The organism is Mesorhizobium sp. M0244, from assembly GCF_040321795.1.
In the GTDB taxonomy this organism is placed as follows: Bacteria; Pseudomonadota; Alphaproteobacteria; order Rhizobiales; family Rhizobiaceae; genus Mesorhizobium.
In genome coordinates this window covers 1-55,857 of sequence record NZ_JAMYSE010000045.1, presented here as the reverse complement: position 1 = coordinate 55,857, position 55,857 = coordinate 1, and the positions used below count along the sequence as shown (strand labels likewise).

Genomic DNA, 55,857 nt, shown 5'->3' with positions numbered 1-55,857 from the left:
ATCAGGCGACCCAAGTCCGGCCCCACCGCGCCATTGGCGTGTGGCGGCCTGGTGTTGGGGGGGGCAAAACCGATTAAGGCCCCCAAGGCGGGGGGGGGGTGCGCGGCCGCGTCGCCCCCGGGGGGGACGATCGGCGGGCTGGCCGACTGGTATGCGGTGGTGGCACTGTTCAGGCGGCCGCTCGGCCTGCCGATCCCGCATACGGCCATTATCCCGGAGAACCAGAACCGTATCGCCGACAATCTCGGCCGCTTCATCGAGGTCAATTTCCTGGCACCGGAGCCGGTGCGCGAAAAGCTCGCCGAAGTCGATTTTTCCGCGCTGGTCGCGGACTGGCTGGCCGACCCGAACCGCGCCGCCGATCTGTCGCGTTTCGTCGGCCGGCTGGTGCCGCAGACGCTGGCGGCGGTCGAGCAATCCGGGCTGCGCGGCTTCGTCACCAGCCGCATGCTGGAGCAGATCGAAAAGGTGCCGCTGGCGCCGCTCGCAGCCGAGCTGCTGTCGGCGCTGACCGACGACCGCCGTCACCAAAAACTGTTCGACGAGTTCACCAAGGTCGTCGGCCGGTTCTTGAGCGACGAGCAGGCGCTGGCGACGATGCGCGAGAAAATCCGCGAGGAACTGCCGTCGCTGTTCAACCTGTTTCGCGCCGACGCCTATCTGTTGAAGAAAATCGTCGCGTCCGCCGGCTCACTGCTCGACGAGGTGCGCGCCGATCCGCACCATCCAATGCGCGCCGAATTCGACCTTTTCGTCGGAACCTTCGTCGAGCGGCTGAGGACGTCCAAACAATATGCCCGACGGGCCGAGAAGCTGAAGCGCGATTTCCTCGCCCGGCCGGAGCTCAGGGCGCTGGCCGGCGATATGTGGGACAGCCTGCGGCTGTTCATCGAGCAGGACGCCAAGGCGCCGAATTCGATGATCCGCGATCATCTCGCCACCATGTTCGTCGAGGTCGGCCGCCATCTTGCCGACGACGCGCAGATCAGGGCCGACATGAACCAGGGGTTCATCGTGGCGCTGTCCTCCTTCGTCGAAAGCCAGAAGAGCGGCGTGTCGAAATTCATCGCCGACCAGGTCAAGCGCTGGGACCTCGCGCAACTGACAAGGCTGATCGAAATGAATATCGGCAAGGACCTGCAATATATCCGCTTCAACGGCATGATCATCGGTGGCCTTGCCGGGCTCGTGCTCTACACCGCCGAACGGCTGTTTCTTGTCGGCTGACTCGCCCGAATGGACCGTGGAGCTTCGCTGCACTATTCTCCCGTGCAGTGGCGGCGTTCATGGCAACAGGGGAGAGAACCAGCATGGCAAAACGACCGGATTCCGAGTCCTTCATCGACATGTTCGGCAAGTTTGGCCGCGACCTGAAGCTGCCGAATGTCGATGTCGAGGCGATCCTCGCTCACAACCGCAAGAACCTGGAGGCGTTGGAGAAATCGGCCCGGGCGAGTGCTGCCGGAGCGTCGGCGCTGTTGTCCAGGCAACGCGAGATGCTGCAGGACACGCTGCGCGAGATCACCGACATGGCACAAAACTACAGGGCGCCGGGCAGTCCCCAGGAAATGATGGAGAAGCAGGCGGCGTTCGCCAGGAGATCCTTCGAGACCGCATTGAAGAATGCCGGCGAGATGGCCGAACTGGTCAGAACGTCCGGCACCGAATCGATCGAAATCCTGCGCAGCCGCATCAAGGAGGCGATGGAGGAGATCCGCGCCAGCCAGGAGAAGAAGTAGCTGTCCCGGGGAGGGTGTTTGCCGGCGGCGAAGACACGCCTCGCGCAATGGCCGAAGATTGTGGCGCGGAATCGCATTGGCGAATTGACAGGGGCGGCTGGTCGTGGTCCGGAACAGGCAAGCGATCGGGAAAGCAGGAATGACGCAGATACGGCCGAGGACGCCGCCGACCTTCGAGCAACTCAGGGCCATGGCCGGGCAGGAGCTAGGCGTCTCGGACTGGACGTTGGTCGATCAGCACCGCATCGACCAGTTTGCCGAATGCACGGGCGATCATCAATGGATCCATGTCGATCCCGAGCGGGCGAAGCGGCAAAGCCCGTTCCGCACCACGATCGCGCATGGCTATCTGACCCTGTCGATCATCGGCGCACTGGCGCTCGAGATGGGCATTGTACCCGAAAACACGCAGGCCGCCTTCAACTACGGTTTCGACAAAGTGCGTTTCGTGGCGCCGGTCAGAGTCGGCTCGCGAATCAGGTTGCGCGCCACGCTTCTGTCGATGGAAGACAAAGGCCCGGGCCAATACCTGATGAAGGCCGCCAATACGGTCGAGATCGAAGGCGAGCAGAAGCCGGCGCTGACCGCCGAGACGCTCGTGATGCTTTATGCGCGCCGCAAGCGGGCAGGGGCCTGAGAGACCGTTTGGAAATTCTACTCTGGCGGCCATCTGATGGCGTTTTCTGCGCTTCCGGTGCTCACGGACGCAAATGTCCGCTGCGCTCCGGTTCTCGAAACCACCACCATATGACTCGCCAGAGCGAATTTCGAAACAGTCTCTGAGAACATCGCGTCAGGTCAGCCGACAGCGCAATCAACGCGACATCGCCTGTTCAAGCGCCCTGAAGATCCGGTCGTCTCCCGACTGGGCGACGTTGAAGCGCATGAAACGGCTGGCCGATCGGGACAGGCTGAACGCATTGCCGGGCGCAAGCACGACGTTAGCCGACAGAGCGTGGCGGGCCACATCCGCGGCATCTATCCCCTCTGGCAGCCTGCACCACAAAAACATGCCGGCCGGCTGATCTATCCATGGCATGATGCCGATGGCCTTCAGGCGGGTGCTGGTTTCGTCCATGGCGCGCGAGAGCCGCGCGCGCAGCAGGTCCACGTGCTTGCGATAGAGGCCATCCTTCAGCAGCCCCAGTACCAGTTCGGATGCAAGCCGCCCGCTGCCAAAGGATGTGGCGATCTTGAGATCGGTCAATCCTTCCATCCAGTCGCGAGGAGCCGCGATGAAGCCGCAGCGCATCGATGCCGAAAGCGTCTTGGAGAAGCTGCCGATGTGGATGACCCGGCTGAGACCGTCGAACGCCGCCAGCCGGGGCGCGGGCGTGTGTTCGAAATCGGCGAAGATATCATCCTCGATGATGGTCAGCCCCGACTGGTCCGCGAGCTTCAGCAACCGATGGGCGACGACCGGCGACAATATTGCGCCGGTCGGATTGTGCAGCGCGGAATTGGTGATGTAGAGGCGCGGTTGGTGCTGGGTCAGCGCCTGCGCGAACAGCTCGATGTCCGACCCCGACCGCGTGTAGGGGACGCCGATCACCTTGGCCCGATGGGCGCGCAACAGGGCATGGAAGTTGAAATAGCAGGGATCGTCGACCAGCACCGTGTCACCCGGTTCGAGCAGGAACCGGCACAAGAGGTCGATCGCCTGGGTACCCGATTCCGTCAGCATGATTTGGTCCGGAGAGGCTTCGATACCGTGCTCGGCCATGCGCCGCGCCAGCAGGTGACGCAGCGCCGGCGAGCCGAGCGGCGTGCCGTAATCCGTCAGCGCGGTGTCGTCGGCGCGGGCCAGCGTCCGCAGCGCCCGGCGCAAACCAGCCTCGGCCATCCATGAAGCCGGCAGCCAGCCGCAACCCGGTTTCAGGACGCCGTCGCCCGCTTCCAGCGATTGGCGCGAGACCCACAGCGGGTCGACAGCACGGTCAAGCCTGGGGCCGATCTCGGCCAGTGACAGGGGAGCCAGCGGTCCGGCAGCATAGAAACCCGAGCCTGGCCGCGAGCGGATCATGCCTTCCGCCGCAAGACGCTCATAGGCTTCGACCACGGTGGATTTGGAAACCTGCATGGCCTTGGCGAAAGCCCGGATCGAAGGCAGCCGCGTTCCCGGTGTCAGGGTGCGCGCGGCGATCCTGTGCCTGATTGTCGCCATGACGCTTTCGACAAGCGTCCGGCTGCCCTCACTTGTCGTCGTCTGCTCGTCCATCCGTACTGCTCAGCCTGCCATGACGGTTTTGTCAAACTGTACCTCATTGTCTCTGGCGCAGCCATACGCCTGGCCCGATAGAGGGCGAAGACGAGCGGGGCATCGATGGACAAGGCAGCGAGTGGCTGGGCGGCGAGTGGCTGGGTCAATGGGTTCATCGGCGTGCTGATTTTCAGCGGCTCGCTTCCGGCGACGCGCGTAGCGGTGATGGATTTCGATCCGGTGTTCGTAACCGTCGCCCGTGCTGCCACGGCAGGCATCCTCGGCCTCGCGCTGCTGCTCGTTTTTCACCAGAAGCGTCCGGAGCGGCGAGATCTGTTCTCGCTGGCAATCGTGGCGCTTGGCGTCGTGGTCGGCTTTCCCTTGCTGACGGCGCTGGCGCTCAAGCACATCACGTCGGCTCACTCCATCATTTTCATCGGCCTGTTGCCGCTGGCGACCGCGATCTTCGGCGTGATTCGAGGCGGCGATCGCCCGAAACCGGCGTTCTGGCTGTTCTCGTGCCTCGGCAGCGCCCTTGTTGCGGGTTTTGCGGTGACGCAAGGTATTTCCGCCGCGCCGCTGGGCGACGTCCTGATGCTGGCCGCCATCATCGTGTGCGGATTGGGCTATGCGGAAGGAGCCACGCTGTCGCGCAAACTCGGCGGCTGGCAGGTGATCTCATGGGCGCTGGTGCTGTCGCTGCCGATCATGCTGGCCCTGACGCTCATCACCATGCCGCCGTCGCTCGAAAGTGCAGGCAGGGGCGCGTGGATTGGCCTGGCCTATGTTTCGCTGTTCAGCATGCTGATTGGTTTCGTGTTCTGGTATCGGGGACTGGCGCAGGGCGGCATCGCCGCGGTCGGGCAGTTGCAACTGCTGCAGCCTTTCTTCGGGCTTGGGCTGGCAGCGACGCTGCTGCATGAGCAGGTCAGTCCCGCCATGATCGCCGTCACCGCCGCCGTCGTGCTTTGCGTGGTCGGTGCGAAAAGATATGCGAGATAGGCGCCACCTGCAGGACGCGACATCCCGATCAGGCTACGCACGACGTCGATTACTGAGGAAGCGAGAGTGGATGGCGCCAGCGCGCTCTTGAACTCGATACAATCGCGTCCAATTGTTACCAAGAGCTGCCGACCTGGCGGAACGACGTCTCTGAGGCGCCGAATCGGCCAGCGTGACGCAAGGAGCGAGGCGGCCTTGCGTTGGCGTGGAGGAAAAAGGGACGATCTTGGTGTCTTGGGTGCAGAAGATACGCTTGTCCTCGGGCGGCGAGGTGGCCGTCCGGACGGCTGGTGACGCTTCCAAACACGCGCTCGTCCTGCTGCACGGCTTCCCTAGCTCCTCTCGGACGTTTCGCGACGTGATTGCCCCGCTTTCCGGCAGCGTCTATGTCGTGGCGCCTGACCTGCCGGGCTTCGGCGCGTCCGATCTGCCGCCCGAGCCATCGTTCGACACGCTGTCCAGCTCGGTTGAAGAGCTGCTCTCGCATCTCAACGTTGGCCGCAGGTTCCTCTATTTGCATGATTTCGGAGCCCCGGTAGCGCTTCAACTCGCCATACGCGCTCCGGAACTCGTCGAAGGCCTCATTGTCCAGAATGCCAATGCCCACCGCTCCGGCTTTGGCCCGCAATGGGCAGACACATTGGACTTCTGGGCTGCACCGAATGCTGCGAATGAGAAGGCCGCCACTGCCCATATGACCCTTGAGGGGACTCGCAACCAGTACGTCGCCGGCCTGCCTGCCGAGATCGCCGCGCAGATCAATCCAGGTGGTTGGATTGAAGACTGGCGGGCCATGTGTCTGCCGGGACGACTTGATCTGCAGAAGGCGCTCCTTGCCGATTACGGCCGATATGTCGACCGGTTCGGGGAGGTGGCTGATTATCTGGCGAAGCATCAACCCCGAGCGATGCTTCTTTGGGGTCGCCACGATGCCTTCTTCGACATTGCAGAGGTTCAGTCGTGGCTAATGGATCTTCCCCGAATGGAGGCTCACATCTTCGACGCAGGCCATTTCCTTCTGGAGACGCATGCGCTCAGGGCTGTTGAACTGATGCTGGAGTTCGTCGCTGGCGGCTCAGCTAACCGTGCTGGCCGCGGCGGGCCGAGATAACCGCAAGGATCAGCGCCGCCACTACCAGGGCCGTCGCCACCTGGAAAGTGACCTGCATCCCTCGTGCGGCTGCCGCAGGTGCTAATACGGCCAAGCCAGTTCCTTCGCTCCCGGCAGCCGATGCGAAGGCAAACACCGCGCCCATCACCGACGCACCGGTGATGAGGCCGAGATTGCGCGACAGATTGAGCAGGCCGGAGACGACGCCGCGCTGGTCGGATGCTACGCCGGTCATCACGGCCGAATTGTTGGAGGTCTGAAACAGGCTGTAGCCGGTGGCGACGATAATGATTGGAACGACATAGCCGGCAATGCCGAATTCCGTCCTGGCCTGCGACAGAATGAAGGTACCCAGGGCGAGAGCGAGCAGGCCGACGACCATTATCCGGTGCGCTCCGAACCGGTCGACCAGGCGCCCCGCCGGCAGCGCCGCCAACGCGGTAACCAGAGGGCCGGTCGACAGGACCAGTCCGACCATGGCGGCGTCCAGCGCGAGCGCGCGCGACAGATAGAACGGGGCAACCACCAGCGTCGCCATCATCACGGTGGCGACGATCAGGCTCATCGCGAGGCTGGCGTTCAACGCGTGGTCGCGGAACCTCGCAGGCCGGATGAAAGGGTTCTCGGCCCTTGTCTGCGCGATGACGAACAGCAGGCCACCAACTCCAGCGGCGAGCAGCAGGCCAATGTTGAGTGAGCCAAAACTGCCTCGCCCAAGGGTCATGGCCATGGCATAGGCGGCCAGCGTCAGAGCGAGCAAAGCCGTACCGACCCCGTCGAAACCGCGCCGATCCGGTTTCGATATCTTTCCAGCCGGCAGCACCCGATAGGCAAGCGCGAAGGCCAGTGCTCCCAGCGGCAGATTGACGAGGAAGATTGCGCGCCAGCCAAAACCGGCGATCAGCAACCCGCCGAGCGAGGGGCCAAGCGTGGTGCCGATCGCGGACATGGCGCCGAGCAGGCCCATGGCGCTGCCGGTTTTTTCGCGGGGAATCGTGTCGGCGACGAAGGCCAGCGTCAGAGCCATCATCACGGCAGCGCCGAGCCCTTGTGCCGCCCTTGCGGCAATCAGCAGCGAGAGCGTCGGCGCGAGGCCGCAAAGCACGGACGCAAAGGTGAACAAGGCGATGCCGCCAAGCAGTAGCGGACGGCGGCCGAAGATATCGGCGAGCCGGCCGGCGCTGACGATCAAGGTGGTGATGGCGAGCAGATAGGCCAGGACGACCCATTGCACGAACTGGAACGATGCGCCGAATGCCTGCATCAGCGATGGCAGCCCGACGCTGGCGATGCTGGTGGCGAGCGACGACAGCAGCGTGGAAAGCGACAGGCTTGCCAATGCCCATCGAGCTGAGCGGGCGCTCACCGGGGCCACTTCATTCCCGAACTTTTCAGCCCAGGTCTTTTCGGCCCCGGCCTTTTCAGCCCAAGTCTTTTCAGCAGTCGATGCCAAGGTGAACTCCTTTGCCGGCAGCCCCAAAATCGGAGCTGTCGGAAGCTATTCCCCTGCTTGATGTGGCGGAAGGCGCAGCATTTGCATCATATTCATGCATGGAGCGCTACATCACGGCTGACCTGTGCTATCGTCCTTCCATGTCGTCACCCGATCTCAATCTGCTTGTCGCCCTCGATGTGCTGCTGAGCGAGGGCAGTGTGGCGCGTGCTGCCGCGCGGCTGCACCTCAGTCCCTCGGCGATGAGCCGGACGCTGGCGCGGTTGCGGGAAGCGACAGGCGATCCGTTGCTGGTCCGGGCCGGCCGTGGCCTAGTTGCGACACCGCGCGCGCAGGAATTGCAGCAGCAGGCAGGCCGCGTCGTCCAGGAAGCTGAAGCGCTCCTGCGTCCTGCCAGGCTCCTCGATCTCTCAGCTCTCGACAGGGTCTTCACGCTGCGCGCCAATGAAAGCTTCGTCGAGGAGTTCGCGCCGCGTCTCGTCGCCCGTGTCGAAGCGGATGCGCCTGGCGTGCGGCTGCGTTTTGCGCCGAAATCCGACAAGAACGACATGTCGTTGCGCGACGCGGCGGTTGACCTCGAAATCGGCGTCGCCGCGGAAACCAGCCCCGAAATGCGTATTCAGGCGCTGTTTCGCGACCGCTTCATCGGTGCAGTGCGAACGGGCCATAAGCTGAGCGAGGGCGTTGTGACGCCGGAACGCTATGCGGCTGGCCGCCACATCAGCGTTTCGCGGCGCGGCCGCGAAAGGGGCCCGATCGACGAGGCCTTGAATCGGCTGGGACTCGAGCGGACGATCGTGTGCATGGTTTCCAGCTTCTCGGCCACCCTCGCCATGGCGCGCGCCTCAGATCTGATCGCCAGCGTCCCCGAGCGGCACACGCAAGGCGCGCGCGCAGGCATGCACAGTTTCCCGTTGCCGGTCGCTGTTGCTGAGGTCACCATCTCGATGCTGTGGCATCCGCGGCTCGATGCCGATCCGGCACAACGCTGGCTGCGAGCCTTCGTCCGGGAGGTCTGCGCGTCGGTTCGCTGATCCAGAACGGGGGCGTTGATCTAGAATCTGGTCACTACGCCGATGCCGATGCCTTCGAAGCCGCCCATCGCCATCAGCGCGGCCGGCGCCTCCTCGAGGCTGATCTTCTTGCCGACCAGCAGTTCGGGCTTGAGCTTGCCGGTGCGGATCATCTCCATCATCGCCTGGTAGCGGAACGCCTGCATGCCATGGCTGCCGCGGATCTCGAGCTCGAAGGCGATCACCTTGTCCATCGGTATCTGCGGCCTGGCGTGCTCGCCGAGCATCAGGCCGACCTGCACATGGCGGCCGCGTCGGCGCAGGTTCGCGATCGAGTTGAACGAGGTACTGGGATGGCCGAGCGCGTCCATTGACATATGCGCCCCGCCATTGGTGATCTGCTTGACCGTCTTGACCACGTTCGGCGTTTTTGCCGCGTTGATCGTCGCTACCGCACCGATCTTTTTGGCGAAGTCCAGCTTCTCGTCGGTCAGGTCGATGGCGACGACATTGGCGCCCATGGCGCTGGCGATCATGATCGCCGACAGGCCGACGCCGCCGCAGCCATGCACGGCCACCCATTCGCCGGGCGTCACCCGGCCCTGGTCGACGATGGCGCGGAACGAGGTGACAAAGCGGCAGCCGAGGCTGGCGGCGGTGGCGAATTCCATCTCGTCCGGCAAGCGCACAAGATTGGTATCGGCATGGTCGATGGCGACATATTCGGCGAACGACCCCCAGGCGGTGAAGCCGGGCTGGAACTGGTGCTCGCAGACCTGGTGGTTGCCCGAGGTGCATTCGAAGCAGCGGCCGCAGCCGACGGCGAACGGCACGGTGACGCGCTCACCGGTCTTCCAGCGGGTCACCTGCTTTCCTGCCGCCTGAACGACGCCGGCAAGCTCGTGGCCCGGCACATGCGGCAGGCGGATGCCGTCATCATGGCCCATCCAGCCATGCCAGTCGCTGCGGCAGAGGCCGGTCGCCTCGACCTTGATGACGACGCCTTCCGGCGACGGCGTCGGATCCGGCACGGTCTGGATCGTCGGCGCCTCGCCGAATTTTTCGAAGACGACGGCTTTCATCGGCAGTTCCTCATGACTTCATGCAATTTGCGGCCTACTCGGCATCGATCTGGTTCTCAGGTGCTGCCTTCTGGAACGCCGGCAGCGCCATGCAGGCGGCGCTTATGCGCGAGATAGTCGGATAGGGCGTCATGTCGACGCCGAAGCGGGCATTGCTGGTGACCTGTGCGACCAGGCAGATGTCGGCCAGCCCCGGCGTGTCGCCATGGCAAAAGGTCTTTGTCTCGGGCGCGGAAGCCAGAATCTTTTCAAGCGGCTGGAAACCTTCGTTGACCCAGTGCCGGAACCAGTTGGCGACATCCTGGTCGCCGGCGCCGAACAGCGTACGCAGCGAGGTCAGCACGCGCAGATTGTTCACCGGATGGATGTCGCAGGCAATCATCTGCGCCAGCATCCTGACGCGGGCGCGGCCTGGCGCATCCTTGGGCAGCAGCGGCGGCTCGGGCCTGGTCTCATCGAGATATTCGATGATCGCCAGCGATTGCGTCAGCAGCGTGCCGTCGCCCCGGACCAGCGCCGGCACCAGCCCTTGCGGATTGACCGCGAGGTAGGCGGGCTCCCGATGCTCGCCATGGCGCAAATGATGCGGCACGTATTCGTAGGCGAGGTTCTTCATCTCCAGCGCGATCCGCACCCGGTAAGAGGTCGAGGAGCGGTAGTAATTGTGGAGGACGATGTCGCTCATCGGGTCACGGGCTCGGTCGGCCGATGGTCAGCTCGATCTCGCCGATGCCGTCGACGCCGGCGGTGATCTTTTCGCCCGGCCCGACCGCGCCGACGCCGGCCGGCGTGCCGGTGAAGATCAGGTCTCCGGGCCTGAGCTCGACGGCCTCGCTGCAGATCGAGACGATGTCGGCAACCGGCCAGATCAGCTCGGCGAGGTCGCCGTCCTGCCTGATCTTGCCGTCGACGGCGAGCCAGATGCGGCCCTTTTCGGGATGGCCGGATGTTTGCGCCGGGACCAGCGGGCCGCAGGGCGCGGAACGGTCGAAAGCCTTCGACCAGTCCCACGGCCGCGCCGCCTTCTTCGCCTCGTCCTGAAGGTCGCGGCGGGTCAGGTCGACACCGACGCCGTAGCCCCAGACATGGTCCAGCGCCCGCTCGCGCGGGATGCGAAAGCCGGCTTTGCCGATCGCGACGACCAGCTCGATTTCGTGGTGCAGGTTTCTGGTCAGCGGCGGGTAGGGGATCGTCGTGCCCGAACCGACGACCGCATCGACCACCGCATCGCCCGGCTTGGTGAAGAAGAAGGGCGGGTCGCGCTCGTCATTGCCGAGTTCGCGGGCATGGGCGGCGTAGTTACGGCCGACACAGAAAATGCGGCGCACCGCAAAACGCTCCGGCGAGCCGGCGACGGCCACCGACGGGGTTGCGGGAAGGGGTAGGACGAAGCCTGTCATGCACTGTCTCTGTTTCAGTGGATATGTCGGCGGCACATTCGACCGATTTGGCCGGTCGGGCAAGGCATTGCATCGCGCAAAGGCTAGGCCTGCCGCGTTGCGTCGCGGACATCGCCGGTACATTTTGCTTCTGCCGGCCAAGATGGCAATGTACTATTTGGCAATAAGCCGGCCATGGTCGCCAAGCTATTCCCCGGGCTATTCTAAACCAGACCGACTGAAACGAAGCTGATGACCCCAGTCAACGATCGCGCCAGGTTCCTGATCATCGACGACCATCCGCTGTTTCGCGAGGCGCTGCACAGCGCCGTGCAGATGGCCTATCCGGAGGTCGACACGGTGGAGGCGCGCTCGATCGCCGAGGCGCTGGAATTTCTGGCGGATGCCAAGCCGTTCGACCTGGCGCTGCTCGATCTCAGCATGCCCGACGTGCATGGCTTTGACGGGCTGCTGCAGCTCCGGACGCGGTATCCGCGCCTGCCGGTGGTCATCGTCTCCGGCTATGAGGAACCGAAGATCATTTCCGAGGCGCTGTCCTACGGCGCGGCTGGCTTCATCCCGAAATCGGCGCGCAAGAGCGACCTTGCCGCCGCCATCCGCTCGGTGATGGAAGGCGCAATCTATGTTCCCGAGACCTATGAAGGCCGGCCGCCTGACGCCGACAGCACCGACCGGGCCGAGATGGTGCAGCGCCTGGCCACGCTGACGCCGCAGCAGCTCAAGGTGCTGCAGATGCTGCGCCAGGGCCTGCTCAACAAGCAGATCGCCTACGAGCTGCAAGTCGGCGAGACCACGGTCAAGGCGCACGTCTCCGAAATCCTGCGCAAGCTCAACGTCTACAGCCGCACGCAGGCGGTGATCGAGGTGTCGAAGCTGGACAATGCGGAGCTGTTCCGGGACCAGGCGGGGTTTTAGAACTCACCCACCCGCATAGGCACGACAGACAGACAAACACGTTATAAAGTGCACTGTCACCGTAATTCCAAATCTGCATGGATCGAAGCTGGATTGACTATTTTAGCCCATCAGAGACCATCCGGCGCGTTACGATTTCGGTGATCGTCCGATTCTCCACCGATCCGTTTGTCGCCGTCGTCTCCAACTTCGTTATCTTGGTCCGCCGACGCACTACTCCGGCGGAGTCCACATCGAACGTGATCGCTATCGTCCCGGAAACCTTCTCACTCGATCGCGCGCGCAGAGCATCAGCTAACGTCAGTACCTTCTTGGTAATCTCGGCAACAACAACATCCGACTCAGCTTGATCCCGACGCACATGCTCAGGATCGACTGACATTTCTCCGATAAAAGTAGAACCGTTGGATCCAACTGAAGTCTTTTTGAGTGTTGTCGGCTCGGACGCTTGAGGATCGTTATATATTGCGCCGTCCCGAAGATCATTCGGCCTCAGGTCAAATGCCTCAATGCTTTGAAGCGTCGATTGCGGATCGCATTCGATTTTAAAAGCGTTCCATGTGAAGATCCAATGGCCACAAGCGGCGCGTGTAAGTCCGGCCCTCTTCAGCCAGCCGTCGATCCGTTCCTCCAGTTCGGGACCGTTGAGCAACTGCGTCGGCCCGGAAAACGGCCTGAAGATGCGCACGGGAAACTGCCAATTACTAGTGCGGTCCTCTGCCGTGGCGTCCTTCGAAAGGTCATATTCAAGTTCCAGACCGTCGCTGCGAACATTAAGCACCCGCTCTACTAACGTGTCTCGATCAGTGGAACCGCTGGTCGATCCGTTACTGTCCTTTTGAGCAGACTCTGCGTCCCTGCTAATCTCGTAAACAACGCCAGCCCGATCGCTGCTGAGCGCGCCCTGCTGGGGGGCGGCCATCCCCGGCGAACCTGAACCGATATTCGCCGCCAGCAGCAAGATGGCTTTCGCACCCAAAACCTGTCTGGCAAACTGCATCAGTGCCCCTTTTCAGTTCTGAACCGCACTATGCCGCAACAATCAGCCAGAGAGAATGGCGGACGGGCGGCGATTGACGCTGTGTCGTGAGAAGCCGCCGGACGGCAAACACCCCTCACTCGTTGTCCGCCTTACCGCCCAACCACGAATTACGGTGCGAATTACGGTGACAGTGCACTACTTTCTTCTTGCCGCTCGCGGTCTTCCAGCCGCGCGGAAGATATCAAGCCAGCAGATGCGCCAGCAGGGCGCGCAGTTGGGCCGGTTTCAGCGGCTTGCGCATCAGCTCGATGCCGGCGGCGCGGGCGGCTTTGGCGACCGTCTCCGAACCGTCGGCGGTGACGATCAGCGCCGGCACGGCGCGGCCGAGATAATCGCGGACCTCGGCGATGGTGGCGGTGCCGAGGTCGCCGCCGTCGAGATGCTGGTCGGCGATGACGATGTCCGGCACCCAGTCGGTATCGCCAAGCATGTCGAGCGCGTCACCGGTCGAGGTGGCGGGGCGCACCAGGCATTGCCAGCGCTCGAGCAGGGAGGTCATCGCCTGCAGCACCTCGATGTCGTTCTCGACCAGCAGCACCTTTGTGCCGAACAGGCCGTAGCCGCGCGGCCGCTCCATGTCGGCGGTGCTGGCGATGGCATCGACGGTGGCGCCGATCCCGACCGGAACGTCGATATGGAAAATCGTGCCATGTCCGACCTTCGACGAAAACGTGACGGGATGGCCGAGTGCCGCGGCGATGCGGCGCACGATCGCCAGCCCCAGCCCCAGCCCGCCGCCGGCAAGCGCTGCATCGGCCGAGATGGTGCCGCGGTGGAATTCCTCGAACACGGCTTCGCGCTGGTCGTCGGGGATGCCGCAGCCGGTATCGGCGACGTCGATGCGGATCGTGTCGCCGCGATGCCTGGTGCCGACCAGCACGCCGCCGGAGCGGGTATAGCGCAGCGCATTGGAAAGGATGTTCTGCAGGATGCGGCGCAGCAAGGTGCGGTCCGAACGAACCAGCGCGTTGACCGGCCGGAACTTCAGCGTCAGCCCTTTCATCTCGGCGACCGGCTGGAAATCCGAACGCAGCGACGAAAACAGCGTCTCCAGGCTGACATCGGCGATGTCTGGCTGCACGACGCCGGCATCGAGCTTGGAAATGTCGAGCAAGGTGCGGAGCAGGTCCTCCATCGTCTCCAGCGACCGCTCGACCTGGCGGACCAGGTTTCTGCCTTCCTCGCTGGTCTGAACCTCGGCAAGCGCCGACACCGACAGATGCGCGGCGTTCAGCGGCTGCAGCACGTCGTGGCTGGCGGCCGCCAGGAACCTGGTCTTGGACAGGTTCGCCAGCTCGGCGTTTTCTTTGGCCGCGTTCAGGTCGATGTTCGACTGCTCCAGCCGGCGCAAGGTCGAATGCAGTTCCTCGGTGCGATTGCGCACCCGGTTCTCGAGCGAAATGGCGGTCTGGAACAGCGAAAAGGCATTGCCTTGCTGGTCCATGGAACGCTCGACGCGGCTGATCAGCGCCGCGTTGATCTTCTTTAGCCTTTCCAGGTCGTCGATGTCCCTGAGCGGCATCCCGGATTTCCTACTCCGCCGCTTCGGCCGCCTTGCGTTCACCGAAGGCGATGCCGGTGAAGGTCTGGTTCAGATGCATCGACCGGTACTGTTCGCCATAGGTGCTGAAGCCGATGACGTTGTTGACCTTGTAGAGTTCCGAAATCTCCCGAAAGACCTGGCGGTTGCGCGCGTCGAGCCTGCGCAGCACGCAGTCGAAACCGATGATCATGTCGATGCCGCCCAGCCTTTCGCCGACGTCGCTGAGCGCGGCGCGGGTCGCCTCCACCATGTCCTTGGGCTGGGCGACGGCAAGCACGACGCCATCGTCGATGGCGCAGAAGAACGACAGCGAGCCGTCCGCGTGCATCTTCTGGATCGAGCGGCAGTAAAATTCGCCGCCGACCTTCACCACCACCGGATGCGAGGCAAAACTCAGTGGCGTCAGCATCTGCGCGACCATGCCGACCGCCGCCGCATATTCCTCGGCGGCGTTCATGGCGTTGAATTCCCGCACGATGCGGCGATCGGGATCGGACGCCGTCACCACCAGCTTCTCGTCGGTGGGGACGAAATTGTCGGTCTTGAACACGTGGAAAGGAATTTCCGTGGTGATCAGCACGATGATGGCGCTGTCGGAGGTAACTTTGCCATTCGAGATCAGCCGCGTCGTCTCGAATTTCAAATCATCGCCGGCGGACCCGCCGATCAGTGGAATATCGTCGAGCCCCCAATGGATGGCGGAGGTCACCGCTTCTTCGGCATAGGACAGCCCGTCGATGAAGCAGAGCGCAAAAGTGGTGTCGGCTCGCTCGTGCCCGATGCGCCCGCGTAACGAACGCCTCAGCGCCTCGACTTCGCCGGTGATCCCGTCCATGCCTGATGAGGACAGATTTTCGACCATGGTGCTGGCTGCCGAAAACGATGCGGAGGGAAGCAACATAGCCAGGATCTGGCCTCCCTCCAGGCCTTTGGGCGTAATCTCGCCGGCCGTCGAGCAGCCGGCATAGTCGAGCGCCGGTGCGTGGGTCTTCAGCGCTTCCGACAGGGCGACGGCCTCGATGAGGCTCTGCGAGAAAAACAGGAGGGCGAACCCGGCATCGATGGCCACGGCTTCCGCTGCCACCGCCCGGGCGAACGCATCCGCGTCGGATTCGTCGGTGGTGAGCACCGACAGGCCGCATGCATAGCGCGTCCGGGAACTGGCCAGCGGCTTCCTCCTACATTTCCTCCGACGCTCTTTTTGTGCGCGTCTGGCGCGCCGGCGTCGAAGTCATTGTTGTCTTGAAGCGGCGCTTTGGCAATGAGCCAACATGACGGATCTGAGGTTTCTGCTATTTTTGACGGCATCAACGTTCAGAAACTTCAGATCCAAAACCATACTGGAAGAGAGCGTGATCCATGGAAACACAGGTCAGGAAGTTGTTCGAAAGGTACGAGCAGCTTTTCCAGAAATCTCTCGCCGGCCATGCCGATATGGATGAAGTCGCATCGGTTTATGCCTCCGCCTTCATCGCGGCGTCGCCTGCCGGCGTCACGGTCGGGAAGAACGACGACCAGTTCAGGCAGTTTATCGAACAAGGCTATGCTCATTATCGAGCGATCGGCACGAAGGAGATGCGAATACGGGATGTTCGCATCTCGCCGATAGACGAGCATCATTGTGTTACCCACGTCGCCTGGACGTCAACCTATACCCGCAAAGGCCGACCGGACGTCTCGATAGATTTCGATGTCCACTACCTGGTGCAGAAGCTGGACGAAGAGGCTAAAGTATTTGGGTGGGTGTCAGGCGACGAGCAGGAAGTTCTCAGAAAACACGGCATCGGCTGAAATCGGCCTGCCGCCCCAGCCGCTCATGGCCGGAAGGGCGACATCGCACAGCGATCGAGTTTTCGCTTCGTTGCACCGTTACCCTGCCTTTGCGTGACCGAAAGTACAATAGGCGGATTTTCGGCCGAACTGCATTCTCGCAATCTCGGCGTTCCGCGGCACTTTTTCTCCGTGCTTTATGCGGTATAAGAATAGCGGACAGACGGAGGGCTCGGGCACCACCGACGCCAGAACGACCAAGATAATACCCAGGGAGGTTTCATGTCGGACATTTCGTTGACGGTCAACGGAAAGCGGGTCAGCGGCGTCGCCGAAGACCGTACGTTGCTGGTTCATTTCTTGCGGGAGACACTCGGCCTGACCGGCACCCATGTCGGCTGCGATACCTCGCAATGCGGCGCCTGTGTGGTCCATGTCGACGGCAAGGCGGTAAAATCCTGCACGCTGCTGGCGGTGCAAGCCTCCGGGTCGACCATCGTGACCATCGAAGGCCTGGCGGAAGGCGTCGAGCTGCATCCGGTGCAGGCGGCGTTCAAGGAGCATCACGGGCTGCAATGCGGCTTTTGCACGCCGGGCATGATCATGGCGGCGGTCGACATGATCAAGCGCCATCCCGAAGGCCTCGACGAGGCGACGGTGCGCGCCGAGCTCGAAGGCAACATCTGCCGCTGCACCGGCTACCACAATATTGTCAAGGCGATCCTGGCTGCTGCGGGCGGCGAGGTCAGGCAAGCGGCGTGAGAGAGAGAGTGAATAGTGAAGTGGTGAATAGTTAGTCAGTACTCGGCAGTTGCAGGCCAAGACGAAGATCCGATCTCACCATTCACCATTCACCATTCACTATTCACATCACTTCGGAATTCGGGAGGAATTTCTGCGATGGGCATTGAAGGTATTGGCGCTCGCGTAGCGCGCAAGGAAGACAAGAGGTTCATCACCGGCGCCGGCCGTTACGTCGACGACATGGTGGTTCCCGGCATGAAGCACGCTTTCTTCGTGCGTAGCCCGCACGCGCATGCAGCGATCGACAGCATCGACGTCAGCAAGGCGAAGGCGATGCCGGGCGTCATCGGCGTCCTGACCGGCAAGGAGCTCAAGGCCGACGGCATCGGCAATCTCATCTGCGGCTGGATGATCCATTCCACGGATGGCACGCCGATGAAGATGGGCGCGTGGTCGCCGCTGGCCGTCGACCGGGTCCGCTATGTCGGCGACGCGGTCGTCGTCGTGGTCGCCGAAACCAAGGGCCAGGCTCGCGATGCGGCCGAAGCGGTCGATATCACCTACAAGGAGCTTCCGGTGGTCGTCGAGGCTTCCCAGGCGCTCGAAAAAGGGGCGCCGCAGATCCACCCGGAAGCCGAGAACAATCTGATCTTCGACTGGGAGCTCGGCGACGGCAAGGCAACCGACGCAGCGATCAATTCTGCCGCTCACGTCACCCGCATGAAGATCGTCAACAACCGGCTGGTCCCCAACGCGATGGAGCCGCGCGCGGCTCTTGGTCATTACGACAAGGCCGAGGACCATTACACCTGCTGGACGACGTCGCAGAACCCGCATCTTGCCCGGCTGGTGATGAGCGCCTTCTACAACATCGCGCCGGAAAACAAGCTGCGCGTCATTGCGCCTGACGTCGGCGGCGGCTTCGGCTCGAAAATCTACATCTACCCGGAAGAGATCGTCTGCCTGTGGGCATCAAAGAAAACCGGCGTGCCGGTCAAATGGGTGGCCGACCGCACCGAAAGCTTTCTCACCGACGCGCATGGCCGCGACCATGTCTCGACGGTGGAGATGGCCTTCGACCAGAACAACAGGATCACTGGGCTGAGGGTGGACACGATCGCCAATCTCGGCGCCTACATGTCGCTGTTCTCGTCCTGTGTGCCGACCATTCTTTACGCGACGCTGTTGTCGGGCCAGTACGATATTCCGGCGATCCATGCCAATGTGCGCGCGGTCTACACCAACACCGCGCCGGTCGATGCCTATCGCGGGGCAGGGCGCCCGGAAGCCACCTACGTGCTCGAACGCACGATGGAGACGGCCGCCCGCGAGCTGGGCGTGTCGCCGGCGGAACTTCGCCGAACCAATTTCATCACCTCGTTTCCGCATCAGACGCCCGTCATCATGAACTATGACGCCGGCGATTATGCCGCGTCGCTGGATGCGGCGATGAAGGCCGCCGACTATGCCGGCTTTGCCCGGCGCAAGGCGGCGGCCGCCGGCAAGGGCAAGCTGCGCGGCATCGGCATGAGCTGTTACATCGAGGCCTGCGGGCTTGCCCCATCAGCGGCGGTCGGTTCGCTTGGCGCCGGTGTCGGCCTGTGGGAATCGGCCGAGGTGCGCGTCAACGCCGTCGGCACCATCGAGGTGCTGACCGGCTCGCACAGCCATGGCCAGGGTCATGAGACAACCTTCGCGCAGCTGGTCAACCAACGCTTTGGCGTGCCGATCGACAGTGTCTCGATCGTGCATGGCGATACCGACAAGGTGCAGATGGGCATGGGCACCTATGGCTCGCGCTCCGGTGCCGTCGGCATGTCGGCCGTCGCCAAGGCGCTCGACAAGGTCGAGGCCAAGGCCAAGAAGATCGCCGCACACCTGCTCGAGGCCGACGAGGGCGACATCGTCATCGAAGACGGTGCGTTGAAGGTCACCGGCACCGACAAAAGCGTGCCCTGGTTCCAGATGGCGCTTGCCGCCTATACCGCCCACAATCTGCCGGGCGGCATGGAGCCTGGGCTGAAGGAGACGGCATTCTACGACCCGTCGAACTTCACCTTCCCGGCCGGCTGTTATATCTGCGAGGTCGAGATCGATCCGGAAACCGGCACCACCGAGATCGTCCAGTTCGTCGCCGCCGACGATTTCGGCAACATCATCAACCCGATGATCGTCGAGGGCCAGGTGCATGGCGGTATCGCCCAGGGCATCGGCCAGGCCCTGCTGGAAGGCGCCTACTACGACGCAAGCGGCCAGCTTCTGACGGCGAGCTACATGGACTACACCATGCCGCGCGCCGCCGACCTGCCGTCATTCAATGTGTCGACCTCGAACACGCCATGCCCCGGCAATCCGCTCGGCATCAAGGGCTGCGGCGAGGCCGGCGCCATCGGCTCGCCGCCGGCAGTGATCAACGCCATCACCGACGCCATCGGCATCACCGATCTCGCCATGCCGGCATCGCCGGCGACGGTCTGGGCGGCGATCCGGGCGGCGGCGAAACAGTGAGAAACAGAAGTGAATAGTGAATGGTGAATGGGAAGACGAACTCGGCGCCAACCTGACCATTCACTATTCACTATTCACTATTCACCTTTTAGGGGAGAATCCCATGTATCCAGTCACCTACCACCGCGCCACCTCGGTCGCCGATGCGGTCCAACTGCTCAAGAGCGGCGATGCAAAGCCATTGTCGGGCGGCATGACGCTGATCCCCGCGATGAAGACGCGGCTTGCCGCACCTTCTGACCTCGTCGACCTGTCGCACATCAAGGAGCTACAGGGCGTCAAGGTGGCGGGCAGGACCATCACCATTGGCGCCGGCACGACGCATTACGACGTCGCCCGCGATAAGGGGCTGAAGCAAGCCTGTCCTGCCTTGGCCCACATGGCTTCGCTGATCGGCGATCCCGCCGTTCGCTACAAGGGCACGATCGGTGGCTCGATCGCCAACAACGACCCGGCTGCCGACTATCCGGCGGCCCTGCTGGCGCTGGGCGCGATCATCGTCACCAACCAGCGCGAGATTGCCGCCGAGGCGTTTTTCACCGGCCTGTTCGAGACGGCGCTGGAGGAAGGCGAGATCATCACCGCGGTGACCTTCACCGCGCCGGCCAAGGCCGCCTATGAAAAGTTCCGCAATCCGGCATCGCGCTATGCGATCGTCGGCGTCTTCGTGGCTAACGGCGATGACGGCGTCCGCGTCGCCGTCACCGGCGCCGGCGACAGTGGCGTCTTCCGCTCGAAGGAGATCGAGGCGGCACTTGCCGCAAGCTTCGAGGCCTCCGCGCTGGCCGGCGTTAAAGTCGCGGCGGACAGTCTGATGAGCGACATGCATGCGTCGGCCGACTACCGCGCCAACCTGATCGTGGTCATGGCCAAAAGGGCGGTGGCTGCCGCCAACGCCTGAGACTACAGACCGTCGGTTTTGGGGAAGGGGCCTTGACGGCCCCTTTTTGTCATCCCGCATCTTGTTCGTGCAATACTGCAAGGCGTGTCGTTATCTCGCACTTGCACAAAGTTCTGGTGCGCTGCAATATCGCTGGAGGAATGCGGCCTCCAGTCCGCCTTTCGCAGGTTCAACGAAGGGACCGGCATGACGGACATCTCCGCGACGCGCCTTATCGTGTCCAGGCCTGTCGCCGACACAGCGTCAAGAGCGAGGCTTGCCTATCTCGACGGCTGGCGCGGCCTGTCGATCGCACTGGTGCTGATCGGCCATTTCTTTCCCGTTCCCGGCATCAATCTCGGCGTCCTGGGCGTTGAATTCTTCTTCGTGCTCAGCGGCCGGCTGATGGCTGAGATCCTGTTTGTCGAACACTATCCGTTGAAGAAATTCTTCAAACGCCGGTTCTCCCGCATCTACCCGGCACTGCTCATCTTCGTCGTCGCCGCGATGATCGCCTTGTCCGGCACATTCATCGCCTTCAAGTGGAAGGCGGCGCTGACGGCGCTGACGTTCAGCTACAACTACGCCGGAATTCTCGTCACCCGCGCGGGTGCGCTCGACCATATCTGGTCGCTCTGCGTCGAAGAGCATGCCTATATCATTCTGGCGCTGATCAGCGTCGTCGTCTGGGGGCGGTCCCGCGTCATCATGCTGCTCGGCGCCTTGTCGCTGCTAGCCATGGCGAACGGCGCCATCTCCTACTGGGTGTTCGGGATGGGCTACGAGGACACCTATTGGCGCACCGATGTGCACATCGCCTCGATCCTGCTGTCGGCGGTGATATGCCTGCTCAAGGCCGACGACAGGCTGCCGGGGCTGCTTAAGGGCCCGCATGTCGCCCTGGCGGCGGCTGTCGTGGCTGTGCTCCTTTTCATGGCTGCCGTATCCACCCCGATCCACTATCTGGTTGCGGTGCCGCTATTGGCGCTGGCCGTCAATTCGCTCGACTTCGGCAGCCGGTACCTGACCGAGTTTCTGTCCTCCCGGCCGATGACAATGCTGGGGCTGTGGTCGTATTCGCTCTATCTTTGGCAGCAGCCCTTTTACCAATTCGTCGACACACAAGGCAGTTCGCCGCTGCTGATGCTGGCCGCGATGTTCGCTTGCGCGCTGTGCAGCTATTACATCGTCGAAAAGCCAGCCCGCTCCTGGCTGAACCGCAATTGGTAGGGTGAACAGCGCCCGCCGTTCAGCCGGCGATCCGTTTTAGATAATAGCGCACCGCCTTCTTGCCGCCGTGGATTACCGCGTCGCCCACTTCCACAAAGCCGAGTGCCGCGTGGAAGGCGTCCGACGCCGGATTGGGTGGCTCGGCATTGACTTCGCAGGTGACGATCGCCTGGCCGGCGCGCATGGCGTGGTCGAACAGATCCTCGTACAGCCGGCGGGCATGGCCGCGGCCGCGCGCTTTGGCGCCGACCACGACGCGATCGACGTAGACGAACCGCGGATAGCGCTCGTGAAACCACAGGAAGTTCGGGCTGTCGTAGCTCGCGTCCTGGTCGAAGGTCATGATGAAGGCATCGAGCGCACCGATACGGCGCGCGTAAAACGCTTCGCCGAGCAGGAAGGAAAGGCGCTCGGGTTCGAGCCAGGACAATTCGGCAGCGTGCTCGTTGTTGAGCGCGAGGATTGCGGGCTCATCCTGCGGCGAAACTCGCTCGATCGGCAAACGCATTTTGATCATGTTTTTCTTCGATCTTCCAGGATCATGTCCGGGCAGCCGCGATGGTCGCCGCCACCAGCGCTTCGTCGGTCACGGTGTTGCGGTATTCGCGGTCGAGGTCGGTGCCACCCATGCCGACTTTCGGGTTGCGGTAGCGCATGGCGCTCGGCACGTCCTTGAGCGCGGCAAAGTGCATCTCGCTCACCCCGGTTCTCCTCCGCACCTCGGCGATATTCTCGGGGGCAAGCCCGCCGCAGCCGAGGATGATGATGCGGTCGCCGGCCTGTCTGACAAGATCGGCGAGCAGGGCTGCGCCCTCGAGCGCCGTGTCGCGCTGGCCGCTGGTCAGTACGCGGCCGACCTTGCAGCGGATCAGCGCTTCCAGCGCCTCTGTCGGGTCGCGTGTCATGTCGAAGGCGCGGTGGCAGGTGACGTTCAATCGTCCCGCCGCCTGCACCAGTTCGCTCATGCGCTGCTCATCGATAGTGCCGTCGGCATCGAGGCAGCCGACGACAACACCGGCAACGCCGAGTTCGCCGAGCGCGCGGACATCGGCGAGCATCGAATGATATTCGGCGTCGCTATAGAGAAAATCGCCGCCGCGCGGCCGCACGATGACGTGAGACGGGATCGTCGCCAGCTCAAGCGCCGTGCGCACGGTGCCGAAGCTCGGCGTGATGCCGCCTTCGATCAGGCTGGCACAGAGCTCGACGCGGTCGGCGCCGGCCGCTTGCGCGGCCAGCAGGCCGTCTATGCCTTCGACGCAGATCTCGATCAGCGGCAGGCGAGGGCGTTCGGTCTCGGTCATGAGGGATCCGTTGATGATTTCAGATGGCCAGCGGTAGCATCGGGCCTTGTGCCATGAAAGCCGGAAGTGTTGGCTCACCAATACGCCGCGGCGCTTGCTCCTGCCATTCCGACGCTTGACACATTCATAACTCCAGAGTTATACGTTACTCATAGCTCGCGGGTTATTGGTTTGGATGCCGCTACGCCGAGCTGACCTGCCCGCTCTGGCGCCACAAGGCGACGGGCGAATTGACAGAATCCGACAAACCGAAAGCCGAATGTCCGGCTTGCGAAGACACGCGTGAAGGAGACCATTATGCAAGCACGATTGAAAAACCCGGTGATGCTCATTCCCGGCGCCCTGCAGGCGCTGCTCGCTTTGGACAAGTCGACGGAAACGGCTGACCTGTCCTATGTGACGCGCAAGCTCGTCCATTTGCGCGCCAGTCAGATCAACGGATGCAGTGTCTGTATCGATATGCATGCGCGCGAATTGAAGAAGGCCGGTGAAAAGGATGAGCGCGTCTTCACCGTGTCCGCCTGGCGGGAAACACCTTATTTCACCGACGCCGAACGCGCTGCGCTGGCGCTGACCGAGGCGGCAACCCGGTTGGCCGACCGGCCGGACCCGGTGCCGGATGCGGTCTGGGATGAAGCCGCCCGGCACTATGACGAAAAGGCGCTTGCCGCCCTGGTCGTCCAGATTGCCCTGATCAACGCATTCAACCGGCTCAACGCAACTACCAGGCAGATGGTCGGCGCCTGGGGCTGAGCGGGTCTTGGCTCGTGCTGTGGCGGTTCTCGCAACGCCACATCAGATCCGCAACTTGTGAGAATTCGCGCGCACGAAGTCGATGAAGGCCCGCAGCTTCGGTGGTACGAGGCGGCGGCTGGGATAATAGAGATGAAGCGGCTCGTAAGCTGGACAGAAAGACTCCAGCACCTTGACCAGCGCGCCTGAGGCGAGAAGCGGCGCGGCGAGGCCTTCGACCGCGAAGGCGAGGCCAAGCCCTTGCGCGGCGGCGGTAATGCACAGCGGAAGCGTGTTCACGACCAGACATGCGTCCGGCGTGAATGCGACTTCGCGTCCATCTACCGTGAACTCCCAGGGCGAAATCGCGCGGGTGCGGGTGAGGGCGAATGCGATGCAGCGATGAGCGGCGAGGTCGGCCGGCCGCTTCGGCGTGCCGTTGCGCGCCAGATAATCAGGGCTCGCCACCACGACCATCTGCAGGGGCCGGCCCAGACGCGCGCCGATCATATCTTTTTCGAGAAGCTCGCCGATGCGCAGGCCGGCGTCGAAGCCCTCGGCGGCAATGTCGACGAAGCTGTCGTCGAAGATCAGATTGAGCCGCACTTCGGGATAAGCATCCATGAACGGCCGCATCAGCGGCTCGATCAGCAGCGGAGCGGCGATCCACGGCAGGCTGAGCCGCAGTGTTCCGGCGGGACGATCGCGGCTCTCGCGCAGAGCCGCACCAGCCGCCCAGATGTCTTCGGCTGCCGGGCGCACACGGTCGAGGTATTGGGCACCTGCTTCGGTCAAGCCAACGCTGCGGGTCGTGCGGTTGAGAAGCCGCACTCCCAGACGCTCCTCGAGCCCCTTGACGGCCTCGCTCAACGAGGCCGGAGCGACGCCGAGCTCGGCGGCGGCGCGGGTGAAGCTTTTGGCCTCTGCAACCCTGACCAAGGCGACGATGCCGCTGAACTGGTCGAGGCGCATTGTAAGGACTTTCCAAATAGCCCTGTCGAACTCTACGGGTTTTTCCGGCGAACAAAAAGCCTCATGTTGGGCTCGACGAATGCGCCTCGCTGTTGCGATGGCTCGAATAGTCAAGGAGACAGGACCATGACCAGGCTCGCTTCGCTCGCCGCAGGCGCTCTCTTGGCGGTGTCTGCCGCCTCAGCGAATGGCGGCCCGCAGGAAGACAGCAATATCCAACTCGTCAAGGACTACTACGCAGCCTACGCGACCGGGAACCCGGAGGCCGTGCGGCCCTTCCTCGCGCCCGACATCGTGTGGCGCATTCCCGGCCATCATCCGCTCGCCGGCGACAAGCGCGGGCCGGACGAGGTGGTCGCCTTCTTCCGTGGCTTGGCCGACGGCAAGTTCAAGGCCGAGCCGATCTTCTTCCAGGCGCAAGGCGACCTCGTCGTCGACATTCATCGCGGCTGGTCGAATGTCGGCTCAGGTCCCGAGATCGACCAGCTCTACGCGCTGATGTTTCGCATCAAGGACGGCAAGATCGCCGAGGCACAGAATTTTTTGACCGACATGTACCAGTCGGACGCCTTCCACTGGGCGCATTACCCGCTGAAGCCGTTGCCCGGCCGACTGGCCGGTGAGCGCTGAGAAGGTGGCTTTTCCGATTCGATTGCGCCCCGCTTCGCTCGAAACCAAGGGTGACTCCAATGCTCAAAACCCTCACACTTGCCGCAGCAATAACCGTGGCGCTCGCCGCCTCCAATGCCGTCGCCGCACCGCGCGTCAAGCGCGTCATTTTCGCCTCGCACGGTGAGCAGATCGTCGGCGAGCTCTATCTGCCAGAGGATCTGGACGCGGCGAAACCTCGGCCCGCCCTGGTCGTGACCGGCGCCTGGATGACGGTGAAGGAACAAATGCCGGCCCGCTACGCCCGCGAGATGGCCGATCGTGGGTTCGTCGCCTTGACCTTCGATTTTCGCGGCTGGGGTGAAAGCGGCGGCGTGCGCCGCCAGTACGAGGACCCCAACGCCAAGATCGCCGACATCGAAGCGGCGGCCGCATATCTCGCGACCCGGCCCGAGACCGATCAGGACCGCATCGGCGGGTTCGGGATTTGCGCCAGCTCCGGCTATATGGTCACCGCCGCGGCCGAAAACGCCGCGATCAAGTCGGTCGCCCTCGTTGCGCCCTGGTTGCAGGATGCCGAAGTGGTCGAGCAGACCTATGGCGGCAGGGACGGCATCGCCAGGCTTGAGGCCGCGGGCGACGCGGCCGCGGCCGAGTATCGCCGCACCGGCAGACAGGCGTTCTTGCCCGCCGCGAGCCTGACCGACGAGCGCGCGATCATGTTCAAGGTGCCTTATTACACCCAGCCCGATCGCGGCATGATCCCGGCCTGGCGCAATGAGGCCGATCCGGCCTTCTGGCGCGGCTGGCTGACGTTCGACGCGATCCAGGCGGCTCCGCGCCTGCATCAGCCCTTTCTGATGGTGCATAGCGAGGCGGCTGCCATCCCGCAGGGTGCGCACAAATTCTACGCGCGGCTGACCAGTTCCAAGCAGGAGCTGTGGCTCGACAAGGTCACTCAGTTCGATTTCTACGATCGTGCCGCGCCGGTGAAGGCGGCGAGCGATGCCGTCGCCGCGCACTTCCGCGCGACGCTGGGCGGTGCAGGGGAGGCGGGACAATGAGCCTCGTCACCCGGCGGCATATCTTCGCCTCAGCAGTGTCCGCGACGATGATTTCCGCTGTTTCGGCGCCCGCCTTGAGCGCCTCGGGAGATGCGTTGACGGCCGAAGACAGGATCGCGATCGCCGAGGCAATTTCCGGGATCGGCCTCTATGCCGACCTGCGTGAATGGGGCCGGGTCAAATCCTATTTTGCGGCCCGCGTTACGACCGACTATACGAGCCTTTTCGGCGGCGAGGTGGCGATCAGCGACCGCGACGCGCTGATCGCCCAATGGCAAGGGCTGCTGCCGGGCTTCGACGCCACCCAGCATCTCATCACCAACATCACTGTCGACGGCGGGGATAACAATGCGGTTGCACGCAGCCATGTCCGCGCAACCCACTGGATCGGCGCCCGGTTCTGGACGGTGGGCGCCAGCTATCTCCACCGGCTGGTGCGGACGCCGGAAGGTTGGCGCGTCAATGCCATCTCCATCCGCCCCTTGTACGAGTAGGGGGATCGAGCCGTGCTGGCCGCCGCTGCCGACCGGGCGAATGCGAAGGCTAAGTGAGCATTCGGATCTGCATGCCCAGCCGCATGGCGAGGTCGCTCGGAGTACCATCAAGGCGAATATGATCGGAATGTCGGGGCAGGCTTGGCGCATGCGGCATTAGTGCCGCCAACCGCGGAGACAAGACATGACCCTTTCACTGCAGGAGGTTTCGGATCGGCTTGAGATCGAACAGCTGTTTGTTCGCTATTGCTACGCCGTGGACGATCGCGACTGGGAAGCCTATCGGAAAATATTCACGCCCGATGCCGTGCTTGACGACATTGTAACAGGTGGAATCAGGAGCGGTGTGGATGAGCATGTTGCTTACATGAAGGGCGCCCTCTCGAAGATATTGATCTCGCAGCACGCCATTTCGACAATCCTTCTTGATCTCCGAGGGGATGAGGCCAGCGCGCGCGTGCATTGTTCATGCCCGATGGTGGTCGACCTCGGCGCAGGCAAAAAGCAGGTCTTCTTCCAAGGGCTCTGGTATCGCGACCGCGTCGTGCGCACGCCCGAGGGCTGGCAGATCAGTGAACTCGTCGAGGAAGGCTATTGGAATCATAATTTGCCGGAGGGGTTCGCGTTCTGATGTCTGTGACGCGCTGTACTGGATCCCCCACGGACGCTGTGTTCAGAACTGACAATTACTGGCGCAACACCGTGTTTTTGGTGCCTTCTTCGACCTGATCGATGACCAGCAGCTTGACCGGATCGGCGCCGACATTGGTCGCTTGATGCCACTGCCCGATCATCTCCACGATGAAGTCGCCGGTCTGATAGGTAGTGCTCTTGCCGGTCTCGACATTGGTGACCTGAAGCGTGCCGGCCTCGACATAGGCATAGCGGGGAAATGGATGCTTGTGGACCGGCAAGGTCGCGCCCGGCGCGATCTCATAGGCCGAGACCAGGACCTGCACGTCCTTCTGCGGCAGCGTGATCGGCTGGCCGGACGCAGTCTCGGTGCGGGAGGCAAGCGGCGATACGACGACCGGCGTGCCGCTGCTGTCCAGCGCCTGGGCAGCCGTTGCCGACAGCACTGCCGCGAGCAACAGCGTCGATGCCAAGATTTTTCGCATGATTCCCCCCACCGAGCTGCGTCAGCATTGCGCAGCAAGCATTGGCGCGCAAGCTTGTCTGTTCAGGAGCGCCTAGCCTGCTCTTCTGAACATGCCCGGCGTCATGCCCCGCGCGGCCCGGAACGTACGGGAAAGATGGCTCTGGTCGGCGAAACCTGCCGCCATGGCGGCGTCGGCGAGGCCAAATCCCTGTTCGATCAGCGCGCTCGCCCGGCGCAATCTCCGGTCACGGATATAGGCCGCCGGCGTGAGGCCGATCGCCTTGTTGAAGTCCCGGATGACCTGGAACCGGGTCACGCCAGCCGCGCCGGCAAGCCGCTGAAGGTCGAGTTGCGAGCCAAGCTCGCCCTCCACGAGTTCCCGGTAGAGCGAGAACCTGCGTCGCGATCCGGAGTGTTCAATCTCTTCGGCCTGGCCGGTCGGGTCGCCATGACCAACAATGAGCCGCTTCAGTGCACCGAGCAGGGATGTTTCGGACGTCACTGCGTCACGGGATGTCGAGCCCTGATGTGCTGCCATCAACGCTGCGGCGAGAGCGCAGTCTTCGATGATCGCGCGTGAAAAAACCGGAGCGCCATCCCGGCCCAACTCGCGGGCGATCGCCGTCATCAGCGGCACCGAAGGATAAAAGGTCCGGTAACCCCAGCCTTCATCCGCACCGCGTTCGCCGTCATGCCACTCCTCGGGGTTGACGACGGCAATGGCGCCTGCCGGGGCGAGAACGCTTTGGCGTCCGATGCGAATACGCTCGCAGCCGGAGGTGATCAGGGCGATCACATAGGTCGGGTGCGTGTGCAAGTCGTAACGGTGCCGGGTGAAGCGCGCCTCGAACAGGCCAAGGTCGGGAAAGCACGGATGGCGCCAGTATTTCCCGGTCTCTGCCGCTTGCACGTCTTTCGTCTTAGCCATGGTCAATCCGGTTCAAGACGCCTCTCGTCCGGCTTTTTATGGTGGCAGGATCAAACCACGCCGTCCTTTGCCGGCATGGAAGGAGGTATCATGCATAATGACCCCATCGCCGCGCTGACACCAGAGGTCGTAGGCTGGCGGCACCATATTCATGCCAATCCCGAGCTCGGATTCAAGGAGTACGAAACGGCACGTTTCGTTGCAGAGAAACTGCGCTCGTTCGGCGTCGACGAAGTCCATGAGGGGATCGGCAGCACCGGGGTCGTCGGTGTCTTGCGCAGCGGTAGCGGCGCGCGCGCCATCGGCCTTCGCGCCGAGCTGGACGCACTTCCGGTGCTGGAGAAAACCGGCGTGCCCTATGCTTCGAGGAGAGAGGGCGTGATGCACGCCTGCGGCCATGATGGCCACACCGCCATGCTGCTCGGCGCCGCCAAGTTGCTCGGTGAGTCGCGCAACTTCGACGGCACCGTCACTTTCGTCTTTCAGCCGGCCGAGGAAAACGAGGGCGGCAGTATGCGCATGATCGAAGACGGCCTGTTCAAACGCTTCCCGGTCGAGGCGGTCTATGCGGTCCACAACTGGCCGGGCGTCAGGCTGGGAACGATCGCCGCCCGCGTCGGACCGCAGATGGCGGCCGTCGACAATTTCGAGCTGACTTTCGAGGGTTTTGGCGCCCACGTCGCCATGCCGCAGCTCGGCGATGATCCGATCCTGGCCGCGGGCGCCTTCGTGCAAGCCGTCCAGCGCATTGTCAGCCGTTCGGTCGACCCACAATCCGCGCTGGTCGTCAGTCTCACGCAGATCCATGGCGGCAATGTCGGCAACATCGTGCCGGGCAAGGTCTGGCTGCAAGGCACCTGCCGCTTCTTCGAGCCCGGACTTTCCGACCACTGCGAGACGCTGATCGGCGAGATCGCACAAGGCATCGCCGCCGCGCATTCGCTCAGGGCAAGGCTCGATTACCGGAAGGGCTACCCGTCGCTGATCAACACGGCGGACGCGACGGCCCGCACCATCGAGGCGGCGGCATCCGTCGTCGGCCGGGAGAATGTCTTGACCGCGTTCAGCCCGAGCCTTGGCTGCGAGGATTTCGCTTTCATGATCCGCGACGCCGGCGGCTGCTACGCGTGGATCGGCGCCGGCGAGGTCGGCCCGGGGGAAGGCCTGCACGGCGACCGCTACGTCTTCAACGACGAGATCGTGCCGACGGTGATGCGCTACTACGTCAATCTGGTCGAGCAGACGCTTTCCGGGAAGGCGCCTGAGATGGGGTGAAGACCATTTGTCTGGAAGGCCGCCAATATTCCTAAGCCTCGGCGAGCCCATTCAACGCAGAGGACATATCCACCAGCTCAAGACCCGCTATCGCAGGGCAATAGCGGGCCTAGTCCTTCACAGCAGTTTTTCCGGCGTGATCGGCAACTCCCGGATTCGCTTGCCTGTAGCGTCGAAGACGGCATTGGCCACCGCTGCGGCAACGCCGGTGGCGCCGAGCTCGCCGATGCCCTTGCCGCCAATCGGGCTTGCATGCTCGTCCACCTCGTCGACGAAGTGGATTATGATATCGCCGGGAATGTCGGCGTTGACCGGAATGGCGACCCCGGAAAGGTTCTTCGACAGGAACCGTCCAAGCACTGGTTCGTGCCTGCTCTGCTCCATCGCCGCCATGCCCCATCCCCAGATGATGCCGCCCGTCATCTGGCTGCGTGCGGTGCGGGGATTGACGATACGGCCGGCGCTGTAGCTGCCGATCGCGCGACGAAGCCTGAGCAGGCCGAGCCCCGGATCGACGCCGACCTCCATGAAGATCGCGCCGAAAGTGCGCATCGCAAGGCCTTTGCCATACTGCGCCGGATCGAACGAGCCGGAGCCGATGATCTCGCCGATGTCGGTATGACTCATCACGTCGGCGATCGTCTGACCGCCGGCAGCGCCCCTGCGGCGAATATGGCCGTTTTGCATCTCCACTTCGTCCGGCAGCAGATTGGCAAGACGGGCAAGCTGCGAACGTGCATCTTCGGCGGCGGCGAGCACTGCCGCGCCTACCCCCATCGTCGATGATGAGCCATAGGTCGGCCCCGCCTCCGGCAGCTGTGTATCGCCCATTTCCAAGCCCACCTTCTCCATCGGCAGGCCCAGCACGTCCGCCGCGATCTGCGGAAAGATGGTGAGTGTTCCGGTTCCTATGTCCTGGGTGCCGGTGCGGATGAGCACCGTGCCGTCCCTGCGCAACCTGACTTCGGCCGCAGGTGTCGGGTTGCGAAAACAGCCCATGCTGCAGGTCGCCATGCCATAGCCGATCAGCCAATCGCCATCGCGTTGCGGATTGCGCGGCCGCTCGCGCCAGCCGAACAGGCGGGCGCCTTCCTCATAAGCTTCGCGCAGCTTCTTTGACGACCAGGGCTGGCCCGTTGCCGGATCCGTATCCGCATGGTTGACCAGACGCAGGTCGAGCGGATCGATGCCGAGGCGGTGAGCGAGCTCGTCCATCGCGCTTTCGAGCGCCCAGGTGCCCGGACCCTCGACCGGCGCGCGCATCGGCGTCGGCATGGCGACGTTTGCGCGCTCCACGCGCTGGCTGAGACGCATGGCCGGCGTGGCGTAGAGACCCTTCGAGGCTTCGGTGGCGAACTCGACGAAATCGTCGCTCACGGTGGTCAGGTTGACCACGTCCTGTTGCACGGCGGTCAGCTTGCCCGACCTGTCCGCTGCCAGCACGATCTTCTGTGCCATGCGCGGCTGGTAACCGAGGCAGGAATAGGCATCGGCACGGCTGAGCGCCAGCCTGACCGGCCGCTCCATAATACGCGCCGCGGCGGCGGCCAGCACCTGATGCGGCCAGATCCACCCCTTGCCGCCGAAGCCGCCGCCGGTATGGCGGGAAATCACGCGGACCTTCTCGGCCGGCATATTCATGCGGGCGGCAAGCACCTGGCGGACACCATAGACGTGCTGCGTGGCGTCGTGCAGCGTCAGCTCTCCGTCGTTCCACTCGGCGAGCGTTGCCGAGGGCTCCATGGCGTTGTGATGGCGCGACGGTTGCAGGTAGACGGCTTCGACCGTGGCGGCCGCTTTCGCAATCCCGCCGTCGACATCACCTTTCGAAAACGTCGGCTCCAGGAACAGAAAGCCGCTCTCCCTTGGCTCGACAGCAGCCTTGTCGATGGCGGTCCACTCCGGCCGTGTCGGCAACTCCGGCTCGGCGAACTGGTAGCGCAACGCGACGCGGCGGGCTCCGGCCTCCGCCGCCTCCAACGTCTCGCCCAGCACAATGGCAAGCGGCTGGCCCTCGTGACGTATCTCGTCGCTCTGCATGGGCATGAAGCTCTGCGCCGCCGGCGGTCCTTCGGCCTGTTGCATGTCCGTATCGGGTTCGGCCCTTGGCGATGCGAACTGGCCGAATTTGGGCATGTCCTCATGCGTGAGCACACGCACGACACCTTCCTCGGCGAGCGCGTCGTCGACAATGATCGACGTCACGCGGCCGACGGGAACGGGCGCGGTCACCAGCACTGCATAGAGCAGATCGGGGGTGGAATAGTCGGCCGCATAGCGGGCGCGGCCGGTAACCTTGACGCCGCCGTCGGGGCGGGCAACTGGCTGGCTGATCGTCATGACGGCATCCTCGCTGCTTTTTCGATCGCCCGCAAAGCGGCGGTCTTGGCCAGTTCGACCTTGTAGGCGTTCTGCGATAAGGGACGCGCTTCGGCGAAGGATTGCGCGATGGCGGCGCTCAGGGCCTCGCGATCGCCGATTTCGGCACCGGCGAGCCGCTCCTCGGCGGCGCTCAGGCGCCACGGCCGCAACGCGACGGAACCCAGCGCCAGGCCAGCCCGACGGATGGTTCGGCCGTCCATCTCCAGCACCGCGGCGGCGGAGACGATGGCATATTCGTAGGATTCGCGCTCGCGTACCTTTAGATAGGCCGATCGCGGCGCCGGTGCCGGCAGCTCGATTGCCGTGACCAGTTCGCCTTGCTGCAACACATTGTCTGCCTCGGGCCGCGAGTCGGGAAGCAGGTGGAATTCCGCTGCCGGAATGCGCCGGCCGCCGCTGCGGTGCGCGGTGACGATGACCGCATCAAGTGCTGCCAGCGCCACCGCCGGGTCGGATGGCTGGGTGGCGACGCAATCCTCGGTCCAGCCGAATATTGCGTGATTGTCGTTGATGCCATGCAATGCCGAGCAGCCGGAGCCGAGCTCACGTTTGTTGCATGGCAGCTGCTCTTCGGCGCGGAAATAAGCGCAGCGTGTCTTCTGCAGCAGATTGCCGCCTATCGTTGCGAGGTTTCTCAACTGCGGCGACGCCGCGTTGAGGATCGCCTGGCTCAATACGGGATAGTCGCGCATCACCAGCGCATGCTGCGCGACATCGTTGAGATGCGTCAGCGCGCCGATCTTCAAGCCGCTGCCGGGCAGTGCCTCGATCTGATCCAGCCCATCCAGGCGGGAGATGTCGATGATCCGCGTCGGCTCGGCAATTCCAAGGCGCAGCCAGTTGAGCAATTCGGTGCCGCCGGCGAGAAAGGCGCTGTCCGGCGCTGCACCGGCCGCGATCGTTTCGCCCAGGCTATCGGCGCGCGCATAGACGAATGGGGTCATTGGGCTGCCCTCCCAGCCGCTGCGCGCACCGCCTCGACGATCTGCGGATAGGCCGAGCAGCGGCACAAATTGCCGCTCATCCACTCGCGGATCTCCGCGTCGGAGCCGGTATGCCCTTCCTCGATCAGCGCCGCCGCCGACATCACCTGTCCGGGCGTGCAGAATCCGCACTGGAAACCATCATGATCGATGAACGCCTGCTGCACGGGATGAAGCGCATCGCCGTTTGCCAGGCCTTCGATCGTCGTGACCTCGCGTCCGTCGGCGGACACGGCAAATATCATGCAGGCATTCACACGCCGTCCGTCGAGATGCACGGTGCAGGCGCCGCACTCGCCGAAATTGCATCCCTTTTTCGTTCCGGTCAGATGAAGCCGCTCGCGCAACAGGTCGAGCAGCGTGACGCGGGGATCGAGATCGGAAAGGGTGTGGTCCTCTCCGTTCACCCGCAACCTCAGTAGGTGCCGATCGTGGAAGTTCATTGGGGGTACCTCGAGTGCACATGCCGTCCTAGCCACATGGACTCGTCCAGCAAGCAGCCGCCCACCTTCGAGGCGAAATAGGGCGGTGGATTTCGGGGGAAAGGCGCTGCCGGTCCCGGAAGGCAAAAAACGCGTGCGTTTGAGATCCGCAGCGGAAAGGCTCCGAATGCCGCGCCGCCGGAAATCGGGGCCGCCGCCTCCGTCGTCGGCCGAGAGAGCGTTTCGACCGAGTTCATGCCGAGCCTCGGCTGCGAGGATTTCGACTTCATGACCAGCGAGGCGGGCGGCTGGCGCCGGCGAGGTCGGCCCCGGCGAAGGCCTGCTGCGTAGCGCGCCAACGCCGCAAAAAGTGCACTGTCACCGCAATTCCTGGAGCGGCTTTTCAGCCGAAACGGTTCACGCGGAAGCTATTAAGCATGGGATGCGGGTTGCTGGAGGCGATCTCCCTCGCAAGCAACTCACCAGCGATGAGTCCGAGCGTGGCGCCGCTGTGGCTGAAGGCGACGTATACGCCGGTGACAGCCTCGACGGCGCCAAGCACAGGCTCGCCATCGCCGGGGATCGGCTTCGGGCCGACGGCATAGCCGTTGAGTTGGAGCCGGGGATTGCCGTCGAGCACGGCACTGGCTTCGTCGAGTAGCCTTAGGACGGTTTCATCACGAATGGTGTAGGAGCCGTCGGGATTGACGACGACTTCCTCTTCCGACCATGCCGAGTCCAAGACCAGTGCGCCGTCGGGCGTTGGACGCACGGCCACGCGCGGCGTGTTCAGCACCGCGCGGAGAGCGATCTTGATCGGTCTGGTCTTTACGAGCAATGAGATCGGCGTGGCGTCGGGCAGATGAACGCCAATTTCGGCGAGCATGGCAGGCGTGGCGGGCCCAACGGCAAGTAGCACCGCATCGGCGTCAATCAGCTGCCCCCCGGCAGTGACGACGCCACGCGCGCGACCACCTGTGGCATCGATCCGCACGCGCCCGGCGTCCTGAAGGAGCTTGCCGCCGCGGGAGCGGAATTCATTGAGCAGCAGATCGATCAGGGAGGGCAGGTCAACCCATCCTTCGCCAGGATTGAAGATGGCGCCCTGCGGGGTGATTGCATTGGCATTGACGCCGGGCGTCACTGCGCCGACTTCGGCGGGGCCGAGCAGAAGCGCGTCATAACCGATATCCTGCTCCAGCTGCCAGATCGACGCGATCTGGTTCGCCTCATCATCCGCATCCCAGGTGAGGCCTCCGTCAAAGCGAAGCCACGACGCGGTTTCCGGCCTTGTGGCGGCCAGGGTCCGATAACGGTCGATACCCGCAAGCCTCAAGCGGTGATAGGCGGTGTCCGCGCGTCGCGCTGAGTTCAGCCAGGAAAGTGAACGGCCGGATGCACCGTTGGCCGGCGCGCCGTCGTTGACAATGGTTACATCAAAGCCAAGACGAGCGAGGTGCAACGCGGACGAGATGCCGAAGATGCCTGCGCCGACAACGACGACATGGCGCGACTTTGGGGATGCAGTCATAGAGAAATCCTTCTGCGCAGAAGACGGGCTGGGAGTTGCTAGATCGCTGCAGAGCGCGGCGGAACTAGTAGTCCGTTAGCTTCTTCATGTAGCGCCGGCCCTCAAGCATCGGCCGGCCGCGCAGACCGGCCAGCTCGTAGGCAAAACGCCATAGAGTGTCGAAGAAGACCAGGGGTACGAGATAGGGTTTTATGTGATTGGACATACCGCTGAGGTCGAGTTCCGCTCCATCGAGCACCAGGGTGTTTTCCCGGCTGCCGTACTTGAAAAGGAAGTCGCAGGCGCGTTCCGCGAGGCGCCTCGTTTCGTCCAAGCCCAACATCACGACGAAGCCGGCATCCTTGTCCACCACCTCAAAGGGGCCATGGAAAAACTCGTTGGCGTGTATGGCCTGCGAGTCGTACCACTGCATCTCCATCAACACGCAGATGGCGTAGGAATAGGCCGCGCCATAGCTGGCACCGCTGGCAAGTGTGTAGATCGCCTTGCGCGGCGCGAAACGGGGTGCAAAGGCCCGAAACCGGTCGGCATAGATCCGGTGCGCACTATCGATGGCCGGGCGAAGATGGCTCAGGCTCATCAGCAGGTCGGCGGTTAGCTTGGCATTCTCCCGAGCATCGATCAGGCCAGCGAGCAACATGTAGAGCACGCCGTAATTGCTGTAGGCCGCATCGATTGCTTTGCCCGTCGTGTAGGATGCCTGGTAGGCCACCGGGTGGTCGACCGCCCGCGCGAGGGGCGATGTTTGGTCGAGTGTCATGGCGATTGTCGTTGCGCCTCGGTGTTTTGCATGATTGGCCGCCCGCACGGTCTCCGTGGTGGTTCCTGTCTGCGAGCAAAGGACAACGAGGGTGTCAGGCCCCAACCGCTTCGGATCTCGGCAGACGAACTCATCCGCGTTGTAGATGTCGCAGGGGAATGCGCCACTGTAGCGGTCGACGAAGTACTTGCCTGCCATCATGATTGAGAGCGAGCCGCCGCACGCCACGAGAAATAGGTGCGAAAAGTGCCTGCCCGCCGTAGCGGTCAGAGCGCGTTCTATGTCGGCGGGCAGGGCGGAAATCATGAGCTTCCTCATCTCGTTGGCAAAGCTTGGGCCGGGGTCACAATTGACAGACAGTGGTGATTGTGCGAACGTTATCACATTCTTTAAACTGAAAGTCATGCAATGGTCAAGATTGCCGCGATGGGCGATAACGTGGTCGATTGTTATCTTGCTCGCGGCGAGATGTTTCCCGGAGGAAATTGCCTCAATGTCTCGGTCTATGTGAGCCGCTTCGGCGGGCAGTCGGCCTATGTTGGAGCGATCGGCAAAGACCGGGCCGGGGACCTGATCTGCACTGCACTGGCGTCGGAACGCGTGGACGTCACCCGATTGCGTCGCCTCGAAGGGTCGACCGCCTACTGCCTCATAGGTCACCGAAACGCTGATCGGATTTTCCTGGACTTCGACCTCGGCGTCTCGATGTTCACGCCAACGCAAGAAGATCTGGATTTTCTCTCGGGCTTTCAGGCCGTCCACATCGGCCAATCCAGCGGGTTAGACCCGTGGGTTGCCGCGGTATCGAGTAAATCCCTGTTATCTTACGATTTTTCTACACGGCGGGAGCCGGGGCACCGGCGCGAGATTGGGCGCTATTGCTATCTGGCCTCCGTCTCGGGCGACGGTCTCAACGACGATAAATTGGCTGCAATCGTATCCGAACTGCTTGCATGTGGTTCAAAATGGGTTCTGGTGACTCGAGGTCGAGCTGGCGCGGTGCTTCACAGCGACACCGTCTCCTACAGCACCCCGGCGCGGCTGATCGAACCCGTCGACACCTTGGGCGCGGGCGACACCTTCATCGCCAGAACGCTATTCGGCCTGCTCAGGGAAGAGGCGCCTCAGGACATCCTCGGTCATGCCGCGGAGGCAGCGGCCGCTACCTGCCGGTACTACGGGGCGATTGGCCATGCGACAGCAATCGACATAGGGAAGATGACGCCGGAGATCCTCCGAGGAACTCGGCACGTGCAATACGGAAAAACCGTCTAGGCGCGAAATTCTCCGGAACAATTGACGCGAGAAATGGACAATGCTAAATGAAGTGATAACGTTCTCATTCATACTGAGCGCCGCCTAAGAGCGTTTTGATGGATGAGACGTCGAGTGGGATCGCAGGCCGGTTTGGCCAATCGTAAGAGGAGAAGACATGCAAACGAATTCGAGCAGGCGCCAACTGGTGAAATCCGGTCTGGCGCTGACTATCGCGCTGGTGACAGGACTTGGCACGTTGGCCTCGTCAACACAGGCAAAAGCGGCCGACAACCCCTACAACCTCATCGACCCGACGGTGATCAGCGTCGGAACCATGGGCGATGCGAAACCCTACGTCTTCACCGACGCCAACGGTAACTTCACGGGCTTCGACGCTGAACTCTTCCGCGACGTAGCGCGCCGGCTCGGGTTCAAGGAAGAGCAGGTCGTTTTCACCGGCCAGGAATTCTCGGCGCTGCTGCCATCCGTCGCCAACGGCCGCTTCGACGTCGCTGTCGCCGCCATTGGCACGACCGCGGAGCGCAAGAAGACCGTGGATTTTGGCGACGGCTATCTCGCCGGCTACCTGTCGATCATTTCGGCTGATCCGGCTCTGACGAGCAATGAGAGCACCGCCGGAAAGCGCATCGGCGTGATCCAGGGAACGCTGCAGGAAATCTATGCCGAGAAGAATCTGAAGGGCGACATCGTCAAATTCCCCGACAACAACACCGCGGTGGCGGCGCTGAACAACGGCACGATCGATGGCCATTTCACCGACTATGAGTCGGCCAAGCAGTATGTAGAACGCTATAAGAACCTGAAGATAACAATGAACGTGCCGTCCTTCGATGCGCCCGCCGGGTTTGTTGTCAAGAAAGGCAACGACGCCTTCCGCGAGGCGCTGAACAAGGCGCTGCGCGAGGCCATGGACGACGGCACCTGGAAGCGGCTGCACGAAAAATGGTTCCCTGGCACCCCGATGCCGAATCAATATCTGCCGAAGAAGTAAATTCGCGCGACTTCGTTATAATTTTTTCCGGCCGGGCCCGTGAGCAACGGTGCCCGGCCGAGTTATAGATGGACTTGATATGAGCTGGTTCGATACCTTCTCGCGCAGCTTCCTTGATTTCCAGGCGATGGCAGAAGTTCTGCCAAACATGGTCATGGTCGGCCTCAAGAACACCCTGATCCTGGCCCTTGCCTCGACGTTTTTCGGGACGCTGATCGGTATCGTCCTCGCCGTCATGGGGATTTCCGAAAACCGGCCGCTGAAACTCCTTGCCCGGGTCTACACCGATATCTTTCGCGGGCTTCCCGCCATTGTCACGATCCTGATTATTGGCCAAGGCTTCGCGCGGTTGGGCCGAGATCTGTTCGGTCCATCGCCTTATCCGCTGGGCATTCTGGCACTCAGCCTGATTGCCGGCGCCTACATCGGAGAGATTTTTCGCGCCGGCATTCAGAGCGTCGAGCGTGGTCAGATCGACGCCACCCGCACTCTCGGAATGACGTATGGCCAAGGCATGCGCCTGGTGGTGATCCCGCAAGGCATCCGCCGCGTCCTGCCTGCACTGGTCAACCAGTTCATCGGCAACGTCAAGGATTCCAGCCTGGTCTATTTCCTTGGCCTTCTCGCCTCCGAACGCGAACTGTTCCGCGTCGGCCAAGACCAGGCCGTGCTGACCGGCAACTTGTCACCGCTCTTGCTGGCCGGCGTGTTCTATCTCGTGATCACGGTGCCGCTGACCCACCTCGTCAATTACATCGACGCTCGCATGCGCGTCGGCAAACGTATCACCGCTGTGCAGAGCGGCCTCAAGGAAGTCGCCGAGCTTGCCGAAGCCGTCGTGCCGGGCGCAGCGAAGTTGCCCGCAGCGGCGCCCACGCGCTTCAAGGGCGGTGGCATTGAGGTCAAGAATATCGATATGGCCTACGGCGCCGTCCAAGTTCTTCATGACGTTAGTCTGAAAGTGGAGCCCGGGACCGTCACCTGCCTCATCGGGCCGTCCGGCTCGGGCAAGTCGACCTTGCTGCGTTGCCTCAACCGCCTCGTAGAGTGTCGAGCCGGTGACATTCTACTTGATGGCGAAAGCATCTACAAACAGACCCCTGACCAACTCCGGCGGCGCGTCGGCATGGTTTTCCAGCAGTTCAATCTGTTCCCCGACCGCAGCGCGCTCGCCAACATCACCCTGGCGCTGCGCAAAGTAAAACGCATGTCGCGCGAGGAGGCTGAGGGCGCGGCCTTAGCGAGGCTGCATGAAGTCGGACTGCTGGAGCGCAAAGACCATCGGCCGGCCAATCTCTCGGGTGGGCAACAGCAGCGGGTAGCCATCGCGCGCGCCCTGGCCCTCGAACCCGAGGTTATGCTGTTCGACGAAGTCACCAGTGCGCTAGACCCTGAATTGGTCAAAGGTGTCCTGAACTTGATGGCCGATCTCGGTCGGGGCGGGATGACGATGGTGGTCGTTACGCACGAGATGAACTTCGCTCGCAAAGTCGCGAACCAAGTCGTATTCATGGACGAGGGCCGAATCGTCGAGGCAGGACGACCAGAGGACCTTTTCGACAATCCGCAGAGTCCACGTCTTCGGCGCTTTCTGTCAGAGGTGCTGTGATTGCAATGGTGTGCGCAACGGCGGGTGCTGCGGTGTTCGGCCTTGCGGGGCGGGCTTAACTGCCGCTAGGTCGCCGTCACAACGCGCGCATGGGCGGCGGGGCTTGCTGAGTGACCCAAAGATCGTCGAAAAACGCAACTATCATAGAGGTCGCTCGCCGGGCCGGGGTGAGTTCCGCCACCGCGGGGCGTGTGCTTGGTGACTACGGCTATAGCAGCCCCGAGGTTCAGGAGAAGGTGCGCGCCGCAGCAGTTGCGCTGGGCTACCGCCCCAATCGCCTGGCCAAAGGTCTGATCACTGGTAAGACGCAGACTATCGGAGTTGTAGTCGGCGACATCGAAAGCCCATTCTACGCGAGCGTGCTGCGCGGAATAGGGGATGTCGCGCGCCGTGGCGGCTTCGGGGTTATCGTTACGAATAGTGACGAAAATGCCGAACTCGAGCGAGAGGCCGTGCAGCTGCTGTTGGAAAAGCAGGTCGACGGGTTGATCGTCTCATCGACCTTCGTGGACAAGCCGGATCATCTTCGTGAGGCAGTCGCGGCCCGCTGTCCCGTCGTGCAGTTCGATCGCATCGTGGCGGGCCTGGAAACCGATTCGGTCGTGGTCGACAACGTTTCTGTAACGCGTAGCAGCATCGCGGCCATGATCGCCGCCGGACACAGCCGCATCGGAATATTGGCGGAACTCGGGCCGGGCCAACGCTATGATGTTGGCTCCTTTGTGGCGAACGTTGATCTCTCCAGCTCGGATGTTCGCTACCATCATCCAAGCTGGCAACGGTTGCTGGGTTATCTCGAAGCCCATCGTGCCGCAGGCATCGAACCGGATCTGCGGTTAATCCGCCGCGTGGCGGTCTATTCTAGCGAGGCAGCGCGCAAGGAGGCGCTCGATCTGCTGACAATGCGCGATGCACCGTCCGCTCTGTTTACTGCCGATGGTGTGATGTCGACAGGCGTCCTGGAGGCGACTTCCGCACTGAAGCTTGCGATTCCAGGCGACGTTTCGCTGCTTTGCTTCGACGATCTCGACTGGATGCAGTTCGTGGCCCAAGGTATCACAGCCATCGCGCAGCCAGCGCATTTGATCGGGGCGGCGGCGGCGGAGCTTCTCTTGAAGAGGCTAGCGGAGGCCACGATACCTTTCGAGCACAGTGTCCTCGCGGCCCGCCTGGTGGAGCGTAATTCGATAGCGGCCCATCTCAACCGCGAGGCCGTCTGATCCGGCAGCGACGATGCTCCGGGCTGCGGTTGAAGCTGAAGCCGAAATTGCCTCTGAAAGCGACGTTGCCGCTTCCGCGGCCGAACACGACCCGGGCCTTTGTGGGGCGCTGATAATACAGAACCTGGCTCTGCGAGTCGCAGATCGACGCGCCGTCGCGCCACCCGATGCGGTCGAGCAGCTCCGGTATTTCAGCGGTGGCGATCACCTGGCTGGCAACGACGTCGGACGGGGCTGCCACTGTCGGCTGTCGCAAACGAAGCGTCGCCACGTTCAAGCTCCCTGGGCGTCGATAATCGAGCTGGCATGGAACGAGTTAGAGCGGACGTCAGCCGATGTCCGCTCTTCAGCAAAACAGCCATAGAAAGCTGCCTGGCTCACGACTTGAACTGGCTAGGATTTGTCGATGACGGCGGAGCCGTTTCTCGAGCCCCCGGACAGGCCAGGTCCTGGTCGTTGATGCTCGTGAAACAGTTGTCCAATTATCCCCCGGCAAGACGCGGCAGCAGGAAGATTTCAGCGCCTTTGGGCAATTCCTTCGACCAGGTGTCGCGGTAGATCGTCCCGTCGATGGCGACGGCGATGCCACGGTCAATCAAGGGCTCGAGGCCGGGATACTGCTCAGCGAGCTTCCTGAACAGCTCCCTTATGTCCTTGGCCTCTATCTCGACCTTGTTCTTGCCTCCGGCGGCCGCGCCAAGCGATCCCCAGAGCGTCACTTCGACCATCAGCCTCCCCGTTCCGCCTCGATCGCCGCCAGGATGCGCGGCGGCGACATCGGAATATGCGTCATCCGCACGCCCGCGGCGTTCGACACCGCATTGGCAATCGCCGCCAGCGGCGGCACGATCGAGGTCTCGCCGACGCCGCGCACCCCGTAAGGGTGGTTGGGGTTGGGGATCTCGAGGATCTGCGTGTCGATCATCGGCAGGTCCGAGCAGACCGGGATGCGGTAGTCGAGGAAGCCGGGGTTCTGAAGCCTCCCGTCCTTGCCGTAAATATACTCCTCGTTGAGCGCCCAGCCGATGCCTTGCGCGGCACCGCCCTGGTACTGTCCCTCCACATAGGTCGGGTGCACCGCCTTGCCGGCGTCCTGGACGACGGTGTAGCGCAGCACCCTCGTGGCGCCGGTCTCGGGATCGACCTCGATATCGCAGATATGGGTGGCGAATGAGACGCCCGCGCCGTCGGCGACGAGCTCGCTGTGGCCGGCGATCGGTCCGCCGGTCTTTCCCGACGCGCCCGCGATCTCCTTCAGCGACAGCTGCCCAAGATTGCCATGCTTCTCGCCTTTGGCAGTGGCGTGGCCCTTTTCCCAGACCACGTCGTCGACGGAAATGTCCCACATCTGCGCGGCGCGTTCCCGCAGGATCTTGATCGCGTTGCGGGCGGCCGAGATCGTCGCCATGGAGGACGAGAAGGTGCCCCGGCTTCCGTCCGTCATGTCGTTGTAACCGAGGCTGGAAGTATCGGCGACCACCGCCTTGACCTGCTCATAGGGGATGCCGAGTTCCTCCGCCGCCACCAGCGACAGCGAGGCGCGCGAGCCGCCGACGTCCACGGTTCCGACGGCAAGTGAGACCGAGCCGTCCATGCCGATGTTGAGGTCCGTGCAGGTCTGGCCGCCGAAGTTGAACCAGAAGCCGCAAGCCATGCCGCGGCCCTGGTTCTTGCCGAGTGGCGCCTTCATGTGCGGATGGCTCTTCACCGCCTCGAGCGTCGGGCCGATGCCGATCGGCCCGTACACCGGGCCGTAGGAGGATCTGGTGCCTTCCTGGGCGGCGTTCCTGATCCGGAACTCGACCGCGTCCATGCCGATCTCCTTGGCCAGCTCGTCGATCGCGCTTTCCACCGCGAAGGCCGCCATCGGCGCCGACGGCGCACGATAGGCCGCAGTCTTCGGCCGGTTGACCAGCACTTCGAAGCCGACCGTCTTGACGTTCTCGAGATTGTAGCAGGCAAACGCGGTCATGGCGCCGATCTCGGCCCACATGCCGGCATAGGGGCCGCAGGAATAGCGCAAGGTCGCCTCGGCGGCGGTGATCGTGCCGTCCTTGCGGGCGCCGATCCTGACGTCGATCGAGGTGGCACTTGTCGGCCCCGAGGCGCGGAACACCTCATCGCGCGTCATGACCAGCTTGACCGGCCGGCCGGCCTTGCGCGACAGCGCCAGCGCGACCGGCTCGGCCCAGACATGGGTCTTGCCGCCGAAGCCGCCGCCGATCTCCGACGAGGTGACGCGCAGCTTCGAGGCTTCCATGCCAAGCAGTTGCGCGCAGTGCTGGCGGTAGACGAAATGCCCCTGCGTGCAGACCCAGAGGTCGGCGGTGCCGTCGGAGCTGACATTGGCCACGCAGGCATGCGGCTCGATATAGCCCTGGTGCGTCTGCTCGGTCTTGAACGAGCGTTCGACGATGAAATCGGCATGGCCGAAGCCCTCATGGACATCGCCATGGCCGTACTGCGTGCGCTTGGTGACGTTGGACGGCTTGACGGGCTTTTCCTCTAGGCCCTCGGTGAAGATGGTGTCGTTGAGCACGGGGGCCGTGTGCTTCATCGCCTCGTCGACATCAGTCACATGCGGCAGTACCTCGTAGTCGACCTCGATCAGCTTCAGCGCCTGCCTGGCGGTGCGGGCGTCGACCGCGGCCACCGCGGCCACCGCATGGCCGTCATAGAGCGCCTTGTTGCGCGCCATGCAATTGTCGAGGATGTCGTACATGGCGGCATCGCCATCGGTGAGGTCGGGCAGGTCGGCCGCGGTGATCACCGCCTTCACGCCGGGAAGCTTCTCGGCCTTCGAGGTATCGATCTTCCTGATCGTCGCGTGCGCGTGCGGGCTTCTCAGAACACGCCCGACCAGCTGGCCGGCCATGTTGAAGTCCGCGCCGTAGCGGGCGCGGCCAGTCACCTTGTCGACGCCGTCCGGACGAATGGGTCGCGTGCCGACGGATGCGAAGTTGCGAGCCGAATAACGCGGGTCGAAATTCATCGTGATGCTCCCTTCATCACGCTGGCGGCGTCCTGAACGGCACGCACGATCTTGTCATAGCCGGTGCAGCGGCAGAGGTTTCCGGCGAGGCCGAAGCGGATTTCCTCCTCGGTCGGATCAGGGTTCTTGGCCAAAAGGTCCTTCGCCGCGATCAGGAAGCCCGGCGTGCAGATGCCGCATTGCAGCGCTGCGTGCTCGAGGAACTTCTGCTGAAGCGGATGCAGTTTGTCGCCATGCGCCATGCCCTCGATGGTCTCGACGCGCCGGCCTTCAGCCTCCGGGCCAAGCACCAGGCACGAGCACACCAGCCGGTCGTCGAGGATGATGCTGCACGCTCCGCAGTCGCCGGTGCCGCAGCCTTCCTTGGCGCCCGTCAGCCCGAGGCGGTCGCGCAGCACATCGAGCAGCGTCTCGTCCGGTTGGCAAAGGTACTCGACGTTGTCGCCGTTGATTGTCGTTGAGACTGCTACACCAGCCATCACTTGCCTCCTGCCCGTGCATAGGCGGTCGTGGCGGCCCGCTTGGCCAGCACACCCGCAACCTTCCTTCTGAATTCGACGGTCCCGCGCTTGTCGTCGATGGGACGGCAGGACCCCGAGCAGACCTTGGCGAGCCGCTCCAGGGTGGCTTGGTCCAGTTTCGTGCCGATGAGGACCTGGGCGGCCTCTTCGACCAGAAGCACCGTCGGCGCCACGGCGCCCAGCGCCACGCGGGCCGATTTGACGACACCTCTCTCATCGAGCGTCAAATTCACGCCGGCGCTGACCACCGCGATATCCATCTCCGTACGTGGAATAAAACGCAGATACGCATCGCCCGAGCCCGGTGGGCGCTTGTCGAGCAGGATCGCCTCGATGATTTCGCCTTTGGCCAAGGACGTCTTGCCTGGCCCGGTCGGCACGCTCTCCACGGGAATCGTTCGCCTACCCGCGGGCCCGACAACCGATGCCTTGGCACCGGCCGCCACCAACGCTGGCACGCTGTCGGCAGCCGGCGAGGCGTTGCAGAGATTGCCGACGATGGTGCAGCGTCCCTGCACCTGTTTCGAGCCGATCAGCTTGGCTGCTTCGACGACGCCGGGCCATGCCTTCTTCAGGGCAGCGCTCTCTCCCAAGACGGCGCAGGGGACTGCAGCACCTATGCTGAAACCCTCAGCTGTTTCCCTGATCTCGCTGAGCCCGCCGATCGCCTTGATGTCGACGATCAGGTCGGGTTCGATGAAGCCGCCCTTCATTCTCACCAGCAGGTCGCTGCCTCCGGCGAGAATCGCGGCCGTGCCGGCCGACCCGGCCAACAGGCCGACTGCATCTTCTATTGAATGCGGACGCTCGTAGCGCATCGTGTCTCCCTGGTCATCACGATTCAACGACCCGTTATAAAGCGTCCCCTCAGAATGGCCATCCGGTTCTGCATTGCGGCATCGAACCAGGCGCAGCAAAAATCCAGTACCAAATAATAGCACACCCGACGGCCTGACGGGGGCGGTTCCGGTGCTGGAGCCGACCGGTTCAGAGACACAGGTCTTTACCAGGCTCGGCGAGGACGCAATTGACGCCATATCCTAGGACCGGCTCGCAGTCCGACCGGGTCAAGAGGTGAGGTTGCGGATCGATCCGCGCCGTGGCCACATCTTTGACAGGCAAAGTGGCGCACGCATATGCGGAGTGAAACCGCGGCTGACTTCCATAATGCCGCGGCACGTGTCGCTCCCGTGACACGTGGATGAGGGGAGCAATGTAACGACCGGCTCTCAGGCGCTTCAAGCTATATCCTTCAAAGTGTCCAGCGGCCCTTTCAGGGCAGACCTGGGTTGGATCAACTCTGGCGCAATCAGAAAAGTTTGCGGCGCCGTCGGCGGTTCATCGATCAGCTGGAACGCCTTGGCAATCATCGCCTCAACATTCTGCCGCACCATGAGTACAGGGAAGGGCAGGAAGGAGCCGAATGGGTCATAGTCGTAGCAACCGACGACAAGCTCACTAAACATCTCCGCCGGCCGGCCCGCCATGAAACGCAGCAGACCTTCCATATTGATCGACGAATTGATGAACAGAGCGCGCGGCAGCTTGCCATGGCGTTGGCAAAACGCCTCGAAGGCCCGCAATGTTATGTCGGGCGAATAGCCGGAGGACTGTACACCGTCATCAGGGTCGTCGCCCAACAGGGCCTTTTTTGTCGCGTGGAAGGCGGCGATGCGTTCGCGGCTGGCGTGGTCGTTGCGGCCGCCAAAAAGAAACAGCTCGTCCGGCCGCAGAGGGTCATCATTGCCGAAGTGGCGGATGATTGCCTCCGTCAACATCCGCGCGCCCTCATAGTTGTCGCTGATCACCGAATGCGCCTTTGCTCCCGGTAGGTCGATATTGATATGCCTTAGTCCCGCCGACTCGCAGACCTCGTGCACGCCGTCCGGATCGGTGGCGCCGACTATGAAGAGCTGGTCGATTGAATAGGAGATCAGCGTCTCCGCGGTCCGCCGTTCCTCTTCCGGATCGCGGCTGGCACTGACCACGACCGGGCATTGACCGCGGCTGCGCACATGTCCCTCAAATGTCTGCGCCATGGAGGAGAAGTAGCGATTGTCGTGGACGGGCAGCATCAGGCCGACCAGGCCCGATCGTGAGCGTCGCAAACCCCGCGCCTGGAGGTTGGTGGTGTATTGATGGCGTTCGGCGAGGCCGAGAATTGCTTGCGCTGTGCTTTCCTTGATGCGGCGCTTGCGCCAAGTGCCGTTCAGCACGGCACTCACGGTCGACGGCGAACTGCCCGACAGCACCGACAGGTCATAGATCGTCGCCTTCTTCTTGACCTGCTGATCCATTTGAGCTCCTCCGGAGCGTCTCTTTAGAGCAATATCGCGTTAGAGCAATATCCCGCTTGACGAGTGCGTCTTCCTGCATAATAGTTGGTGCACCATCGATTGTGCAACCACAAATCGGCGGATCGACTGTGTTCCCGTCGGGAACGTTATGGGAGGAGTACAAATGAAAAAGCTCATGATCGCGGCACTCGCCGCGACCTTTATGCTTGGCGGCTCATTCGCTGCGATGGCACAGCAGGCCGGTAAGGTCGGCGTCGTCGTTAAGATCGGCGGCATTCCCTGGTTCAACGCAATGGAGGCGGGCATCAAGGAGCGCGGCCAAAAGCTAGGGGTCGACGCATTCATGGTTGGCCCGACCAGTGCCGATCCGGCACTGCAAGTTCGCGCCATCGAGGATCTGATCGCACAGGGCGTCAAGGTCATAGGCGTCGTGCCGAATGATGCGAAAGTGCTTGAACCTGTCCTGCAGAAGGCGAAGGACGCCGGCATCATCGTCATCACGCATGAATCGCCTGGCCAGAAGGGCGCCGACTGGGATTTCGAACTCGCGTCCGCGACCGGCTTCGGCGAGGCTCACGCCAAGCTCTTGGCGGACAAGATGGGCGGCAAGGGTGAGTATGCAGTCTTCGTCGGCTCGCTGACGGTGCCGCTGCACAATGCCTGGGCCGATGCAGCGATCGCGTATCTGAAGAAGAACCATCCGGACATGAAGCTTGTCGGCGATCGTTATGGGGTCGCCGAGGACGTGGACAAGAGCCGCAGCACTGCGCTTGACCTGATCTCCGCCAATCCCGGCTTGAAAGGCTTCCTTGCCTTCGGCAGCCAAGGCCCGATCGGCGCTGGCCGCGCAATCGAAGAGCGCCGGAAGGTGGGCGAGATATTCGTGCTCGGTCCATTCTCGCCAGGCCAGGGCCAGAAGCTCATCAAGAGCGACGCGATCTCCGGCGGCTTCATGTGGAATCCGAAGCAGGCGGGTGAGGTTTTCGTCACGTTGGCTGACCATCTCATGAAGGGCAACAAGATCAAGGATGGCGATACGATCGAAGGGCTAGGGACAGTCAAGCCGGACTTCGAAAACCATAACATCATCGTCGATCAGCTGGTCCCAATCAACAAGGATACTGTTGACGGTCTCGCGGCGATGGGCCTGTAAAGCCTGCCAAGGCTACGGCAGCCGGGCTGGCCTCGAGCCGGCCCGGCTGAAGATGTGTCAACGCGATTGGATCCAGGGTTTCAACTCGATGGCTGATCAGGCACTCGATGGCGCCGCGTCACGGCCGCTGCTGTCGCTCCGCAATGTCAACATGACGTTTGGCGGCGTGAAGGCCCTGAAGAATGTCAGCTTTGAGGTTCTGCCGGGCGAGGTGCATTGCCTCGCCGGCGAGAACGGCTCCGGCAAGAGCACGCTGATCAAGGTCGTTACAGGCGTGTACAAGCCCGAGGCTGGCGCCGAGATCGACTATAACGGCCAGAGCTACACCCATATGTCGCCGGTAACGGCGCAGGCCGGCGGAATTCAGGTCATCTGGCAGGACCTCGCCCTGTTTCCCGAGATGACCGTCGCCGAGAACATAGCCTTCCAGACTGTCATCGGCCGCTGGCCGCGGCTGGTGAACTATGCCGAAATGCGCCGTGTCGCGACCAACGCCTTGAAACGTCTTGGTGTTACCCTCGATGTCGATCTCGCGCTCCACCATTTTCCCATCGCACAGCGGCAGATCGTAGCTATCGCGCGCGCGCTCGTCGGCGAGGCGAAGCTCGTCTTCATGGACGAGCCGACGGCCTCGCTCACCCAATCTGAAACCGACTATCTGCTGGACATTGTGCGCAATCTGTCGGCGTCGGGCGTTGCCGTTGTGTTCGTCAGTCACCGCCTGGCGGAGGTTCTCGAAATCTCCAGCCGTGTGACCGTGCTGCGCGATGGCGCCCTGGTTGGCGTCTATCCGACCAAGGGTCTGACCCAATCGCGCATCACCGAGCTGATGACCGGCAAGACCTTCGACTATTCCGTCCTGCATCGCGATTTGAGCAGGAGCCCGGTTATGCTTGAGGTTAAGGGGCTGTCGCGGCCCGGCGAATTCGAGGATGTGTCATTGACGGTACGGCGCGGCGAGACGCTCGGCATCACCGGGTTGCTCGGGGCAGGGCGCACCGAGCTGGCGTTGACGTTGTTTGGCATGCGCAAGCCCAGATCGGGCTCTGTTGTCCTGGATGGCAAACCGGTTCGCTTCGGTTCCAACCGTGACGCGATCGCCGCCGGCGTCGCCTATCTTTCGGAAGACCGGCTGTCGCTCGGCCTCATTCAGCCCCAGGCAATCGCCGACAACATGGTCATCGCCTCGCTAGACAAGATCCTTTCGGCCGGTTTCATTTCGAGCGATCGCAAACGATCTCTGGTCAACGATTGGATAAGGGATCTCGGCGTCAAGATCGGAAAGCAGGAGGACGCGATCTCGACCCTGTCGGGGGGAAATCAGCAACGCATCGCCATTGCAAAATGGCTGGCGACCGATCCGAAACTGCTAATCCTCGACGGACCGACCGTCGGTGTTGATGTCGGCGCGCGCGCCGGCATTTTCGATATCGTTTCCAAGCTGGCGGACAGCGGCCTGGCCATTATCCTGATCTCGGACGAGGTGCCCGAAGTCTATTTCAACGCGGACCGTGTGCTGCACATGGCTCAGGGGCGCATTGTCGGCGAATATGTGCCGGGCGCTACGACCCTCAGGGCGATCGAAGAGGCGGTCTATGCGTAGGTTTGTCCGCTCCCACGCAACGGAACTGGCTTTGCTCGCCGTTATCGCGGTGATCTGCGTCTTCCTCTCGTTTGCGACGGACCGGTTCTTCACCCTCGGCAATGCATTTGACCTTCTGAACACCAGTTCGGTCAACATCATCTTCGCCGTCGGCCTGCTCGTCGTGCTGATTGCCGGCGGCATTGACATCTCGTTCGCGGTTGCTGCCTCCGTCGTGCAATATCTGACGGCGACCGTCCTTGGCTGGATCGGCGGCGGGAACTGGATTTTCGGCCTCATCATCGCTGGCGCATTGGGCGTCGCGTTGGGCTGCACTAACGCTTTCCTGATCCACAGGTTCAGGATCATCTCGATCGTCGCCACGATTTCGACCTTCAACATTTTCTTCGGCCTGCTGATGTTCTTCACAGGCGGCGTGTCGATCTACAATCTGCCGGACTGGCTCACCACCCGCGTGGTGCTGTTCGAGCGAGAGATGGCTGACGGCACCTGGGCGGAGATCACGCTACCTGTGCTTATTATGGCCGTATGCGTGTTCGCTACCTGGGCGTTGATCACGCGCACCACCACCGGTCGCCAACTCTACGCTTTTGGCGACAATCCGGAAGGCGCGCGCCGCTTCGGCATCAATATCGGTGCCATGCAATTTATCGCCTTCGGCTGGCTTGGCCTGATGGCGGGCATCGCCGGTCTCGTCCAAGCGCATTACGCGCAGGAAGTGGTGCCGAACGCCCTTTATGGGCGCGAACTCGACGTCCTGGCGGCCGTAGTCCTTGGCGGTGCGCGGCTTGGCGGCGGCAAAGGCAGCGTGCTCGGCTGCATCCTGGGCGTTCTGTTGGTCTCGATCACCCAGAACGGACTTAATTTGATGGGCGTGTCGCCTTTCGCATTCAAGATGATCGTCGGCATCATCATCCTTGCCGCCATCACCCTGTCGAACACCAGCATCGAACGCCTGCTGCCGCTCCTGAAAAGCCGGCGGGTGCCTTCATGACGGTTGTGATTGAACGCGCCCGCAAGTCGCTCGGCCCCGAACTGGCAGGTCCACTTGCCGCGTTCATGGTGGTCATGGTCGTGTTCGGCATCGCCGCGCCGAACTTCCTTTCCCGTGCTACCTTTGGATCCGTCGCCTTCCAGCTGCCGGAGCTCGGCCTCCTCACGCTCGCCATGCTGCTGCCGATCCTGACCGGCGGCCTGAACCTGGCCATCACCTTCACGGCCAACATGGCCGGGCTGACGTTAGCTTGGGTGCTGCAAAGCCAGGGAGGCGTCGACGCGAGCATCGGCGCTTTTGTCCTTGGCTCGGTCCTTGCCATCGCGGTCGGAGCACTAAGTGGGCTGATCATGGGGCTGGTTATCGCCTACACCAAGGCTCACCCGATCCTGGTCTCGCTGTCGATGATGATCTTCCTGCGCGGTCTCGGGGAATTCCTGACGCGCGGCGGCGACGTGTCCGGCTTTCCCGGCTTCCTGGCGCCGATCGGGTACGGTTCGATGTTTGGCATCCCGGTGCCGTTGCTCATTTTCATCGCTTGCGTGCTGATCTGGCACGTCCTGCTGACCCGCATGAAGCTGGGCTTCAACACCTACATGATCGGCTCCAACATCGAGGCCACGCGCTACTCCGGCATCAATACGCGCAGGGTGCAGGTTCTGGTCTACACATTGTCCGGCGCAATGTGCGCGGTCGCCGGCATCATCATGCTGGCGCGCTTCAATTCGGTGCGTGTCGGCCACGGCGAGTCTTACCTGCTGATCACCGTGCTGGCCTGCTTTCTTGGCGGGGTCAATCCGTTCGGCGGCTTCGGTCGGGTGATCCCTGTCTTCGTCGCGCTGGTGGTGCTCCAGCTTCTGTCCTCGGGACTCAATTTGATGGGCGCAAACCAGCACCTTGCGACGGCGGTCTGGGGCATTTTGCTGATCACGGTGATGATCCTGCGCTGGCTTGCCGGGCGCCTCAAATTCCTAAACACAAACAAAGGGTGAGTTAGATGCATGGTTTTGGGGTCCACACCTCGATGTGGACGATGAACTGGGACCGGGCCGGCGCGGAGAAGGCGATCGCGGCTTCCGTCAAATACGGCATGGATTTTGTCGAGATTGCGCTTCTGAACGCGCCGGCGGTCGATGCCGCGCATACACGCGCCTTGCTCGAACAGCACAATCTTCCTGCCGTTTGCTCCCTTGGCCTGCCGGAGCGGGCCTGGGCCTCGGTGCGGCCGGATGCCGCCATCGAACATCTCGAAGTGGCCATCGACAAGACTGCGGAGATGGGCGCGCTGGCGCTTTCCGGCGTGATTTTCGGCGGTATCGGCGAACGGACCGGCGTGCCACCCACCGAGAAGGAATACGACAACATCGCGCATGTGCTGACCGTCGCCGCCAAGCACGCCAAGAAGCGCGGCATAGAGCTCGGAATCGAGGCGGTGAACCGCTACGAGAACCATTTGATAAATACCGGCGCGCAGGCCGTCTGGATGCTCGAGAAAGTCGGCGCCGACAACATCTTTGTTCATCTCGACACCTACCACATGAACATCGAGGAGAAGGGGGCCGCCAATGGCATTCTGGCCGCCCGCGATCACCTGAAGTATATCCACTTGTCTGAGAGCGATCGCGGCACGCCAGGCACCGGCAACTGTCCCTGGGACGAGATCTACGCAACGCTCGCGGCGATAGGCTTCAAGGGCGGACTTGCCATGGAAAGCTTCATCAACATGCCGCCGGAAGTCTCCTACGGTCTCTCAGTCTGGCGGCCAGTCGCGAAGGACGAGGCCGAAGTGATGGGCAATGGCTTGCCGTTCCTGCGCAACAAGGCTCGCCAATACGGTCTGATCTGACACAATGGATGACGGGCAGAAGGCGGACGCCGCGAGGATCGCTGTCTTCGACATCGGCAAGACCAACATAAAGCTCTCCGCGATGACGTTCGACGGCATGCTCGCGGAGAGCCTCTCTGTCCGCAACGAGGTGCGGCCCGGTCCACCTTGGCGGCAGCACGATCTCAAGGGCATTAGCGACTGGCTGTTCGGCTCGCTCGCCACTTTGTGCCGACACCATCCGCTGGAAAAGGTGGTCGCCACCGGACACGGCTCCGCGGGGGTTCTGGTGAACGCAGATCCCGACGACACTTCCGCTCTGCCGATGATTGACTATGAGCAGGACCTGCCGCCTGCAATTCGCGATGGCTACGCGCCGCTTTCGGGCGATTTCTTCGATCGCGGCAGCACAATCATGCTGAAGGCGGCCCATCAGGCGCGCCAGCTGTACTGGATGCAGCAGGTTTGTCCGGAGTGTGTCGCTCAGGCTCGTTGGTATCTGGGCTTGCCCCAATATTGGGCTTGGCGGCTGTCGGGCGTCCCATCGGCCGAAACGACGATCCTCTCGGCGCAATCACATCTATGGAACAATGTGCGCAAGGAGTGGACGCCCATTGTGGCGGGGCAGGGCTGGAGGCACCTCATGCCACCATTCCATCAGGCTTGGGAGACGTTGGGGCCAATCCGGCCGGATCTAGCGCGCCGGTACGGCATACCGGAAAAGCTGTCTGTCCTGACCGGCGGCCACGACAGCAGCCTGAATCTCTACCGCTATCAGGCGGCAGGCATGCGCGATGCCTGCGTGATCTCTACCGGAACCTGGATTGTCGGAATGTGCGCGGCGACACCTCTCGACCAGCTCGATGAAAATCGTGCAATGGTGCTGAACAGCGACGTGACAGGACGCCCGGTCGGCGGCGTTTTGACCATGGGCGGACGAGAGTTCAGTCATGTGGCAGGGCAGGGACAAGAAGGAAATGCGGCCGACGCCGCGCTGGTCGGTTTGTTGATTGAGCGGGGCACCTTTGCATTGCCGTCTTTCGGCGACGATGACGGCCTCTTTCCTGGCAGCGCTGGGCGCGGCCGGTTTGAAGGGCCACCTGCAGAAACCCCTGCGGAGCGCAAGGCGCTCGCGGTGCTGTATGCCGCGCTGCTGACGGCGGAATGTATCAAAGCGCTGAACGAAAACGGGCTGGTTGCCTTGGATGGTACCTTCCTGCGGGACCCGCTCTACGCCACGCTGGTTGCCGCGCTGCGGCCAAACGCCGAAACGGTCTACAACCTCGACTCCTATGGCACGGCCTCGGGTGCGGCGTTACTTGGCGAACACGAAGCTCGTCACACGCCGGCTCCGATCGCGCTCAGCCTGCCGGCCGCCTTTGCCGGCGATCGTGAGGCGCTCGCGGTCTATGCGCAGCGGTGGCGCGAATTGGCGAAGCGAAACAACTTCTACAGGGCAACCAGCAAAAGGAACGATCTATGACTGATGACAGCGCTGTGCGCCGCGAGATGGTGGATGTTTGCCGTCGGATGAATTCCAGCGGTATCAACCAGGGCAATGCCGGCAACCTGTCGGTGCGCTCCCGCGACGGTTTCCTGATCACGCCCTCATCGCTACCCTACGAAACGATGACGCCCGAAGACATCGTCGAGATGGGCTTTGACGGCACCTATGCCGGCCGACGGCCCTCCTCGGAGTGGCGCTTCCACCGTGACATTTTGAGGGAGCGACAGGAGATCAATGTGGTGCTGCATTGTCACTCACTCTATGCCACGACGCTGGCCTGCCATCATAAGACGATCCCGAGCTTCCACTATATGACAGGAGTGGCGGGCGGTACGACCATCCGCTGCGCGGGTTACGCAACCTTCGGCACGCAGGCCTTGTCCGACAATGCCTTGGTTGCACTCAAAGATCGCCTCGCCTGCCTGCTCGGCCAGCACGGGCAGATTTCGCTCGGCAAGACACTAGAAGCGGCGTTGTGGCTGGCGAACGAGGTCGAAACCCTGTCTCGCATGTATGTCCAGGCACTTACGCTTGGCGAGCCGCCGGTCCTTTCCAACGAGGAGATGGCGCGGGTGATCGAGCAAATGCGGAAGATGAGCTATGGCCAAGCGCCGGATGCAGAGGGGACGAACGATTTGGCGAGGCCGCGCGGCGCTGCGACCTAGCACTAGTTTGGCAGGCGGCGTGGCACCAAAGGCTCCTTTTCGACGAGCCGCTGTCGTACGACATACCTTGCCTAGACACAGGTTGTGAAAACGCGTGATAAGGTCGGCCTGCGCTAGACTCAAAGATGGCCCGGGGCACCAGAAGATGGCACACCGAATGTGCAACGCAATGCTTGGCTTCGCGGCGCTTGCTTTAGCCGCGTGCCAATCGGCTCCTGAAACGCCGCAACCCGCCACTCTCGAACCTGCGTTAGAACCTGATAGAATTCCTTCACAACCTGCCTTGGATCCTGCCGCTGTTCCTTCCGGCTCAGCAATCTTGGATCAATCCGTGACAGTCACTCCCCCTGGCAAGGGCGTTCCCACAAAGTATGCTGCTTTTTCGGGTCTATGGGCCGGACGATTGGACGGGATGTATGACGCCAAACTTGCTGTTCAGACGATTTCTTCCAATGGGAAGGTGACGGTCACCTATGCGTGGGGAAATCTGGGCGACAACTATCCGGGAGAGGCCGCCGGCGCTGGAAGAATTGTAGGGAGCACGTTGATGCTCGAGCGCCTACCGAATGGCGCGGACGTCAGTTTTGTCATGCGGCCCGACGGAGCCCTGGCCGGAACCGTTACGCTTGCCGGCCAGACCTACACGGGCGCGTTCCTCAAGCAATGATCAAAGACGCATCTGAAGGGCTATGCAGAGGGCCAGGCGACCGTTCCATATTGCGGTTGCCTGTTGTTACCGGAGTGGAGGGCCGTGCAAGGCCCAAACTGGTCGTCTACGACACTGGCGGACATCTTCTGGTTGGACAGCAGCAGGATGTTCGCATCGCAGTTCGCAGGTTCCTATAGCTGGCGCCGGCCTCATCTCGTCATCCGACAGACCAAGACAGTGATACAACATCCGCTTGGGGCAGTACCGCCGTAAGCGCCTCGCCGATCACCTATGGGTTTGGGCTTGATGTTTTCCGGAATCGCCAGGGCATGAGTTCCTCGATCTGGCTCTGTGGATGGCCGTTGA

54 protein-coding genes are annotated in these 55,857 nt (G+C 62.7%); 30 read left to right on the top strand and 24 right to left on the bottom strand.

What is annotated here, in order from left to right:
- From NKJ08_RS23670 to NKJ08_RS23660, 3 genes are all read left to right on the top strand, one after another.
- Window positions 1–1,227 (top strand): DUF445 domain-containing protein, encoded by a 1,227-nt coding sequence (locus NKJ08_RS23670; RefSeq protein WP_352783563.1) that lies wholly within the window; start codon window positions 1–3, stop codon window positions 1,225–1,227.
- 83 nt (window positions 1,228–1,310) lie between these two features.
- On the top strand, window positions 1,311–1,739 hold the full coding sequence (locus tag NKJ08_RS23665; RefSeq protein ID WP_352776061.1) for a phasin family protein: 429 nt from the start codon (window positions 1,311–1,313) through the stop codon (window positions 1,737–1,739).
- A 139-nt stretch (window positions 1,740–1,878) separates the two neighbouring features.
- Window positions 1,879–2,376, top strand: coding sequence for a MaoC family dehydratase (locus tag NKJ08_RS23660; protein WP_352526185.1), 498 nt, complete (start codon window positions 1,879–1,881; stop codon window positions 2,374–2,376).
- Between the two features lie 177 nt (window positions 2,377–2,553).
- Here the strand turns inward: NKJ08_RS23660 and NKJ08_RS23655 are convergent, their stop codons facing one another.
- A complete protein-coding gene (locus tag NKJ08_RS23655; RefSeq protein ID WP_352526183.1) occupies window positions 2,554–3,957 on the bottom strand; it encodes an aminotransferase-like domain-containing protein in 1,404 nt (467 codons plus the stop codon).
- A 105-nt stretch (window positions 3,958–4,062) separates the two neighbouring features.
- Here NKJ08_RS23655 and NKJ08_RS23650 point away from each other — a divergent pair, with 105 nt between their 5' ends.
- Together NKJ08_RS23650 and NKJ08_RS23645 are read left to right on the top strand one after the other, a co-directional pair.
- Entirely contained in the window at window positions 4,063–4,941 is an 879-nt protein-coding gene (locus NKJ08_RS23650) for a DMT family transporter (protein WP_352526181.1), read from the top strand.
- A gap of 253 nt (window positions 4,942–5,194) precedes the next feature.
- Entirely contained in the window at window positions 5,195–6,052 is an 858-nt protein-coding gene (locus NKJ08_RS23645) for an alpha/beta fold hydrolase (protein WP_352783559.1), read from the top strand.
- On the opposite strand, the gene NKJ08_RS23640 is transcribed toward NKJ08_RS23645, so the two are convergent.
- The gene (locus NKJ08_RS23640) at window positions 6,021–7,427 is read right to left on the bottom strand and encodes an MFS transporter (RefSeq protein ID WP_352526226.1); all 1,407 of its coding nucleotides are present in this window, start codon (window positions 7,425–7,427) and stop codon (window positions 6,021–6,023) included. The two genes, NKJ08_RS23645 and NKJ08_RS23640, sit on opposite strands and share 32 nt — an antisense overlap.
- Window positions 7,428–7,645: 218 nt before the next feature.
- On the opposite strand from NKJ08_RS23640, the gene NKJ08_RS23635 reads away from it, so the two are divergent.
- On the top strand, window positions 7,646–8,539 hold the full coding sequence (locus NKJ08_RS23635; protein ID WP_352783566.1) for a LysR family transcriptional regulator: 894 nt from the start codon (window positions 7,646–7,648) through the stop codon (window positions 8,537–8,539).
- 20 nt (window positions 8,540–8,559) lie between these two features.
- Here NKJ08_RS23635 and NKJ08_RS23630 read toward each other — a convergent pair whose 3' ends face one another.
- Genes NKJ08_RS23630 through NKJ08_RS23620 form a run of 3 tightly spaced genes read right to left on the bottom strand, consistent with a single transcriptional unit; the run spans window position 8,560 to window position 11,000 of the window.
- Window positions 8,560–9,600, bottom strand: a complete 1,041-nt coding sequence (locus tag NKJ08_RS23630) for a zinc-dependent alcohol dehydrogenase family protein (protein WP_352526177.1) — start codon at window positions 9,598–9,600, stop codon at window positions 8,560–8,562.
- 34 nt (window positions 9,601–9,634) lie between these two features.
- Entirely contained in the window at window positions 9,635–10,285 is a 651-nt protein-coding gene (gene maiA, locus NKJ08_RS23625) for a maleylacetoacetate isomerase (protein WP_352526175.1), read from the bottom strand.
- Between the two features lie 4 nt (window positions 10,286–10,289).
- Window positions 10,290–11,000, bottom strand: coding sequence for a fumarylacetoacetate hydrolase family protein (locus tag NKJ08_RS23620; RefSeq protein WP_352526173.1), 711 nt, complete (start codon window positions 10,998–11,000; stop codon window positions 10,290–10,292).
- A gap of 231 nt (window positions 11,001–11,231) precedes the next feature.
- Here NKJ08_RS23620 and NKJ08_RS23615 point away from each other — a divergent pair, with 231 nt between their 5' ends.
- Window positions 11,232–11,915, top strand: coding sequence for a response regulator (locus NKJ08_RS23615; RefSeq protein WP_352526171.1), 684 nt, complete (start codon window positions 11,232–11,234; stop codon window positions 11,913–11,915).
- Window positions 11,916–12,012: 97 nt separating this feature from the next.
- On the opposite strand, the gene NKJ08_RS23610 is transcribed toward NKJ08_RS23615, so the two are convergent.
- The 3 genes from NKJ08_RS23610 to NKJ08_RS23600 form a co-directional block, all read right to left on the bottom strand.
- Window positions 12,013–12,915: a hypothetical protein gene (locus NKJ08_RS23610; protein ID WP_352783554.1), complete on the bottom strand. Its 903-nt coding sequence runs from the start codon at window positions 12,913–12,915 to the stop codon at window positions 12,013–12,015.
- 223 nt (window positions 12,916–13,138) lie between these two features.
- On the bottom strand, window positions 13,139–14,479 hold the full coding sequence (locus NKJ08_RS23605) for an ATP-binding response regulator (RefSeq protein ID WP_352526167.1): 1,341 nt from the start codon (window positions 14,477–14,479) through the stop codon (window positions 13,139–13,141).
- 10 nt (window positions 14,480–14,489) lie between these two features.
- Window positions 14,490–15,635, bottom strand: a complete 1,146-nt coding sequence (locus tag NKJ08_RS23600; RefSeq protein WP_502895998.1) for an FIST N-terminal domain-containing protein — start codon at window positions 15,633–15,635, stop codon at window positions 14,490–14,492.
- 224 nt (window positions 15,636–15,859) lie between these two features.
- Here NKJ08_RS23600 and NKJ08_RS23595 point away from each other — a divergent pair, with 224 nt between their 5' ends.
- From NKJ08_RS23595 to NKJ08_RS23575, 5 genes are all read left to right on the top strand, one after another.
- The gene (locus tag NKJ08_RS23595) at window positions 15,860–16,291 is read left to right on the top strand and encodes a DUF6841 family protein (protein ID WP_352783552.1); all 432 of its coding nucleotides are present in this window, start codon (window positions 15,860–15,862) and stop codon (window positions 16,289–16,291) included.
- Between the two features lie 261 nt (window positions 16,292–16,552).
- Entirely contained in the window at window positions 16,553–17,032 is a 480-nt protein-coding gene (locus NKJ08_RS23590; protein WP_352526161.1) for a (2Fe-2S)-binding protein, read from the top strand.
- 138 nt (window positions 17,033–17,170) lie between these two features.
- Window positions 17,171–19,522 carry a xanthine dehydrogenase family protein molybdopterin-binding subunit gene (locus NKJ08_RS23585; protein ID WP_352526159.1) on the top strand — a complete coding sequence of 784 codons (2,352 nt, stop codon included), beginning with the start codon at window positions 17,171–17,173 and terminating at the stop codon, window positions 19,520–19,522.
- A 103-nt stretch (window positions 19,523–19,625) separates the two neighbouring features.
- Window positions 19,626–20,423, top strand: a complete 798-nt coding sequence (locus NKJ08_RS23580; protein WP_352526157.1) for an FAD binding domain-containing protein — start codon at window positions 19,626–19,628, stop codon at window positions 20,421–20,423.
- A 186-nt stretch (window positions 20,424–20,609) separates the two neighbouring features.
- Window positions 20,610–21,632 carry an acyltransferase family protein gene (locus NKJ08_RS23575; protein ID WP_352526155.1) on the top strand — a complete coding sequence of 341 codons (1,023 nt, stop codon included), beginning with the start codon at window positions 20,610–20,612 and terminating at the stop codon, window positions 21,630–21,632.
- Between the two features lie 19 nt (window positions 21,633–21,651).
- Here NKJ08_RS23575 and NKJ08_RS23570 read toward each other — a convergent pair whose 3' ends face one another.
- Window positions 21,652–22,140 carry a GNAT family N-acetyltransferase gene (locus NKJ08_RS23570; RefSeq protein WP_352526222.1) on the bottom strand — a complete coding sequence of 163 codons (489 nt, stop codon included), beginning with the start codon at window positions 22,138–22,140 and terminating at the stop codon, window positions 21,652–21,654.
- 31 nt (window positions 22,141–22,171) lie between these two features.
- Window positions 22,172–22,936, bottom strand: a complete 765-nt coding sequence (locus NKJ08_RS23565; protein WP_352526153.1) for a copper homeostasis protein CutC — start codon at window positions 22,934–22,936, stop codon at window positions 22,172–22,174.
- A 297-nt stretch (window positions 22,937–23,233) separates the two neighbouring features.
- On the opposite strand from NKJ08_RS23565, the gene NKJ08_RS23560 reads away from it, so the two are divergent.
- Window positions 23,234–23,689, top strand: a complete 456-nt coding sequence (locus tag NKJ08_RS23560) for a carboxymuconolactone decarboxylase family protein (RefSeq protein ID WP_023720025.1) — start codon at window positions 23,234–23,236, stop codon at window positions 23,687–23,689.
- Window positions 23,690–23,731: 42 nt separating this feature from the next.
- On the opposite strand, the gene NKJ08_RS23555 is transcribed toward NKJ08_RS23560, so the two are convergent.
- On the bottom strand, window positions 23,732–24,640 hold the full coding sequence (locus NKJ08_RS23555) for a LysR family transcriptional regulator (RefSeq protein ID WP_352783547.1): 909 nt from the start codon (window positions 24,638–24,640) through the stop codon (window positions 23,732–23,734).
- 126 nt (window positions 24,641–24,766) lie between these two features.
- Between NKJ08_RS23555 and NKJ08_RS23550 the strand changes: the two genes are divergently transcribed.
- From NKJ08_RS23550 to NKJ08_RS23535, 4 genes are all read left to right on the top strand, one after another.
- Window positions 24,767–25,270, top strand: a complete 504-nt coding sequence (locus NKJ08_RS23550; protein WP_352526149.1) for a nuclear transport factor 2 family protein — start codon at window positions 24,767–24,769, stop codon at window positions 25,268–25,270.
- 95 nt (window positions 25,271–25,365) lie between these two features.
- The gene (locus NKJ08_RS23545; RefSeq protein ID WP_352526147.1) at window positions 25,366–26,313 is read left to right on the top strand and encodes an alpha/beta hydrolase; all 948 of its coding nucleotides are present in this window, start codon (window positions 25,366–25,368) and stop codon (window positions 26,311–26,313) included.
- A complete protein-coding gene (locus tag NKJ08_RS23540) occupies window positions 26,310–26,807 on the top strand; it encodes a nuclear transport factor 2 family protein (protein WP_352526145.1) in 498 nt (165 codons plus the stop codon). The genes NKJ08_RS23545 and NKJ08_RS23540 overlap by 4 nt, the downstream gene beginning before the upstream one ends.
- Window positions 26,808–26,991: 184 nt before the next feature.
- Window positions 26,992–27,438, top strand: a complete 447-nt coding sequence (locus tag NKJ08_RS23535; RefSeq protein WP_352526143.1) for a nuclear transport factor 2 family protein — start codon at window positions 26,992–26,994, stop codon at window positions 27,436–27,438.
- Between the two features lie 55 nt (window positions 27,439–27,493).
- Here the strand turns inward: NKJ08_RS23535 and NKJ08_RS23530 are convergent, their stop codons facing one another.
- Both NKJ08_RS23530 and NKJ08_RS23525 read right to left on the bottom strand, forming a co-directional pair.
- On the bottom strand, window positions 27,494–27,925 hold the full coding sequence (locus NKJ08_RS23530) for a cupin domain-containing protein (RefSeq protein ID WP_352776020.1): 432 nt from the start codon (window positions 27,923–27,925) through the stop codon (window positions 27,494–27,496).
- A 72-nt stretch (window positions 27,926–27,997) separates the two neighbouring features.
- Window positions 27,998–28,834 carry an AraC family transcriptional regulator gene (locus NKJ08_RS23525; RefSeq protein ID WP_352526141.1) on the bottom strand — a complete coding sequence of 279 codons (837 nt, stop codon included), beginning with the start codon at window positions 28,832–28,834 and terminating at the stop codon, window positions 27,998–28,000.
- A 90-nt stretch (window positions 28,835–28,924) separates the two neighbouring features.
- Here NKJ08_RS23525 and NKJ08_RS23520 point away from each other — a divergent pair, with 90 nt between their 5' ends.
- Window positions 28,925–30,109, top strand: coding sequence for a M20 aminoacylase family protein (locus NKJ08_RS23520; RefSeq protein WP_352526140.1), 1,185 nt, complete (start codon window positions 28,925–28,927; stop codon window positions 30,107–30,109).
- 117 nt (window positions 30,110–30,226) lie between these two features.
- On the opposite strand, the gene NKJ08_RS23515 is transcribed toward NKJ08_RS23520, so the two are convergent.
- The 5 genes from NKJ08_RS23515 to NKJ08_RS23495 all read right to left on the bottom strand — a co-directional run bounded on the left by NKJ08_RS23515 (window position 30,227) and on the right by NKJ08_RS23495 (window position 36,493).
- Window positions 30,227–32,449, bottom strand: a complete 2,223-nt coding sequence (locus NKJ08_RS23515; RefSeq protein ID WP_352526139.1) for a xanthine dehydrogenase family protein molybdopterin-binding subunit — start codon at window positions 32,447–32,449, stop codon at window positions 30,227–30,229.
- A complete protein-coding gene (locus NKJ08_RS23510; protein ID WP_352526138.1) occupies window positions 32,446–33,435 on the bottom strand; it encodes an FAD binding domain-containing protein in 990 nt (329 codons plus the stop codon). The genes NKJ08_RS23515 and NKJ08_RS23510 overlap by 4 nt, the downstream gene beginning before the upstream one ends.
- Window positions 33,432–33,917 carry a (2Fe-2S)-binding protein gene (locus NKJ08_RS23505; RefSeq protein ID WP_352526136.1) on the bottom strand — a complete coding sequence of 162 codons (486 nt, stop codon included), beginning with the start codon at window positions 33,915–33,917 and terminating at the stop codon, window positions 33,432–33,434. The genes NKJ08_RS23510 and NKJ08_RS23505 overlap by 4 nt, the downstream gene beginning before the upstream one ends.
- Window positions 33,918–34,299: 382 nt before the next feature.
- Window positions 34,300–35,427: an NAD(P)/FAD-dependent oxidoreductase gene (locus tag NKJ08_RS23500; RefSeq protein WP_352526135.1), complete on the bottom strand. Its 1,128-nt coding sequence runs from the start codon at window positions 35,425–35,427 to the stop codon at window positions 34,300–34,302.
- 64 nt (window positions 35,428–35,491) lie between these two features.
- Window positions 35,492–36,493, bottom strand: a complete 1,002-nt coding sequence (locus NKJ08_RS23495) for an SIS domain-containing protein (protein ID WP_352526134.1) — start codon at window positions 36,491–36,493, stop codon at window positions 35,492–35,494.
- 102 nt (window positions 36,494–36,595) lie between these two features.
- Between NKJ08_RS23495 and NKJ08_RS23490 the strand changes: the two genes are divergently transcribed.
- From NKJ08_RS23490 to NKJ08_RS23475, 4 genes are all read left to right on the top strand, one after another.
- Window positions 36,596–37,462 (top strand): PfkB family carbohydrate kinase, encoded by an 867-nt coding sequence (locus NKJ08_RS23490; RefSeq protein ID WP_352526133.1) that lies wholly within the window; start codon window positions 36,596–36,598, stop codon window positions 37,460–37,462.
- Window positions 37,463–37,619: 157 nt separating this feature from the next.
- Window positions 37,620–38,456, top strand: coding sequence for an ABC transporter substrate-binding protein (locus NKJ08_RS23485; RefSeq protein ID WP_352775998.1), 837 nt, complete (start codon window positions 37,620–37,622; stop codon window positions 38,454–38,456).
- A 79-nt stretch (window positions 38,457–38,535) separates the two neighbouring features.
- Window positions 38,536–40,065, top strand: a complete 1,530-nt coding sequence (locus NKJ08_RS23480) for an amino acid ABC transporter permease/ATP-binding protein (protein WP_352526130.1) — start codon at window positions 38,536–38,538, stop codon at window positions 40,063–40,065.
- A gap of 110 nt (window positions 40,066–40,175) precedes the next feature.
- Window positions 40,176–41,285, top strand: coding sequence for a LacI family DNA-binding transcriptional regulator (locus tag NKJ08_RS23475; RefSeq protein WP_352526129.1), 1,110 nt, complete (start codon window positions 40,176–40,178; stop codon window positions 41,283–41,285).
- On the opposite strand, the gene NKJ08_RS23470 is transcribed toward NKJ08_RS23475, so the two are convergent.
- From NKJ08_RS23470 to NKJ08_RS23445, 6 genes are all read right to left on the bottom strand, one after another.
- Entirely contained in the window at window positions 41,266–41,556 is a 291-nt protein-coding gene (locus tag NKJ08_RS23470) for a hypothetical protein (protein WP_352526128.1), read from the bottom strand. The two genes, NKJ08_RS23475 and NKJ08_RS23470, sit on opposite strands and share 20 nt — an antisense overlap.
- A 211-nt stretch (window positions 41,557–41,767) precedes the next feature.
- A complete protein-coding gene (locus NKJ08_RS23465) occupies window positions 41,768–42,013 on the bottom strand; it encodes a MoaD/ThiS family protein (RefSeq protein ID WP_352526126.1) in 246 nt (81 codons plus the stop codon).
- A complete protein-coding gene (locus NKJ08_RS23460) occupies window positions 42,013–44,277 on the bottom strand; it encodes a xanthine dehydrogenase family protein molybdopterin-binding subunit (protein WP_352526124.1) in 2,265 nt (754 codons plus the stop codon). The genes NKJ08_RS23465 and NKJ08_RS23460 overlap by 1 nt, the downstream gene beginning before the upstream one ends.
- Entirely contained in the window at window positions 44,274–44,756 is a 483-nt protein-coding gene (locus tag NKJ08_RS23455; protein WP_352526123.1) for a (2Fe-2S)-binding protein, read from the bottom strand. The genes NKJ08_RS23460 and NKJ08_RS23455 overlap by 4 nt, the downstream gene beginning before the upstream one ends.
- Window positions 44,756–45,616, bottom strand: a complete 861-nt coding sequence (locus tag NKJ08_RS23450; RefSeq protein WP_352526220.1) for an FAD binding domain-containing protein — start codon at window positions 45,614–45,616, stop codon at window positions 44,756–44,758. Before NKJ08_RS23450 ends, NKJ08_RS23455 begins: the two co-directional genes overlap by 1 nt.
- Before the next feature lie 420 nt (window positions 45,617–46,036).
- Window positions 46,037–47,095 carry a LacI family DNA-binding transcriptional regulator gene (locus NKJ08_RS23445; RefSeq protein WP_352526121.1) on the bottom strand — a complete coding sequence of 353 codons (1,059 nt, stop codon included), beginning with the start codon at window positions 47,093–47,095 and terminating at the stop codon, window positions 46,037–46,039.
- A gap of 163 nt (window positions 47,096–47,258) precedes the next feature.
- Between NKJ08_RS23445 and NKJ08_RS23440 the strand changes: the two genes are divergently transcribed.
- From NKJ08_RS23440 to NKJ08_RS23405, 8 genes are all read left to right on the top strand, one after another.
- Complete coding sequence (locus tag NKJ08_RS23440; RefSeq protein ID WP_352526119.1) at window positions 47,259–48,248, top strand: autoinducer 2 ABC transporter substrate-binding protein; 990 nt, start codon at window positions 47,259–47,261, stop codon at window positions 48,246–48,248.
- An 88-nt stretch (window positions 48,249–48,336) separates the two neighbouring features.
- Window positions 48,337–49,851, top strand: a complete 1,515-nt coding sequence (locus NKJ08_RS23435) for a sugar ABC transporter ATP-binding protein (protein ID WP_352526118.1) — start codon at window positions 48,337–48,339, stop codon at window positions 49,849–49,851.
- The gene (locus NKJ08_RS23430; RefSeq protein WP_352526116.1) at window positions 49,844–50,845 is read left to right on the top strand and encodes an ABC transporter permease; all 1,002 of its coding nucleotides are present in this window, start codon (window positions 49,844–49,846) and stop codon (window positions 50,843–50,845) included. Before NKJ08_RS23435 ends, NKJ08_RS23430 begins: the two co-directional genes overlap by 8 nt.
- Window positions 50,842–51,837 carry an ABC transporter permease gene (locus NKJ08_RS23425; RefSeq protein WP_352526115.1) on the top strand — a complete coding sequence of 332 codons (996 nt, stop codon included), beginning with the start codon at window positions 50,842–50,844 and terminating at the stop codon, window positions 51,835–51,837. The genes NKJ08_RS23430 and NKJ08_RS23425 overlap by 4 nt, the downstream gene beginning before the upstream one ends.
- Window positions 51,838–51,842: 5 nt before the next feature.
- Window positions 51,843–52,691, top strand: a complete 849-nt coding sequence (locus tag NKJ08_RS23420) for a sugar phosphate isomerase/epimerase family protein (RefSeq protein WP_352526114.1) — start codon at window positions 51,843–51,845, stop codon at window positions 52,689–52,691.
- Between the two features lie 4 nt (window positions 52,692–52,695).
- Window positions 52,696–54,153, top strand: a complete 1,458-nt coding sequence (locus tag NKJ08_RS23415) for an FGGY family carbohydrate kinase (protein WP_352526113.1) — start codon at window positions 52,696–52,698, stop codon at window positions 54,151–54,153.
- On the top strand, window positions 54,150–54,842 hold the full coding sequence (locus tag NKJ08_RS23410; protein ID WP_352526111.1) for a class II aldolase/adducin family protein: 693 nt from the start codon (window positions 54,150–54,152) through the stop codon (window positions 54,840–54,842). Before NKJ08_RS23415 ends, NKJ08_RS23410 begins: the two co-directional genes overlap by 4 nt.
- A 412-nt stretch (window positions 54,843–55,254) precedes the next feature.
- Window positions 55,255–55,509, top strand: coding sequence for a hypothetical protein (locus tag NKJ08_RS23405; protein WP_352526110.1), 255 nt, complete (start codon window positions 55,255–55,257; stop codon window positions 55,507–55,509).
- The last annotated feature ends 348 nt before the right edge of the window (window positions 55,510–55,857 follow it).

Coding starts and splice junctions, on each gene's coding strand:
- NKJ08_RS23580 (WP_352526157.1), top strand. CDS start 19,626: ATGTATCCAGTCACCTACCACCGCGCCACCTCGGTCGCCGATGCGGTC.
- NKJ08_RS23565 (WP_352526153.1), bottom strand. CDS start 22,936: ATGACCGAGACCGAACGCCCTCGCCTGCCGCTGATCGAGATCTGCGTC.
- NKJ08_RS23660 (WP_352526185.1), top strand. CDS start 1,879: ATGACGCAGATACGGCCGAGGACGCCGCCGACCTTCGAGCAACTCAGG.
- NKJ08_RS23495 (WP_352526134.1), bottom strand. CDS start 36,493: ATGATTTCCGCCCTGCCCGCCGACATAGAACGCGCTCTGACCGCTACG.
- NKJ08_RS23630 (WP_352526177.1), bottom strand. CDS start 9,600: ATGAAAGCCGTCGTCTTCGAAAAATTCGGCGAGGCGCCGACGATCCAG.
- NKJ08_RS23585 (WP_352526159.1), top strand. CDS start 17,171: ATGGGCATTGAAGGTATTGGCGCTCGCGTAGCGCGCAAGGAAGACAAG.
- NKJ08_RS23455 (WP_352526123.1), bottom strand. CDS start 44,756: ATGGCTGGTGTAGCAGTCTCAACGACAATCAACGGCGACAACGTCGAG.
- NKJ08_RS23420 (WP_352526114.1), top strand. CDS start 51,843: ATGCATGGTTTTGGGGTCCACACCTCGATGTGGACGATGAACTGGGAC.
- NKJ08_RS23450 (WP_352526220.1), bottom strand. CDS start 45,616: ATGCGCTACGAGCGTCCGCATTCAATAGAAGATGCAGTCGGCCTGTTG.
- NKJ08_RS23560 (WP_023720025.1), top strand. CDS start 23,234: ATGCAAGCACGATTGAAAAACCCGGTGATGCTCATTCCCGGCGCCCTG.
- NKJ08_RS23505 (WP_352526136.1), bottom strand. CDS start 33,917: ATGAACTTCCACGATCGGCACCTACTGAGGTTGCGGGTGAACGGAGAG.
- NKJ08_RS23590 (WP_352526161.1), top strand. CDS start 16,553: ATGTCGGACATTTCGTTGACGGTCAACGGAAAGCGGGTCAGCGGCGTC.
- NKJ08_RS23520 (WP_352526140.1), top strand. CDS start 28,925: ATGCATAATGACCCCATCGCCGCGCTGACACCAGAGGTCGTAGGCTGG.
- NKJ08_RS23615 (WP_352526171.1), top strand. CDS start 11,232: ATGACCCCAGTCAACGATCGCGCCAGGTTCCTGATCATCGACGACCAT.
- maiA (WP_352526175.1), bottom strand. CDS start 10,285: ATGAGCGACATCGTCCTCCACAATTACTACCGCTCCTCGACCTCTTAC.
- NKJ08_RS23490 (WP_352526133.1), top strand. CDS start 36,596: ATGGTCAAGATTGCCGCGATGGGCGATAACGTGGTCGATTGTTATCTT.
- NKJ08_RS23650 (WP_352526181.1), top strand. CDS start 4,063: ATGGACAAGGCAGCGAGTGGCTGGGCGGCGAGTGGCTGGGTCAATGGG.
- NKJ08_RS23405 (WP_352526110.1), top strand. CDS start 55,255: ATGTATGACGCCAAACTTGCTGTTCAGACGATTTCTTCCAATGGGAAG.
- NKJ08_RS23425 (WP_352526115.1), top strand. CDS start 50,842: ATGACGGTTGTGATTGAACGCGCCCGCAAGTCGCTCGGCCCCGAACTG.
- NKJ08_RS23535 (WP_352526143.1), top strand. CDS start 26,992: ATGACCCTTTCACTGCAGGAGGTTTCGGATCGGCTTGAGATCGAACAG.
- NKJ08_RS23500 (WP_352526135.1), bottom strand. CDS start 35,427: ATGACTGCATCCCCAAAGTCGCGCCATGTCGTCGTTGTCGGCGCAGGC.
- NKJ08_RS23595 (WP_352783552.1), top strand. CDS start 15,860: ATGGAAACACAGGTCAGGAAGTTGTTCGAAAGGTACGAGCAGCTTTTC.
- NKJ08_RS23570 (WP_352526222.1), bottom strand. CDS start 22,140: ATGCGTTTGCCGATCGAGCGAGTTTCGCCGCAGGATGAGCCCGCAATC.
- NKJ08_RS23440 (WP_352526119.1), top strand. CDS start 47,259: ATGAAAAAGCTCATGATCGCGGCACTCGCCGCGACCTTTATGCTTGGC.
- NKJ08_RS23465 (WP_352526126.1), bottom strand. CDS start 42,013: ATGGTCGAAGTGACGCTCTGGGGATCGCTTGGCGCGGCCGCCGGAGGC.
- NKJ08_RS23550 (WP_352526149.1), top strand. CDS start 24,767: ATGACCAGGCTCGCTTCGCTCGCCGCAGGCGCTCTCTTGGCGGTGTCT.
- NKJ08_RS23655 (WP_352526183.1), bottom strand. CDS start 3,957: ATGGACGAGCAGACGACGACAAGTGAGGGCAGCCGGACGCTTGTCGAA.
- NKJ08_RS23435 (WP_352526118.1), top strand. CDS start 48,337: ATGGCTGATCAGGCACTCGATGGCGCCGCGTCACGGCCGCTGCTGTCG.
- NKJ08_RS23445 (WP_352526121.1), bottom strand. CDS start 47,095: ATGGATCAGCAGGTCAAGAAGAAGGCGACGATCTATGACCTGTCGGTG.
- NKJ08_RS23605 (WP_352526167.1), bottom strand. CDS start 14,479: ATGCCGCTCAGGGACATCGACGACCTGGAAAGGCTAAAGAAGATCAAC.
- NKJ08_RS23525 (WP_352526141.1), bottom strand. CDS start 28,834: ATGGCTAAGACGAAAGACGTGCAAGCGGCAGAGACCGGGAAATACTGG.
- NKJ08_RS23530 (WP_352776020.1), bottom strand. CDS start 27,925: ATGCGAAAAATCTTGGCATCGACGCTGTTGCTCGCGGCAGTGCTGTCG.
- NKJ08_RS23510 (WP_352526138.1), bottom strand. CDS start 33,435: ATGACCCCATTCGTCTATGCGCGCGCCGATAGCCTGGGCGAAACGATC.
- NKJ08_RS23540 (WP_352526145.1), top strand. CDS start 26,310: ATGAGCCTCGTCACCCGGCGGCATATCTTCGCCTCAGCAGTGTCCGCG.
- NKJ08_RS23430 (WP_352526116.1), top strand. CDS start 49,844: ATGCGTAGGTTTGTCCGCTCCCACGCAACGGAACTGGCTTTGCTCGCC.
- NKJ08_RS23665 (WP_352776061.1), top strand. CDS start 1,311: ATGGCAAAACGACCGGATTCCGAGTCCTTCATCGACATGTTCGGCAAG.
- NKJ08_RS23635 (WP_352783566.1), top strand. CDS start 7,646: ATGTCGTCACCCGATCTCAATCTGCTTGTCGCCCTCGATGTGCTGCTG.
- NKJ08_RS23620 (WP_352526173.1), bottom strand. CDS start 11,000: ATGACAGGCTTCGTCCTACCCCTTCCCGCAACCCCGTCGGTGGCCGTC.
- NKJ08_RS23485 (WP_352775998.1), top strand. CDS start 37,620: ATGCAAACGAATTCGAGCAGGCGCCAACTGGTGAAATCCGGTCTGGCG.
- NKJ08_RS23460 (WP_352526124.1), bottom strand. CDS start 44,277: ATGAATTTCGACCCGCGTTATTCGGCTCGCAACTTCGCATCCGTCGGC.
- NKJ08_RS23555 (WP_352783547.1), bottom strand. CDS start 24,640: ATGCGCCTCGACCAGTTCAGCGGCATCGTCGCCTTGGTCAGGGTTGCA.
- NKJ08_RS23575 (WP_352526155.1), top strand. CDS start 20,610: ATGACGGACATCTCCGCGACGCGCCTTATCGTGTCCAGGCCTGTCGCC.
- NKJ08_RS23515 (WP_352526139.1), bottom strand. CDS start 32,449: ATGACGATCAGCCAGCCAGTTGCCCGCCCCGACGGCGGCGTCAAGGTT.
- NKJ08_RS23480 (WP_352526130.1), top strand. CDS start 38,536: ATGAGCTGGTTCGATACCTTCTCGCGCAGCTTCCTTGATTTCCAGGCG.
- NKJ08_RS23415 (WP_352526113.1), top strand. CDS start 52,696: ATGGATGACGGGCAGAAGGCGGACGCCGCGAGGATCGCTGTCTTCGAC.
- NKJ08_RS23410 (WP_352526111.1), top strand. CDS start 54,150: ATGACTGATGACAGCGCTGTGCGCCGCGAGATGGTGGATGTTTGCCGT.
- NKJ08_RS23610 (WP_352783554.1), bottom strand. CDS start 12,915: ATGCAGTTTGCCAGACAGGTTTTGGGTGCGAAAGCCATCTTGCTGCTG.